The following is a 44449-nucleotide window of genomic DNA, read 5'->3' as shown; positions in this document are numbered from 1 at the left end:
CTCGCTCCCACAGGGGATCAGTGCTGTTGTGGTGTCAGGCGAACAGTTCGCCCTGCAGCTCATCGAGCAACGCCTGGATCGCATCCAGGCGCTGTTGCGGGTCGTCGAGTTGCAGCAGGTCGATCTTGTCCAGCTCATTGAACGGCAGCAGGTAAGCCAGTTGATTGGCCAGCGATTGCTGGCCGGTCGCTTCGGTGCCCATGTTCAGGGCCTCGACCATCGGGTGCTCGGCCAGGGCCTTGAGCAGCGCCACCAGGTCAGCGTCTTCCTCTTGCAGCGGTTGCTCCGGCTCCTCCTCCAGCCACTCGACTTCAGCGACCATCAGTTGATCCGCCTGGACGCTGGTGCCATGGACGATAAAGCGCCGCCCACCCTCCACGCGAATGCCCAGCAGACCATTGTCCTGCTGGGAAAAATCGGTGATGCGCGCTTCACAACCGACCCGCGCGAAGCCTTCAGGCGCGTGCCCGACTTCCTCGCCATCGAGGATGCACACCACGCCGAAGCCTTCGCCCTTTTTCATGCAGCGCCCAATCATGTCGAGGTAACGCGCCTCGAAAATCTGCAAGTCGAGGATGCAACCGGGGAACAGCACAGTGTTCAACGGGAAAAGCGGCAAGCTCATAACCAGATCCTTAAACGGTCATCGACACCACCAACGGCAATAGCACCGCCGTGGCCACGCCCATCAGACTCATCGCCAGCGCCGCAAAGGCACCGGACTCCTCGCTTTCCTGCAACGCCACCGACGTGCCCACCGCATGGGCCGCCAGCCCCAGGGCCATGCCCCGGGCCTCGGGGCTATGGACCCCCAACCGGGTCAGAATACTCGGACCGAGGATCGCCCCGAGTACACCGGTGATCAACACGAACACCGCCGCCATGGCCGCCACGCCGCCGATTTGCTCGGCCACCAGCATGGCAATCGGCGAAGTCACGGACTTGGGCGCCATGGTCATCAGGATCATGTGCTCGGCGCCAAAGACCCAGCCCAACACCACCGCGGAGCCCGTGGCAAACACCCCGGCTATCACCAGCGTAGTAAAAATCGGCCAGAACAACTGCCGGATCCGTCGCAGGTTCAAATACAGCGGCACCGCCAGGGCGACCGTGGCCGGGCCCAGCAGAATGCTGAGGATCTCGGTGCTCTTGCGGTACTCGGCATAGCCGATGCCGCAACCGACCAACACGCCGATCAACAGCACCATCGACATCAACACCGGTTGCAGGAACACCCAGCGGGTCTTTTCGAACGCCGCCAACACCAACTGATAGGCACCCAGGGTAATGCCGATGCCGAACAGCGGATGGTGGATCACCGAAGTCCAGGCGCCCTGCCAGTCGAGCATCATTGGCTGTCCTCCGGGGCGGCGACGTGACGGCGGGCCAGGCGCTGCATCAGCACGCCCGTCAGCGCCACGGACAGCACCAGGGACAAGGTCAACGCGCCAACGATGGCCCAGAAATCGGCGGCAATCGCCCCGGCATATACCATCACCCCCACCGCCGGCGGCACCAGCAGCAAGGGCAGGTAACGCAGCAGGCTACTGGCGGCCAGGTTCAACGGTTCGCTGACTTCACCGCGCATCACCAGATAGCCCAGCAGTAACAGCAGGCCAATGATCGGCCCAGGCAGCACCGGCAAGAATAAATGATTGATCGCAGTGCCCAGCAATTGAAAAAACACCAGCCAGGTCAGGCCCCGTAGCAACATCCGCTCTCTCCCCCTGCAACAGCCCCATGAACGCGCCAATTCGGTTCACTCAAGCGCGCGGCGTGATTGTGTGGCGAGGGAGCTTGCTCCCGCTGGGCTGCGCAGCGGCCCCATTTCATGAGCGCTTCGCACTCAAGCGGGAGCAAGCTCCCTCGCCACGGAATCAAACGCACACGTTAAATGAACGGAATTGCAAAGAATGCGCCGGCATTATAAGCATGCCCGCGCTATGGGTCGGCATTCGTAAAAAGCATGTTCAGTGACCTTACTTGCACGCCATGTTGATCTACAGTGGTTTTTCGGGGACGCCAATCCCCGCTCCAGAAAAAGTAAAACCGATGAACCCAAGGAGAGTCTCAATGCCCTACGTCCCCGTTGCAGCGCTCAAAGATTATGTCGGCAAGGAACTTGGACGTTCCGAATGGCTCACGATCGATCAGGCGCGCATCAACCTGTTCGCCGAAGCCACTGGCGACTTTCAGTTCATCCACGTCGACCCGGTCAAGGCCGCGCAGACCCCGTTTGGCAGCACCATCGCCCACGGTTTCCTGTCGCTGTCGCTGATGCCCAAGCTGATGGAAGACATCCTGATCCTGCCTGAAGGCGTGAAGATGGTCGTCAACTACGGCCTGGACAGCGTGCGTTTCATCCAACCGGTGAAGGTCGATTCCAAGGTCCGGCTCAAGGTCGACCTGGTGGACGCCACCGAGAAAAAACCTGGCCAATGGCTGCTCAAGGCCACCGCCACGCTGGAAATCGAAGGTTCGGAAAAACCGGCCTACATCGCCGAGCCGCTGTCGCTCTGCTTCGTGTAAACCTGCGCGGTCGCGAAACCGCTCGTGCAGTTTCGCATCGCTTCCCTATGTCCAGGGGGGCTAGCTGCGGCATACTCGTGGCTTGATGATCTGGATCCGGTTATGCGCTTATTCGTCCCACTGACCCTGACCCTGTTGCTCACCGCCTGTGGCGGCGGCGAATCGCCGCTGCCGCCCGACGCGCGCCTGCCCGACGGCGGCCGCTATCGCGGCGACCTGGTGGACGGGCTGCTGCAAGGCCAGGGGCGCATCGACTACCCCAACGGCAGTTGGTATGCCGGGCAGTTCGACAAGGGCCAGTGGCACGGCACCGGGGAATGGCACGGCAGCAATGGCGAGGTCTATCGCGGCCAGTTCCACCAGGGCCTGTTCCACGGCCAGGGCAGCCTGACCACCCCCTCCAGCAGCTACACCGGCGGCTTCAAGCTGGGGCGACGGGACGGTGAAGGGACGCTCAAGGAAAACGGCATGACCTACCGGGGCGAGTTCAAGGCCGACCGCTATTCCGGTCTCGGGCGCCTGGAACTCGACGACGGCAGCCAGTACCAAGGCCCCTTCGTCAACGGCAAGCCCAACGGTGAAGGCCAGCGCTTCGACGCCAGCGGCAACCAGTTCACCGGCCATTTTGTCGACGGGCAACTGCAGGGCAAGGGCACCTTCAACAGCGCCGATGGCGATGTCTACATCGGCGGTTTCAGGAACAACCAGCTCAACGGTCGCGGTCGCTACGAAAATGCCGACGGCGATGTCTGGATCGGCCGGTTCAAGGACGGCGCGCTGACCGGCAAGGGCGAACTGATCGGCGCCGACGGCAGCCACTACCTCGGTCAATTCAACGATTGGCGCTTTACCGGCCAGGGCCGCCTGAACCTGCCCGACGGCAGTTTCTACATCGGCCAGTTCGAAAGCGACAGCTACCACGGACACGGCACCCTGGTGCTGACCGATGGCACCGTGCAAAGCGGCACCTGGGCCAACGGCCAACGGGTGCGCGACGCGGACGGCAGGCTGTTGCCGGATGTGCTCGAACTTGGCCTGCTGGCCCAGGGCCGCCTGCTGGAGGAGGCCCTGGCCAACATCCCGGCCTCGACCCCGGCGGTGGAGCTGTACAGCCTGACCCTGGGCGGCGACGGCAAGCAAAGCGTGTTCCTGCGCGAATCCGACTATGTCGCCAACATGCTCACCAGCCGTTTCGGCGCGTTCGGGCAGATCCGCCTGGTGAACCACCGCGATCACCTCGGCGACCGGCCCATGGCCAGCCGCGAAAGCCTGCGCCGCGCCGCCGCCACCCTGGCCGAGCGCAGTGGCCCGGAAGACCTGATTTTCATCTACCTGACCAGCCACGGCACCAGCGAGCATGAACTGGTACTCGACCAGCCGCGCATGGAACTGGCCGACCTGCCCGCCGATGAACTGGCCGTGGTCCTGGCGCCGCTGAAGAACCGCGACAAGATCGTGGTGATCTCGGCCTGCTACTCCGGCGGCTTCATCCCGGCGCTCAAGGATGAACGCACCTTGATCATGACCGCTTCCCGGGCCGACCGGGTGTCCTTCGGCTGCTCCGAGGAAGCCAACTTCACCTACTTCGGCGACGCGCTGTTCGCCCAGGCCTTGAACCAGACCGACGACCTGGAGCAGGCTTTCAAGCGGGCCAAGGCCACCGTGGCCGAACGGGAACAGGCAGACAATTTCGAAGCCTCCGAACCGCAGATGTGGGCGCCCAGGACGGTCCTTTCCCACTGGCAACTGCTGCGCAAACAGCAGGCCCGGAAAGCATTGCAAAGTACTGCATTGAACGACGAGGCCACAAAGAGCAACTAAGCTGAACCGTATCAAGGGGGAAACACTATGTACTTGACGCCTCAGCATGTTTTGCTCGCCGGAGCCACCGGGCTGACCGGGGAACATCTACTGGACCGGCTGCTCAACGAGCCGACCATCACCCGGGTCCTGGCCCCCACCCGCCGGCCGCTGGCCGAACACCCGCGCCTGAAAAACCCGGTGGGGGAACCGGCCCAGGTGTTGCCTCAACTCAGCGGCCAGGTCGACATCGCTTTTTGCTGCCTCGGCACCACCCTCAAGAAAGCCGGCTCCGAAGCAGCCTTTCGCGCGGTGGACCTGGACCTGGTGGTGGCGTTTGCCAAGCGCGCCCGGGAACTGGGCGCGCGGCACCTGGTGGTGATCAGTGCCCTGGGAGCCGACGCCAAGTCATCGATCTTCTACAACCGGGTCAAGGGTGAGATGGAGGCGGCCCTCAAGACCCAGGGCTGGCCGCAATTGACCATCTGCCGCCCTTCCCTGCTGCTGGGCGACCGCGTCGAACCGCGCCTGGCCGAGCAACTGGCCGGGCCGTTGTCGAAGCTGATCCCAGGCAAGTACCACGGCATCGAAGCCTGCCAACTGGCCCGGGCCATGTGGCGCCTGGCGCTGGAAGAGCAGGATGGGGTGCGGGTGGTGGAGTCGGATGAGTTGCGTAAGCTGGGGAAATGATTCTGCAGCGCCTGACTGGACCTCATCGCGAGCAAGCTCGCTCCCACAGTTGACCGAGTTTCGTCAGGAAGAATGAGGTCGAATGTGGGAGCGAGCTTGCTCGCGATGGGCGCGCCACCGCCCCAAAGCCGAGCCCCCATCCTGGTGTTTGCTACATCCCCCCAGTCGCTCGGAACCCCACGCCGATTGCTGTGAACAACGACAACGGCAACAACAAGGTATCCAGCAGCGCACTGCCCGGCAGATCGACGCCAGGATAGCTCGGTGCCTCGGCCCCAAAGCGGTCCTTGGCACAGCATCCGCCGTTGAGGGCGTATAGATCCAGGCGCGTGCCCGCGTACACCAGCGGCGCACCGGGCTTGGCCGCGTCGAGGGTGCGGGCGGTGGCGCAGCCGGTCAGTTGCAGCGCCAGCAGCACGATCAGCAGCTTATTCATCGCTGCTCAAATGATGTTCGCCCCAGCGCGGCAGCATGTCCTGGGGGATGTTCAGCAGATTGAGAATCCGCGCGACGACGAAATCGATCAGGTCGTCGATGGTCTGCGGCTGGTGATAGAAACCCGGCGAGGCCGGCAGGATGGTCACGCCCATGTTCGACAGCTTGAGCATGTTCTCCAGGTGAATGCTCGAATACGGCGCTTCCCGCGGCACCAGGATCAACGGGCGGCGCTCCTTGAGCGTGACGTCCGCCGCCCGTTCGATCAGGTTGTTGCAGGCCCCGGTGGCAATCGCCGACAGCGTCCCGGTGGAGCACGGCACCACCACCATGGCCGCCGGCGCGCCGGAGCCCGACGCCACCGGTGACATCCAGTCTTCCTTGCCATAGACGCGAATCTGCCCCGCCGCCGCCCCGGTGTATTCGGTGAGGAAGGCCTGCATCATCTGGGTCTTGGCCGGCAGGGTCACGTCGGTCTCGGTGGCCATCACCAGTTGCGCGGCCTTGGAGATCAGGAAGTGCACCTCGCGGTCTTCACGCACCAGGCAATCGAGCAGGCGCAAACCGTACTGGGCGCCGGAAGCACCGGTCATCGCCAATGTGATGCGTTCGGGACCATTGCTCTCCAAGCGCGTGTTCATTTCAGTGCCTCGGCCAGCTTGCCATGCAGGCCGCCGAAGCCGCCGTTGCTCATAATCACCACGTGGGTACCGGGCTGGGCCTGGCTCTTCACACGCTCGATGATGCCTTCCAGGGAATCGCTGACAATCGACGGCACCGTGCACAGCGCGGCGGTGGCGCCGAGGTCCCAGCCCAGGTTGGCCGGTGAGTACCAGATCACCTGGTCGGCATCGACCACGCTTTCCGGCAGGCCATCGCGGTGAGCACCGAGCTTCATGGAGTTGGAGCGCGGCTCGATGATCGCGATCAGCGGCGCCTCGCCGATGCGCTTGCGCAAACCGTCGAGGGTGGTGGCGATGGCCGTTGGGTGGTGGGCGAAGTCGTCATAAATGGTGATGCCGTTGACCTCGGCGACTTTCTCCATCCGCCGCTTCACGCTCTTGAACGCGCTCAACGCGGCGATGCCCATGGACGGCACCACGCCGACATGCCGGGCCGCCGCCAACGTCGCCAGGGCGTTGGCGACGTTGTGCTGGCCGGTCATGCCCCACTCGACCACGCCTTGGGACTGGCCTTCGAACATGACTTCAAATTGCGAACCGTCATCCTTGAGCAATTTCACCTGCCATTGGCCGCCCGCACCGGTGGTTTGCACCGGGGTCCAGCAGCCCATTTCAATGACGCGCTGCAAGGCCGGTTCGGTGGTCGGATGGATCACCAGGCCTTCGCTCGGAATGATGCGCACCAAATGGTGGAACTGCCGCTCGATGGCTGCCAGGTCGGGGAAGATGTCGGCGTGATCGAACTCAAGGTTGTTGAGGATCGCCGTGCGTGGACGGTAGTGGACGAATTTCGAGCGTTTATCGAAAAACGCACTGTCGTATTCGTCCGCCTCGATCACGAAGAACGGCGTGCCACCCAGGCGCGCCGACACCGAGAAATTCTGCGGCACGCCACCGATCAGGAAACCCGGGCTCATGCCCGCGTGCTCCAGGACCCAGGCGAGCATGCTGCTGGTGGTGGTCTTGCCGTGGGTGCCGGCCACGGCCAGGACCCAACGGCCCTGCAACACGTGATCGGCCAGCCACTGCGGCCCGGACACGTACGGCAGGCCTTTGTTGAGCACGTACTCCACCGCCGGGTTGCCCCGGGACATGGCGTTGCCGATGACCACCAGGTCCGGTGCCGGGTCCAGTTGCGCCGGGTCGTAGCCTTGGGTCAGTTCGATGCCCTGGGCTTCCAGCTGGGTGCTCATCGGCGGATAGACGTTGGCGTCGGAACCGGTCACGTGATGGCCCAGCTCCTTGGCCAGGACCGCCATCGAACCCATGAAAGTGCCGCAAATACCGAGAATATGAATGTGCATAGTCGACCTCGTAAAACATGGCCGCAGGTTAGCGTAGGGAGGGGGAAATCGCACCTTGTGTTTCGAACGCCAGCCATCAGGACACTGCAAATCCCCTGTGGGAGCGAGCTTGCTCGCGATAGCGGTGGGTCAGTTTGCGGCGATGTTGAATGTACTACCCGGCTTTTGTGGCGAGGGAGCTTGCTCCCGCTCGACTGCGCAGCAGTCGCTTTCGGTTTCAGGGTGGGAAAGAAAGCTTGGGGCTGCTGCGCAGCCCAGCGGGAGCAAGCTCCCTCGCCACAACAGCAGTCAGCAGTCAGCAGTCAGCAGTCAGCAGTCAGCAGTCAGCAGTCAGCAGTCAGCAGTCAGCAGATCAATTATCAGTGGCTCAGCGAGCGATAGCGTGTTTGCGCAACTTCCGGTAAAGGGTATTTCGGCTGATCCCCAGTTGTTCCGCCGTGTGGGTCATGTGCCAACGCTGGCGCTCCAGTGCATCGAGCAACGCCAGGCGCTCGGCGTCTTCCAGTGGCCGTTCTGCCACCGTTTCAACCACGGCAACCGGGCGCTGGCGAATCATCGCCGGCAAGTCCTCCAGCCCAATCCGCCCACCGTCGCACAGCGCGGCGAGGGTGCGCAGCACATTGCGCAGTTGCCGCACGTTGCCCGGCCAGTCGAATCCCAGCAACGCCTGGCGCGCCGGCTCTTCGATGAGTACCGTCTCGGCCCCGCTCTCTTCAGCCAACAGAAAATCCAGCAACTGCGACTTGTCACTGCGCTCGCGCAAAGGCGGGAGGGGGATTTCCAAGCCATTGAGGCGGTAGTACAAATCCTCGCGAAAACTGCCGTCCCGCACCCGGTCGAGCAACTGCCGGTGGGTGGCGCTGATGATGCGCACGTTCACCGCCTCGGGTTCGCCGCCGATGGGTACCACCTGGCGATCTTCCAGCACTCGCAGCAAACGAGTCTGCAAGGCCAGGGGCATGTCGCCGATTTCATCGAGGAACAGCGTGCCGCCGTCGGCCTGTTGCAGCTTGCCGCGCATGCCTTCCTTGCGCGCGCCGGTGAAGCTGCCGCCGCGATAACCGAACAGTTCGCTCTCGATCAGGCTTTCGGGGATGGCCGCGCAGTTGAGGGCGACGAAGTGCTTGCCGGCGCGCTGGCTGGCGTGGTGCACGGCCTTGGCGAACGCCTCCTTGCCGGAGCCGGTTTCGCCATGGATCAGCAACGGCACATCGCGCTCGAACACCCGCAGCGCCTTGCGAAAATGCTCCTGCAACGCCGCATCCCCCAGGCAGATGCCCGGCAGCCGCGCGGGCTCGATGGCCTTGAGCAGCGCCGGCGCGACCGGCACCGGCACACTGCGCGGCTGCCCACGCAACACGGCGAACAAATGCCGGCCATCACGGGTGCGCAGCGGCCAACTGGCGCTGGCCTGGGCACTGGCCCGCCCCAGCAATTCATCCAGTGAACAATCGAAAAAGTCCTCCACCCGCTGGCCCAGCAAGCCGCCGCGAATATGCCCCAAGAGATTGAGCGCGCTCTGGTTGACCGCGCAGATCCGCCCTTCGCCGTCGAACGCCAGCAGGCCCTCGCTGAACAGCCCCACGGATTCGGCCTGCAAATGAAAGCGCAGCAGCCATTGATTGTCGAAGCAACGGAGGAAATAGCAGCTCTCGATCATCTTCGCCGAGAGATTGACCAGGGCCATGGTGTGGAACTGGCTCTGGCGCGACACGTCCGGCCGAGCCGAGGAGACGTCGAGCACCGCCAGCAATTCGCCCTGGGGATCGAACACCGGGCTGGCCGAACAGGTCAGGCCGGTGTGGCGGCCACGAAAGTGTTCTTCCTGGTGGATGGTCAGGGCCTGGCGTTCCACCAGGCAGGTGCCGATGCCGTTGGTGCCTTCGCAGGCTTCGCTCCAGTCGGCGCCGAGCCAGAGGCCGGCCCGTTCGAAAATCTTCCGTTCGCTGGGGGCGGTGACGCAGTTGAGGATCACGCCCCGGGCGTCGGTCAGCAACACCGCGTGGCCGGCGCCGGAGAGTTGCTGGTGCAGGCTGGTCATTTCATTGCCGGCGATGTGCAGCACCTGTTGCAAGCGCTCGCGGCTCTCCAGCACCCGGCCATGCTCGAGCACCGTCGGCGCCAGGTTCTGGGCCGGGTCGAGGTGATAGTCCTCGAGACAACGCAGCCAGGAACGGGCAATCGACGGATCGCTGCCAGGGCCCTGCAAATGGGCCTTGCCCTGGGTGACCGTCAGGACTTGCTGGGCATGGCGACTCAAATGGTTGCTGTGCATTTCTTATTATTCTCCCCGAAGGACCTTTGGACCTGCCAACACATACCCCGTGGCGAGGGAGCTTGCTCCCGCTGGGCTGCGCAGCAGCCCCAAAACCTGAGTTTGCGGTGTATCAGGCTGATCGAGTTGGCTGCCTTGGGACCGCTTCGCGCTCCAGCGGGAGCAAGCTCCCTCGCCACAAAAGCTGTCCTATCACAAAAAACAGTTGCCAGAGATTCCAGGATCGAAGCCCAGCATCCTCCAGCCCAACCGCCTTTGCAATGCTGGCGCGACCTGCCAGTCACAGACTGTCTCGCATCTGGCACAAACTGTCACACCCGCTGTATCGCAAGCGTCACATACCCCCTCCGTTTGTCCGACCAACTCCTCCTAAAGTCTTGATTTACGGGCCTCGCAAGGCAATGGCCCAACCTTTGCTCTAGGCTTTATTACCAGCGCTCAATTTTGCGCGGCCTCCCGTATAAGCACAAAAGCCAAGGAGAACTCATCATGCGTTACGCTCACCCCGGTACTGAAGGCGCTATCGTTTCGTTCAAGAGCAAATACGGTAACTACATCGGCGGCGAGTTCGTCGCGCCGGTCAAAGGTCAGTACTTCACCAATACTTCCCCGGTCAATGGCCAGCCCATTGCCGAGTTCCCGCGCTCCACGGCCGAAGACATCGAAAAAGCCCTGGACGCCGCCCACGCCGCCGCTGATGCCTGGGGTGCCACCTCGGCCCAGGCCCGCTCGCTGATCCTGCTGAAAATCGCCGACCGCATCGAGGCCAACCTCGAAACCCTGGCGATCACCGAATCCTGGGACAACGGCAAGGCCGTGCGCGAAACCCTCAACGCCGACATCCCCCTGGCCGCCGACCACTTCCGCTACTTCGCCGGTTGCCTGCGGGCCCAGGAAGGCAGCGCTGCCGAGATCGACGGCAACACCGTGGCCTATCACATCCATGAACCCCTGGGCGTGGTCGGGCAGATCATCCCGTGGAACTTCCCGCTGCTGATGGCCGCCTGGAAACTCGCCCCGGCCCTGGCCGCCGGTAACTGCGTGGTGCTCAAGCCGGCCGAGCAAACCCCACTGGGCATCTGCGTGCTCATGGAGCTGATCGGCGACCTGCTGCCGCCCGGCGTGCTGAACGTGGTGCAAGGCTTCGGCAAAGAAGCCGGTGAAGCCCTCGCCACCAGCAAGCGCATCGCCAAGATCGCCTTCACCGGCTCCACCCCGGTGGGCTCGCACATCATGAAATGCGCCGCCGAGAACATCATCCCGTCCACCGTGGAACTGGGCGGCAAGTCGCCGAATATTTTCTTCGAAGACATCATGCAGGCCGAACCGAGCTTCATCGAGAAAGCCGCTGAAGGTCTGGTGCTGGCGTTCTTCAACCAGGGCGAAGTCTGCACCTGCCCATCCCGCGCCTTGGTCCAGGAGTCGATCTACGACGAATTCATGCAAGTGGTGATGAAGAAAGTCCTGCAGATCAAACGCGGCGACCCACTGGACACCGACACCATGGTCGGCGCCCAGGCGTCCGAGCAGCAATTCGACAAGATTCTTTCGTACCTGGAAATCGCCAAGGGCGAAGGCGCCGAGCTGCTGACCGGCGGCAAAGTGGAAAAACTCGAGGGCAACCTGGCGACCGGGTATTACATCCAGCCGACCCTGCTCAAGGGCACCAACAAGATGCGTGTGTTCCAGGAAGAAATCTTCGGCCCAGTGGTGAGCATCACCACCTTCAAGGACGAAGCCGAAGCCCTGGCGATCGCCAACGACACCGAGTTCGGCCTCGGCGCCGGCCTATGGACCCGCGACATCAACCGCGCCTACCGCATGGGCCGGGCGATCAAGGCCGGTCGCGTCTGGACCAACTGCTACCACCTGTACCCGGCGCACGCCGCGTTCGGTGGCTACAAGAAGTCCGGCGTGGGGCGTGAAACCCACAAGATGATGCTCGACCACTATCAGCAGACCAAGAACCTGCTGGTGAGCTACGACATCAATCCGTTGGGGTTCTTCTAAGTCACTGGGGCAAGGCAGGGCCTCCTGCTTTGCCCTTTTGATAGCTATCGCGAGCAAGCTCGCTCCCACAGGGATCTGTGGATAACTCTTTTTTCAGGGTTGGCAACAGATCCACTGTGGGAGCGAGCTTGCTCGCGATGACGCCCTCACTGACAACATCAATTTACCGTCCCACCGCTCTGGCATGAGCCTTGCGTGCCCGCTCCACAGCAAACCCGAAAGTCCAACAGATCAAACAATAAAAAAGACAGAGAGGACTTATGACTTCTACCACCCAACTCAAACCCACACTCGGCACCCTGCATTTATGGGGCATCGCCGTCGGCCTGGTGATTTCCGGCGAGTACTTCGGCTGGAGCTACGGCTGGGGCACCGCCGGGACCCTGGGTTTTCTCGTCACCGCCCTCATGGTGGCGCTGATGTACACCTGCTTCATCTTCAGTTTCACCGAACTGACCACCGCGATTCCTCACGCCGGCGGGCCTTTTGCCTACAGCCGACGGGCCTTTGGCGAGAAAGGCGGGTTGATCGCCGGGATCGCCACCCTGATCGAATTCGTCTTCGCGCCCCCGGCCATCGCCATGGCGATTGGCGCCTACCTCAACGTGCAATTTCCCGAACTGGACCCCAAGCTCGCGGCGGTTGGCGCGTACATCGTGTTCATGACCCTGAACATCCTCGGCGTCAGCATCGCCGCCGCGTTCGAGCTGGTGGTCACCGTGCTGGCGGTCGCCGAGTTGCTGGTGTTCATGGGCGTGGTCGCGCCGGGCTTCAGCTTCAGTAACTTCGTGCTCAATGGCTGGGCCGGCTCCAACGAGTTCACCCTTGCTTCGATCCCGGGCATTTTCGCGGCGATCCCCTTCGCCATCTGGTTCTTCCTCGCCATCGAAGGCGCGGCCATGGCCGCCGAAGAAGCCAAGGACCCGAAACGCACGATTCCCCGTGCCTATGTCAGCGGCATCCTGACCCTGGTGTTCCTCGCCATCGGCGTGATGATCATGGCCGGCGGCGTGGGCGACTGGCGCACCCTGTCGAACATCAACGACCCGCTGCCCCAGGCCATGAAGGCGGTGGTCGGCAACGACTCGACCTGGATGCACATGCTGGTGTGGATCGGCCTGTTCGGCCTGGTGGCAAGCTTCCACGGGATCATCCTCGGCTACTCGCGGCAGTTCTTCGCCCTGGCCCGGGCCGGCTACCTGCCCCGCGGCCTGGCGAAACTGTCGCGCTTCCAGACCCCGCACCGGGCGATCCTGGCCGGCGGCGTCATCGGCATCGCGGCGATCTACAGCGATGGCCTGGTCAACCTGCAAGGCATGAGCCTGACGGCGGCGATGATCACCATGTCAGTGTTCGGCGCCATCGTGATGTACATCATCAGCATGCTCAGCCTGTTCAGGCTGCGTAAGACCGAACCGAACCTGGAACGCACCTTCCGTGCGCCGGGCTACCCGATCGTACCGGGCATTGCGCTGTTCCTGGCGGTGGTGTGCCTGGTGGCGATGGCGTGGTTCAACATGGTGATTGGCTTGGTGTTCCTGGCGTTCATGGTTGTCGGCTACCTGTATTTCCAACTGACCGCCAAGCAACGCTCCGATGCACCGGCGGACGCTATGCTCACAGGTATCTGAACGTTGCACCGGCGCCGGGCCGAGGGCCTGGCGCCTGCCATTTAAAAGTGCACACCAACCCTCTGTGGGAGCGAGCTTGCTCGCGATAGCGGTCTTACATCCGGCACATGTGTTGAATGACACACCGCTATCGCGAGCAAGCTCGCTCCCACAGGGTTATGGGGTGTATTTAAGTTATTTAGAGAACAGGAGGACACCGCCCATGGCCGCATTCGCCCATTCCGTCGGCGCCCAGACCTATCGCTTCGACAGCCTCAAGGACCTGATGGCCAAGGCCAGCCCGGCGCGCTCGGGGGATTTCCTGGCCGAGATCGCCGCGCTCAACGATGGCGAGCGGGTGGCCGCGCAAATGGCCTTGGCCGACCTGCCCCTCAGCCATTTCCTGCAGGAAATGCTGATTCCTTACGAGGTGGACGAAGTCACCCGGTTGATCGTCGACACCCACGACAAACAAGCCTTCGCCACCGTCAGCCACCTCACCGTCGGCGGTTTTCGCGACTGGCTGCTCAGCGACGCCGCCGATGAACAGAGCCTGCGGGCGCTGGCCCCCGGCCTGACCCCGGAAATGGTCGCGGCCGTGTCGAAAATCATGCGCGTGCAGGATTTGGTACTGGTGGCGCAGAAAATCCGCGTGGTCACCAAGTTCCGCGGCACCCTCGGCCTGCGCGGGCGCTTGTCCACCCGCCTGCAACCCAACCACCCCACCGACGAACCCGCCGGGATCGCCGCGAGCATCCTCGACGGCCTGCTCTTCGGCAACGGCGACGCCATGATCGGCATCAACCCGGCCACCGACAGCACCGCCTCGATCTGCGCCATGCTGGAAATGCTCGACGCCATCATCCAGCGCTACGACATTCCCACCCAAGGCTGCGTGCTGACCCACGTCACCACCTCCATCGAAGCGGCGAACCGTGGCGTGCCCCTGGACCTGGTGTTCCAGTCCATCGCCGGCACCGAAGCGGCCAACGCCAGTTTCGGCATCAGCCTGAACATCTTGCAGGAAGGCTACGACGCCGGGCTCAGCCTGAATCGCGGCACCTTGGGCAACAACCTGATGTATTTCGAAACCGGCCAGGGCAGCGCACTGTCGGCCAACGCCCACCACGGCGTCGATCAACAGACCTGCGAGACCCGGGCCTACGCCGTGGCACGGCATTTCAACCCGTTCCTGGTAAACACGGTTGTAGGCTTCATCGGCCCGGAATACCTGTACAACGGCAAACAGATCATCCGCGCCGGCCTCGAAGACCACTTCTGCGGCAAGCTGCTGGGCGTGCCGATGGGCTGCGACATCTGCTACACCAACCACGCCGAAGCCGACCAGGACGACATGGACACCCTGCTGACCCTGCTGGGCGTGGCCGGGATCAACTTCATCATGGGCATCCCCGGCTCCGACGACATCATGCTCAACTACCAGACCACCTCGTTCCACGACGCCCTCTACGCCCGCCAGACTCTGGGCCTGAAGCCGGCGCCGGAGTTCGAAACCTGGCTGGCGAACATGGGCATCTTCACCCAGGCCGATGGCCGGGTGCGGTTTGGCGACAACCTGCCACCGGCGTTCCGTCACGCCCTCGCACATCTGGGATGAGTGAACTGCCCATGGATAAAAAACCTGTCGACCCGCAAAACCCTTGGCTGAATCTGCGCAACCTCACCCCGGCGCGCATCGCCCTGGGCCGCACCGGCACCAGCCTGCCGACCCAGGCGCAACTGGATTTCCAGTACGCCCACGCCCAGGCCCGCGATGCCGTGCACCTGGCCTTCGATCACCAGGGCATTCGCGCACAGTTGACCGAGGGCGGCCGTGAAAGCCTGTTGCTCCACAGCGCCGCGGCCGACCGACACAGTTATCTACAGCGCCCGGACCTGGGCCGACGGCTCGACGACGCCTCCGCGCAAATCCTGCAGGACTACGCAGCGGCCCATCCCGGCGGCGTGGACCTGGCCATCGTCGTGGCTGACGGCCTGTCGGCACTGGCGGTGCATCGCCATACCTTGCCATTCCTGGCGCGGTTGGAAGAACAGATCGCCGCTGAAGGCTGGTCGACGTCGCCGGTGATCCTGGTGGAACAGGGCCGCGTCGCCGTGGCCGATGAAGTGGCACAGCGGCTCGGCGCGAAAATGTCGGTGATCCTGATCGGCGAACGCCCCGGCCTCAGCTCCCCCGACAGCCTGGGGCTGTATTTCACCTACGCCCCCAAGGTCGGCCTGACCGACGCCTACCGCAACTGCATCTCCAATGTCCGCCTCGAAGGCCTGAGCTACGGCATGGCGGCCCATCGCTTGATCTACCTGATGCGCGAGGCCTGCCGCCGTCAGCTTTCGGGCGTCAATCTGAAGGACGAAGCCCAGGTGAACACTCTAGAAGCGGAAAACGGAGCCGATATGAAAGGTAATTTCCTACTGGCGCCGCCCCGAAACTGATCCGCTTATCCGATTGCGTTTTTGATCCGCTTTCAGGCAGCATCAAAAGCACGGCAGCGCGACGTTGTTGTCAGAATATCTGTCGACCTTTGCAGACGAGACCTACCATGCGGATTATCCAAGCGACGCTGGAACACCTGGACCTGCTGACCCCATTGTTCGTCAAGTACCGGGAATTCTACGGCTCACTGCCTTACCCGGACTCGTCTCGAGCCTTCCTCGAAAAGCGCCTGCGCCGCAAGGAATCGGTGATCTACCTGGCCCTGCCCGATGACGACGACAACCGGTTACTGGGCTTCTGCCAGCTCTACCCGAGCTACTCATCCCTGTCCCTCAAGCGCGTATGGATCCTCAACGACATCTACGTCGCCGAAGACGCCCGCCGCCAACTGGTGGCCGACAACCTGATCCGCACCGCGAAAAAAATGGCCAAGGAAACCAACGCCGTGCGCATGCGCGTCTCCACCAGCAGCAACAACGAAGTGGCGCAGAAAACCTACGAATCGATCGGCTTCAAGGAAGACACCGAGTTCAAGAACTACGTGTTGCCGATCAGCGAAGGGCTCTGACCCGATTACCGCGGACTGATCGTTCTGTGGGAGCAAAGCTTGCTCGCGATAGCAGTCTGTCGGGCAACATCAGTGCTGACTGCCCCGCCGCCATCGCGGGCAAGCAGGCATATCTATGGGAGATAGATCTGTTGAAGCAAAGCTTGCTCGCGATAGCGGTCCGTCAGGCCCATCAATGTTGACTGAATAGCCACCATCGCGAGCAAGCTTTGCTCCCACGGGTGTTTCACCCTGCGACGACACATCGAAATCCCTGGCTACAAACTCACCCCGCTCCCCGCCCTCCAGCCCGTATAATGCCGCTCTTCCCGGCTTGTAAGAAAAAGCTACACACTCTGTAGCCATCCTCCAAGCCCGACCCAAAGCCTGCCGAGCCAGGCCACCACCACAGGTGTTATGCATGGATTTCAATCCCCTCGACCTCATCCTGCACCTCGATGTGTACCTCGACCTGCTGGTGACCAACTACGGAACCTGGGTCTACGCCATCCTGTTCCTGGTGATCTTCTGTGAAACCGGCCTGGTGGTGATGCCGTTCCTGCCCGGTGACTCCCTGCTGTTCATCGCTGGCGCCGTCGCCGCCGGTGGCGCCATGGACCCCGTGCTGCTGGCCGGTCTGCTGATGCTCGCGGCGATCCTCGGCGACAGCACCAACTACCTCATCGGCCGCACCGCCGGCGAAAAACTGTTCAGCAACCCCAACTCGAAAATCTTCCGCCGCGACTACCTGCAGCAAACCCACGACTTCTACGACAAACACGGCGGCAAAACCGTGACCCTGGCGCGCTTCCTGCCGATCATCCGCACCTTCGCCCCCTTCGTCGCCGGCGTGGGCAAAATGAACTACCTGCGCTTCTTCGGCTTCAGCGTCCTCGGCACCGTCCTCTGGGTCGGCGGCCTGGTCACCCTCGGTTACTTCTTCGGCAACGTGCCCTTCATCAAGCAGAACCTGTCGCTGCTGGTGGTGGGCATCATTCTGGTGTCGCTGCTGCCGATGATCATCAGCCTGGTGCGCAGCAAAATGAACCAGCGCGCCTCGAAAGCCTGATCATTCATGTGGACCCTGAGCAACTGGCGCCGGCAACGCACCCTCGCCAAACACCCCGTGGCCGAGGACACCTGGCAACGGGTGCGCCAACAATTGAGCTTCCTCGACGGCATCAGCGCCGCCGAGGACCAATGGTTGCGGGAAGCCTGCGTACTGTTCCTGCACGATAAACACCTCACCGCCCTGCCCGGCGTCGAACTGCACCAGGAACAACGCCTGCTGCTCGCCGCCCAGGCCCAACTGCCACTGATGCACCTCGGCGAGCTGAACTGGTACCAGGGCTTCCACGAAATCGTCCTCTACCCCGACGACTTCCTCAGCCCCCAACGCTACCGAGACGCCAGCGGCATCGAGCACGAGTGGGACGGCGAACACAGCGGCGAAGCCTGGCCCCAAGGCCCGATCATCCTGGCCTGGGACGGCGTGATGGCCAGCGGCGGCTGGGACGGCTACAACCTGGTGATCCACGAACTGGCGCACAAACTCGACATGCTCAACGGCGACGCCAACGGCCTGCCGCCACTGCACGCCGACATGCGCGTCAGCGACTGGGCCGAAGCCATGCAACAAGCCTTCGACGACCTCGACCGCCAACTGGACCAGAACCCCGACGCCGAAACCCTCATCGATCCCTACGCCGCGGAAAACCCGGCGGAGTTCTTCGCCGTCACCAGCGAATACTTCTTCAGCGCCCCGGACCTGCTGCACCAGGCCTATCCACGGGTCTATGAACAGCTCAAGGCCTTCTACCGCCAGGATCCTTTGGCCCGGCTGCGGCAACTTCAAGCCGAAGATCCGGTCTATCAGGCGTCATACTAAGGTCTCTAAGACCCTGGTAACGTGGCAACAGCGGCCGAATATGCCTATAATCGCCGCCACTTTTTGGTCAATCCGACCAAGTCATTTGGTCAACTAACGGGGGCACCGCCCAATGAGCTACAGCAAGATTCCGGCTGGCAAAGACCTGCCGAACGACATCTACGTCGCGATCGAAATCCCGGCCAACCACGCCCCGATCAAATACGAAATCGACAAAGACAGCGACTGCCTGTTCGTTGACCGTTTCATGGCCACCCCCATGTTCTACCCGGCCAACTACGGTTACATCCCCAACACCCTGGCCGACGACGGCGACCCCCTCGACGTGCTGGTCGTGACCCCATACCCAGTTGCCCCAGGCTCGGTCATCCGCGCCCGTCCAGTCGGCATCCTGAACATGACCGACGACGGCGGCGGCGATGCCAAAGTCATCGCAGTGCCACACGACAAACTGTCGCAACTGTACGTCGACGTGAAGGAATACACCGACCTGCCACCACTGCTGATCCAGCAGATCGAACACTTCTTCGAGAACTACAAAGACCTCGAAAAAGGCAAGTGGGTCAAGATCGAAGGCTGGGCCGGCGCAGATGCCGCCCGCGAAGCGATCACCAAGTCAGTTGCCGCCTACAAAGGCTGAAACAAACTTGAAAAGAACCCCGGTTTGCCCCGGGGTTTTTTTATGCCTTAATGGTTTCTAATACGAGCCTGTATTAACACCGTTTACCCACGTTTAGCCCGCGCCTTTCAAATCCCAAAAACGGAAAGATCGTCTTATATATTTGAACGACATGTTTATTGCCGAAAACACAGTCGCCCCTAAACTTTCCGTTTATGAAAATACTTTCCAGTGGCGACCGCTTCCGAGCCCTTCTAAAAGAAGCGAATATCCGATCCGCCGACTTCGCGAAGTTATACGGCGTGAAATCCCAACACGTGAACAACTGGTTCAACCGTGGCATCCCGCCAGGACGCATCCACTCCATCGCCAGCCTGCTGACCGTCAGCCCGGAGTGGCTCGCCCACGGCGAAGGCCCGCAAACCCCATTGGGCCTCGGCCCCGGCACCACCTACGAGGCGGCCGAAAACGATGGCGTCTACAGCGTGCTGGAACCCACGGACATCGAACTGCCTTTCTATAAGGAAGTCCCCATCGCCCCCGGCGAAACCAAAACCCACATCGTCGAAATCCCCGACCAATCCATCCGCCTGCCCCGCAGCCACCTCGAAACCCTGGAAATAAACCCCAACGACGCCATCTGCCTCACCATGGTCGGCGACAGCATGGCCGAACGCATCGAAGACGGCTCCACCCTCGCCATCGACCGCGGCCTGACCCAAATCGTCGACGGCCAAATCTACGCCCTCGAACACGACGGCATGCTCCGCATCAAATACCTGCACCGCATCCCCGGCAACCGGCTACGCCTGCGCAGCCACAACAGCGCGGCCTACCCGGACGAAGTCTTCAGCGCCGAACAGATCGACGCGCAGAACATACGGGTGATCGGCTGGGTGTTCTGGTGGTCCACCCTCAACAAACAGAGACCGCCGGTGTGCGATTGACCCACCCGAACGGAAAGACAGGCAAAGCTCCTAGTGGCGAGGAGCCTTGTGGTGAGGAGCTTTGTAGTGAGGAGCTTTTGTGGCGAGGGAGCTTGCTCCCGCTGGGCTGCGCAGCAGCCCCCTGCTTTTCCCCTAAATCACCCTAACCCAATGATTCCACACCACTTACCACTGGGATTCTGCCAAAAACCCGAGTATCCTCCGCCCCACATTTGCGAGCCCACGCCTCGCACCGACAAGGCAGATCACTTTCTGACCAAGTCCCACAGCCGGCCGCAAGAGCCGGATGTACGTTTTGAAGGCTGGTGAGGTTTGTCAAAAACGAACTGAGTTAGTCAACGAGAAGCCGGCCATAAGCCGGCTTTTTAATGTCCGATGTAATCCCATAAACCTTTCTCCCAGCTCAGATTCAGCCCGTATCCGAGCTATCAACGCCCAAAATCCTCCTAAGGATCTATCAATCCTGCATCACCTATGACATGTAGGTAGCCCGGCGGGTTAAACTCGGCTTTTTTGCCTACTCCAAGGAGTTGCTGCGTGAACACGGAAAATCATTCCCAGACGGCCGCCTTTCTCTGGTCGATTGCCGACCTGCTGCGTGGTGATTTTAAGCAATCCCAGTACGGTCGCATTATCCTTCCATTCACCCTGCTGCGACGCATGGAGTGTGTGCTCGCACCGACCAAAGATGCTGTGATTCGCGAGTTTTACGCCCAGGAAGGCCGCCCGGACACCGTGCGTGAAATGTATATGCTGCGTGCAACAGGTGGTCTGCAGTTCTTTAACGCATCGCCGCTGACCCTCAGCACATTGTCCGATACGCAGACCGCCGCCGATCTGATGAGCTATGTGCAGGCCTTCAGCAAAGACGCCCGTGAGATCTTCGAACACTTCCACTTCGAAGACTTCGTTCAACAACTGGCCAGCGCCAACCTGCTTTATCAGGTTGTTCAACGGTTTGCTGCGACCGATCTGAGCCCCGAGCGCATCAGCAACTTCGGCATGGGCATCATTTTCGAAGAGTTGATCCGTAAGTTTGCCGAAAGCTCCAACGAAACCGCCGGGGAGCATTTCACCCCACGCGATATCGTGCACCTCACCACATCGTTGGTTATTACCAATCAGGACCACAAGCTCGCGCCCAACAACATCGTCACCATCTATGACCCAACCGCCGGCACCGGCGGTTTTCTGTCTGAGGGTGATGAATACATCCAGTCCATCAGTGAAAAGGTCAGCGTGTCGCTGCACGGCCAAGAGCTCAACCCCGAGTCCTATGCCATCTGCAAGGCGGACATGCTGATCAAGGGCCAGGACGTGGCCAGCATCAAGCTCGGCAACACCCTGTCCAATGACCAACTGCCCGACAAGCGCTTCGACTTCATGCTCAGCAACCCACCGTTCGGCGTGGAATGGAAGAAGGTGCAAAAGCAGATCAGCGACGAGCATAACCACAAGGGTTTCGACGGCCGCTTCGGTCCTGGTCTGCCACGCGTGTCCGACGGCTCGCTGCTGTTCCTTCTGCATCTAGTCAGCAAGATGCGCGATCCGCGCGACGGGGGCTCGCGCATCGGTATCATCCTTAACGGCTCGCCGCTGTTCACCGGCGGTGCGGGCTCGGGCGAGTCGGAGATTCGCCGCTACCTACTGCAAAACGATCTGGTCGAAGCCATAGTCGCACTGCCGACCGACATGTTCTACAACACCGGCATTGCTACCTATGTGTGGATACTCAGCAACCATAAAGCCGCCGCACGTCAGGGCAAGGTGCAGTTGATTGACGGAACGCAGCATTTCGCCAAAATGCGCAAGTCGCTGGGCAGTAAGCGCCAACACATCACCGAGGATCAAATTAGTGAACTGGTGCGCCTGTACGGCTGCTTTGAGCAAACCGCGCAAAGCAAGATCTTCCCCATCGATGCCTTCGGCTACCGCCGCATCACCGTCGAGCGCCCGCTGCGTCTGAACTTCCAAACCAGTGCTGAGCGCATCGCTAAAGTGCGGGAAGAAAAAACCATCGAGAAACTCGACAGCACCACCAAGCAAGGCCTGATCCTTGCTCTGCAAGCAATGGACGCAAGTGTGCTACACCGCAATCGCGAGCAGTTCAGCAAGCTGCTGAAAAAATTCCTTACCGCGCACAGCATCAGCCTCAGCACGCCGGAGCTAAAAGCCCTGCTCAATGCCTTGAGCGAGCGCGACCCCGAGGCGGATATCTGCACGACCAAGGGCCGCCCGGAAGCGGATGCCGGCCTGCGCGACAACGAGAACGTGCCACTAGGCGAGTCGGTGCACGACTACTTCCAGCGCGAAGTCATCCCCCATGTACGGGATGCCTGGATCGACGAGAGTAAACGGGATGAGCAAGACGGCGAAGTCGGCATCGTCGGCTTCGAAATCCCCTTCAATCGCCATTTCTACGTATTCCAACCACCACGCCCGCTGTTCGAGATCGACCACGATCTGAAAGCCTGTACCGACCAAATAAAGCAGATGATCGAGGGGTTGTCGGCATGACGTTTCCAGCATACCCCTCGTACAAGGACTCTGGTTCTGAATGGCTAGGTGAGGTTCCTCAGCATTGGGAAGCGATCATCGCTAAACGTCTATTCAGGAATGTTAGGGACGTTGCGCAGCCAAGTGCCGAACAGCTAGCAGCAACTCAAGCATATGGCGTCATTCCACAAAAGGATTTTATGGAAAGGAACGACGTGAAAGTTGTTTTAGCTCTTGCAGGCACACATAACTTTAAAGAAGTTTTGGCTGATGATTTCGTAATTAGCCTTAGGTCATTTCAAGGGGGAATAGAGCATTCTGCATACAGTGGCTGCGTTAGCCCTGCGTATACAGTTCTGCGCCAAAATTCTGCGGGTGTGACCAGTCCGAATTTTTTTAAATACCTACTTAAAGATGGGGCTTATATTTCAGCTTTGCAGTCGGTGACAACGGGCATAAGAGAAGGAAAAACTATCACTTATGATCAGTTTGGATCATTGCTGCTGCCGGTTGCACCTTTCTCCGAGCAAGTCCAAATCGCCCGTTTCCTTGACCACGAAACCGCCCGCATCGACGCGTTGATCGAAGAGCAGCAGCGTCTGATCGAACTGCTCAAGGAAAAGCGTCAGGCCATGATTTCTCATGCCGTCACCAAAGGCCTCGCTCCGACGGTGCCGATGAAAGACTCCGGCGTTGAGTGGCTAGGTGAGGTCCCTGCGCATTGGACTGTGACAAAGTTAAAGTTCGTGATAGATCAAGTCGTGGACTGTCCGCATGAAACCCCTATTTATGATCCAGACGGTGATTATCTTGTAATTAGGACAGCAGACATTGATCAAGGCGTACTGAAACCCGAACGGATGTATCGATTAGATCGAGAGCAGTACAATCACCGCATCCGTCGCATGCCCCTTGAGAAAAATGACGTTGTATATAGTCGTGAAGGAGAACGCTGGGGGCACGCGGCCTTGGTTCCTCAGGGGGGCCTGTATGCACTTGGGCAGAGAATGATGCAACTTCGTGTCTGCGGCAGTATTTGCCCTGAGTTCTTTATGTATCAGTTAAATTCTGTCACCACATATAGGCAAGGTGAGGTAGATACAGTTGGTGCAACAGCACCGCATGTGAATATTTCGACGGTTATTAACTATTGCTTGACGCGTCCTGCAATGGCTGAGCAAAAAGAAATTTCCCATTATTTGAACAAGAACCTCAGCGCCCTAGATTGTTTGATCGGCGAGTCACTTGAGATGAAGGGGCTTCTGCAAGAGCGCCGATCTGCCCTAATCTCCGCTGCTGTCACCGGAAAAATCGACGTACGCGGTTGGCAGCCACCGACCAGCGTTCAAGCCCCCGTATTAGAAGCAGAGGCCGTATAAATGGCAGACAGCAAGGAAGCGCAATTCCAGCAGGACATCATCGACGTCCTGGCCGCCCAAGGCTGGCTGGTTGGCACTGCCAGCAGCTACGACCGCCGCACGGCGCTGTATACCGAAGATATGCTGGGCTATTTCAAGGATGCCTGGCCGGAGCGTTGGGACAAGTTCGCCAAGGCCAACCCGACTGACCCCAACGGCGTGCTGGTGCAAAAGCTGGTGCGCGAGCTGGAGCAGAGCGGCACTCTGGATGTGCTACGCCATGGCTTCAAGCTGCCGGCAGTGAAGGTGGAGCTGTGCAGCTTCCAGCCCGACCACGGCATGAACCCGGATACCCTCAAGCGTTACCAGTGCAACCGCCTGCGCGTGGTACCGGAGGTATCCTACTCGCCCCATACGCGTGATGGGGCTAGCGGCGGGCAGAGCTACAACCCACGGCTCGATCTGGTGCTATTCGTCAACGGCATTCCCACCGCGACGCTGGAGCTGAAAAGCGAGTTCAAGCAGTCAGTGGAAAACGCCAAGCGCCAGTACCGTTACGACCGCCCGGTAAAAGACCCGCTGACGCGCAAACCCGAACCGCTGCTGACCTTCAAGCGTGGAGCGCTGGTGCACTTTGCCGTGGGCCAGAACGAAGTGGCGATGACCACCACACTAGCGGGGAAAGACACCTTCTTCCTACCGTTCAACCTCGGCAGCGAAGAAGGCGGTGCGGGCAACCCGATGCCGGAGGATGACAGCCAATACGCCACCAGCTATCTGTGGCAACGCCTGTTGCAGCCGGATGCATGGCTCAAGGTACTGGGGCGCTTTCTACACTTGGACAAAAAAACCAGCGAAGGCTTCGACGGCACGCTGGTTACCAAGGAAACAATGATCTTCCCGCGTTACCACCAATGGGAAGTGGTCAATAAGTTGGTCAACACCACCCGCGCCGAAGGGCCTGGAAAGCGCTATTTAATCCAGCACAGCGCTGGCTCGGGCAAGTCCAACTCCATCGCCTGGACCGCCCATCAACTGGCCTCGCTGTATGACGACGCCGGCCAACGGCTATTCAATTCGGTAATCGTAGTCACCGACCGCACGGTGCTGGACAGCCAACTGCAGAACACCATCTATCAGTTCGAGCACGCTCAGGGCGTGGTCAAACCGATTAGTCGAGATGTCGGCAACCAGAGTAAATCCGAGCAACTGGCCGAGGCGCTGGCTGAACAGACGCGCATCATCATCGTCACCATCCAGACCTTCCCGGCGCTGTTCGATGCCCTGGACAAGTACCCCAAGTTGGCCAGCGGACGTTATGCAGTGATCGCCGATGAGGCACACTCCTCCCAAACCGGCTCGTCCGCCAGCAAACTAAAACAGATTCTGGGTAGCGATGCGCCAGATGTCGAAGAGGTGAGTGCCGAAGAACTGCTGGACGCCGCCGTGCAAGCGCGTCAACCGAATGAGCGCATCAGCTACTACGCCTTTACCGCCACCCCCAAGGCCAAGACCTTGGAGCTGTTCGGTCGCCCGGCCGACTCGACACTGCCAGCCAGTTCCAGCAACAAGCCTGAGGCCTTTCACCTGTACTCCATGCGCCAGGCAATTGAAGAAGGCTTCATCCTCGACGTGCTGCGCAACTACACCACCTACAGCACCGCTTGGAAGATCGCCCATCCAGATGACCAAGACGACGAGGTGGATAGTAAAAAAGCACGCATCAAGTTGGCGCGCTGGGTGCGTCTGCATCCATACAACATCAGCCAGAAGGTTGAGGTGATCGTCGAGCACTTCCGCGCCAACATCCGCCACCTGCTGGGCGGCCAAGCCAAGGCCATGGTGGTGACCAGCAGCCGTCAAGAAGCAGTGCGTTATCAGTTGGCGGTCAAAGCCTATGTGCAGCAAATGGGGTACGGCGATGTGCACCCCCTGGTGGCTTTTTCCGGCAGCGTGTTAGCCGATGAGGTGATTCCCGAAGAGCTCACGGAAAATAGCAATCTGCTCAATGCTGGTTTGAATGGCCGTGATCTAGCGGATGCCTTCGACACTCAAGATTTCAACGTGATGATCGCGGCCAACAAATATCAGACCGGTTTCGATCAGCCCAAGCTGTGCGCCATGTACGTGGACAAGAAGCTGCAAGGTGTGGACTGCGTGCAAACTCTATCGCGGCTGAACCGCACTTTCGGTGACAACAAGGAAACCTTCATTCTCGATTTCTTCAACGAGCCGCAGGATATTCTCGACGCCTTCTTGCCGTACTACACCAAGGCCGAACTGACTGATGTAACCAACCCGCAAATCATCTATGACCTGCAAAAGAAGTTGGATGCCGAGGGGATCTATCACTGGCAAGAGGTCGAGGCGTTCGCCATGGCCTTCTTTGATCCCAAGGCGGCGGCAAGCAAGCTCAGCTACTACTGCACTCCAGCAAAGGAGCGCTTTGCCAAGCGCTACGCCCTCTCGGTGGAATCGCGCCAACAAGCGCTTGACTACAAGCGTACAGCCGAGGCCAACGGCGACAGCGCCGGCTTGAAAAAGGCTGAGCACGCCCTGAAAGAGGCCGGCGAACAGATCGATCAACTCGACCTGTTCCGTAAAAATCTGCAGAGCTTCGTGCGCCTGTATGAGTTCCTGTCGCAGATCGTGCCCTATGAAGACCGCGAACTGGAGCAACTCTGTGTATACGCCAAGCACCTGCATCCTTTACTGCGAGTGGATCGCCTGCAAGAAAACGACGTCGACGTCGGCGAGCTGCAACTGAGCCACTACCGTCTAAGCAAACGTGCCGAGCACACGCTGCGCCTCAGCGAGGAAAAGGGCGAGTACACCCTCAAACCTGGCAGTGACGTTGGCAGCGGTAAGCCCCATGACCCAGAGAAAAAGCGGTTGTCAGAAATTATCGAGGCGCTGAACGATATCTTCGGTGCCGAGGTAAGCGACGATGACCAGCTGCAGTTCCTCACCGGCATTGCCCAGCGTATTAGCCGCCAGGAGGATGTAATGGCCCAGGTGAACAACCACTCGGTGGATCAAGTCATGCATGGGCTGTTCCCCAAACGAGTGCTGGATACCGTACTGGACGCCATGACCGATCACGAAAAGTTGTCGCTGGAAGTGCTGGATAACGAAACCAAGAGCCGGGCGTTTGCCTTAATGATTTTGAAGATGCTGAAGTCGGCGGCTATTTTCAGCGAAAGCGATTTGCACGGCGTCTGAAAAACATAAATCAGGACTTCGCAGCTAGAGGCTTGGCGTTTTTTCATTCTCGCCCAAAATAGTATTTCTAATGCTCCGCCCCCCCCCCGAAAGGGGGGGAGCTATTTAAAAAGAATGCAAGTCCGCAAAAGGGCTAACAGATCCTTGGGTACGGCCACCACTACGGCATGCTCACATCTCCGACAGCAGCCACTTCGTCGTAATGCGGAAAACGTTGTTTCAATCGCTCAATCGTCCACCGCCATTTAGGCGTAGTGGGACGACAAACCGTATTCTGATTACCAAACATTCCGACCTCCCGCACAGCCTGACTTACAGGCACGCTTTGCAGCCATTGAACCGGAACGAAGTAGTCGCAGCGCTCCGGATCATCGGCAAACTCAGCGTGATAGGTGGCGCGCTTTGCAACCTCCAGTATCGGCCGCTCCTCGCCATCCTGCATGACTGTGAACTCATTTGCAGGCGTGGACGTTCCCAAAACACGCCCTACACCGACGTAACCTTGCTGGGGAATATTTACCCAGATCCGATCTCCCGGAGAAAGGAGCTGCAAGGTCTTGCTGTACCACGCACCGCCACCACCAGAAATGAAACCGAACTCCACGGCATCAGCCCATGAACGCGAGACGGAGTCCCCGAACGAACAGTAAAATTCTCCATTCCAGGGCTCGCCATGTCCTTCACTGGTCGATACGGCGTTCACTTGGGTCTGAACAGGATCGAGTAACCAGGATCGGCTCAGCAATTGCTGATCGCCTACCTGGAAAACTTGGAAGCAAAGCACGTTGATCGGAATATCTCGCTTGCTGAGGTATTCAACGATTCGTTCGCTGCTGGCGTCCAACTCTGTGGCGACGATGATGAGTTGATGGCTTTTATTCAGATCATCATCGTCGAGCACACGGCCAAAGCGCGCGAGAAAATCTGCATACAAACTGCTCCCAGGTCGGAACCGTTGATAAATCGCCGCGATTTCGTTCTCACGCAGACTTTCAACCCAAACGGCATAGTCGAGGGCCTGAGCAACGACTTCACGGGGTGTGCGATCTCTTTTGAGCTCAATCAGCACCAGACTTCCATCAGGCGCAATGGCCAGCAGGTCAATGCGGCCGCCCATTCCGGTGGACTCTTGCCTGCCTACTAGCATCCACTCCTCAGAAAGGATGCTGGGAGAGCTGATGATCATTTCCTCAAGTAGCTGCTCGCTGGCCAATCGGCTTTGGCGAAGCTTGTTCGGTACAAGACCGACGGTCCAGATGTCCGTTTTTATAGGCAAGTTGTAAATCCTTTTTTTCGGCACTGCATTCATCAATGCAAATACTGTTGTTGAGTAACCCGATCCCGCTACCGAGTCCCCAATAGCTCCCCAAACTCCGAAGCTTGAATCTCCGAAGCCCCGCTTAACATATCGCGCGCCAATGCCCGTCGCTTGCTTAACAAGTCGTCAAGTGTCGCCTCAAAAGTCGGCATCTCTGGATCACGCACGGTTGGGTAATAAACGTACACATCCTTTTTTTGACCAATCCGATATGCACGGTCTGTAGCCTGATCTTCCTTTGCTGGGTTCCAGCACCGGGTGAAGTGAATCACATGGTTCGCAGCCTGGACGTTGACGCCAAACCCGACAGCAATGGTAGAGAGGATAATCACGGCAAAGCCAGGCTGCTCCTGAAACTGGTCGATTAGTCTCTGCCGGCTATTGGCGCTTTGACTGCTGGTACTCGTATCGCCATTGATGACCGTTGCACGGAATCCAAAATGCTCTTGAATGGAGTGCTGAAGCTCCCGCTGTATGTCCCGTAGCTCAGTGAAGAGAATGACCTTATCGTCCTTACCTGCTCTTTTAATGCCTTCCAGGGTTTGAATCAGCCACTGCAGCTTTGGCGAATTATCGCGTAAGCGCCTATCGGGTTGGACGCTGTAAGGGTGGGCGCAAATGAGCTTGAGCTTGTGCAATAAACCGAGCATGCCAGACGTTTTTTGATCGAGCTGCTCTTCGATCTGCTGCTTCTTGGTATACGCGGATATTTCGGACAGATACAAATTGCGCTGCAAGGCATGCATGCCCAATGAACGGCATGCTGCGTCTTCTATTTTGGCGGGCAAATCTTTAGCGATGTCCAACTTGGTACGGCGCAGAGTCTGTGGGTCGATAAGCCCTCGAAGGCGCTCCAGAGCAATCGTATCTCGCTCCAATGCGGCTTCGATTGGGCGCTGATACTCCCGACCGAATTGGTTCAATCCACCCAAAAAACCTGGCTGGATGAAGTCGAAGAGGCACCAAAGATCAATCAGAGTGTTCTCGACAGGCGTACCGGTACATGCCACTCGAAATCTTGCAGGAATGGCTTTAATCGCTTGAGTTACCAGTGCCGCTGGGTTCTTCAGCTTCTGTGCTTCATCACACACGACGATCGACCACTGCTGGCGTGCCAGGGAAAACTCCTGATCGCGAAGTGTCTCGTAAGTTGTTAGGACGATTCGGGCGCCGCCCATCCAACCCGGGCGCAGAAGATTCTTGATGCCCTTTGCTTTCAAGTCAGCAGGGATTTCTTCCTTCTTGAACTTCACTGCACTCAAGGCCGAGCCATACAGCTTCAGCACTGGCAGCGCGTCAGCGAAAAAGAAGCGCTGAAGCTCACGCTCCCAGTTATCAAGCAATGAAACTGGGGCGATGATGAGTGTCGGCTTGTCTTGTGGGTACTTTTCCAGGTACCAAACTAGGAAGGTGAGCAACTGGATTGTTTTTCCCAGCCCCATGTCATCAGCGAGCAAGCAGCCTGACACGTCCGAGGGGGACAAACGGAACAAGTGCTGCAACCACGCGACGCCTTGAAGCTGGTGCTCACGCAAGACAACTTCAGGCTTGAGCAAGCAGGGCAACTCTGGCGTTGCGTCCAAAGCGGCACGTAACGCGGCCTGACGAATCTGAACGTAGGTCGGTTCCTCAATGTTGTGGCCGATTTGCAGTACGGCGCGACCAACCTTTTCCTGTTCCTGGACCAGGCTGGTCCCGACAGGAGCGATCTTCTTGGACCATGCATCAAACAATTGCTCGGCGGCAGCAATTGAGAGCGGTGTTTCGGACTCTGGCAAACAGACCGTTTCATCACCGGCAGCGCGAGCTTCGTCCAGCCGCTGCTCAAACGCTTCAAATTGAGCACGGTCGGATGGATCCCAACGCCCAAGGATTTCTGCGTCAATGCCCAGCGCCGCCACATCCTTCGGCAACCAGTTTTCGGTCGCCTCTTTGACGAGGAAAGGCGAAGTAATTCTTTCCGCTTCCCCGATGCCAGTCACACGGTCGCCGTAAAGAGACAGGTCCAGGACTGAGTCGAATTCAATACCAGCCGCTTCGTTTTGCCAACGCTTAAGCAGATCGCTAATACCTGCCAACTGGCGCAAATCAAAATCGCTGAGTTCCAGCTCATAGCCCTGCCAGAAACCAGCTGGCATTCCTGCGGCCAATTTCAGTTGCAATTCATGCACGAATGGCGCGAGTTCATAGGCTGCTTTGAATTCAACTTCGATGGGCGCTTGCGGGGTTGGCGAGATCGGTTCGAGCGTCAGGTTTACCCGCTCGATGCGCTGTCCCGCATCATCCAGCTTGGGCTCCAGATGAAAGCGGTGAAAGAAAATTCCAGCCTCAGCTAGTTCCTCTTCATAGGTCTCGGCATCCAGTACTTGCGCAGCGCTTTCGCCGAGTGCGCTGTAAGGGTTACGGACGAAGGAAAGTGCATTGTCCCCAGCCACCCGACGCCCAGGCAACGAGCGCACATAGTCCAATACAGATTTGACTTCAGGCTCGATCAGGACGTGAGTCAACGATCCATCATCACCGATCACCCGGTATCGATCCTGAACCTGATTGGCACCATCGAAACTCTCAAGCCAGTTAACCGGCTGGCCCTCAAAGGTAGGTTGCAATTCGATAACCGGCGTATTACCTACTGTCGATTTTCTCGGGTTGAGCCGCAGGCTTTCAGGCTTGATAACGACCGTTTTATCCAAAAAACCATCCATACCTGCACCTGCCTTGCGCGCCAACTTCCTGATGCTGGCCCAGCCAATCTGGTTAGTTACTTCACCCGGCTCATTTTGTTGAGCCAGGTAAAGTTGCCGTACCGCACCGGTTAACTTCCAGCACGACTCAGCCAAAATCTCCATTTTTCCGTGGTACTGGAGGATCGCGCCCGTACGCTGCACCTGCACATTTGCATTGGATTGCGGGTCACGCCATCCACTGACGGAGACCTTGAAATCGTCGGAGGCAAGGCTGCCTTGGCTGCTCAGTTGAGGAATGAGAGCTGTCTGGGGTGGCAATTTCAATAACGGCAGACTTGTTAAGTGCTCTGGCTCGTCAAGAAGTCGATAGAGCTCATCCCACGTCAGTAGCCAGCGATCGCTGAGTTGGGAGATGAACTCCTCCTCTTCCAACTGATCCAGATAGCTTGCCAGCGGCCAGGATTCTGCGTTATCCGCCAAGCTCAGGGGATAACAAATGCCCTGCTCCTCAATGGAAAAAACAGGCTCAGTATTTTCTAACGCCGAACTCGGCTGCAGGCCAATGCCTTTGAGGAAACGCTTGAGCATTACTGTCTCCAGAACCGGAGTGGCTGGTGATTGACGGGCTTGAAGCCCAGGCGTTGGAGCACGGCAACGGCGGCCAGGTCGTTGTCATCAAGCTGGACCTGAAACGCACCGCCGCGCGCGCGCTGGTCATAGACTTTGTGTTTGACCGACTTGAGGGCGTCACGGACTTGGTCTTCGAAAGGCAATGGTTTGGCTGAACCTGGCGCTCCGGCCTGACTCTGCACACGAATACCCAATTTATCGAGGGCATCATCGAATTTGCTGAGCCAGCCCTCTACGCGATTTGGGCGGCTAGGTGCTGGAGAATGCCGCATTCGGTCCAGCGCACGGTGAGGCTGCTTCAGCTCGCTCGCCAACTCCAGCATTGACTTGTCTGGATTGAAAGGCGACTTGTCCGCCTGATACACATAGCAAGCATTTCCGGTTCCGGAGAACTCCACGAAAAAATAGTTCTCAATCTGCATGATGACGGCGTTGTTATGACCGGGGCCACCAACCAGTCGGCTAAGGCGCCCCTTGTTCTTCTCACGGAAATGGACGAAGTCCCGCCCACTGTCATGCCAAGCATCCGAGCCCATGACGATTCGGGTGTAACTCATCTGGTTAGCAAAACGTAGCCAATAATGCAGACGTGATTGATCGACCTCTGCTTCGCCTTTGAGCAAATTGAAGAAGTGCTCAAGGTCTTCCTTCGCAAACCACGCGACGACCATCGCACACACATCTTTTTCAACATACTGCAGCCAACTGTTTTGTCTGGAACGGATCTGAGGGCTACCCCAATTGTCGAGTGCGACCTGTTTTAGCAGCGACGACGGCTTTTCTCGATAAGCTGCTACGTGATAGCGCGCCAGACATGCACTCAAAATGTCGTTCATGTACCGCGGATGCTGCCGGCCGATGTCGACAAGGTCGGCTAAGCGCTGAGAAAACTCGGCGTCATCCAACATAAAAATACGAGAGATAAGTACGTTAAAGATCCTTCGCCACAGCCAACTGCTATCAGGGATCTGCGCAATCGTCTGCAATGCCGAAAGGTCGCTGATCTCTCCCTTGAACATCTGGTCACCCAGCCTGACGCCTGCCTGCTCGGAAAAAAGCTCCTGATGCTGCTGGACGATATGCACCCATTCCTTCTCGCGCTTTTGCTGACCTCTGACGCACTCGAAGCCAAGCTGAACGTCTGCCCGCAACACACACCAATTGGCGTTCTGATCAGGCGTTGCGGCCTCGTACCCAAAGTAGCTGAAGCACAGCGCCAACCAATCTCGGCGACTCAGTCTCCGTTGTTCAATGCGGTGATGGATTTCTTTATGCACTCGGTCAAAAAGCTGGTCATCGTCCAGTATCGGTCCGACTCGCTCACTCTTGTCCGAGAGACCGGCAAAGACCAAACGCCATTCTGAGGCGTTGAGTGGGAGTACATTACGGAACTTGTTTATCGCTGCGCGGCGCTTTTCCTGAGGTGGCGGCAGAGCTTTTTCAGCGCGTTCGAATCTTTCGTAAAGATCAATTCCCGCAGCACCGAGACGGGGGAATCGCGCCAACGGTTCAGGTGCCGGCCCCGTGCGATGTGCCAACAGACTCAGGTTAATCGCGGCGGAAAGCCTTGCAATCGGGCTAGTCATCGGTTCATCGCCAACTGACACTTTTCCAGATCAGTGTTATTGAATACCGGCACCTCTGGCTTGAGGTTGTCTTCCTTTTCCTTTAAGCCAAAGAACTGCATGCGCAACTCCACTCGCCGGCTTTCTTCCTTGGTGTCCTTTGCATTGTTGAACGACACACCGCCGGCCAGGAACATCGATCTGATTTGCTGTTGGTGCTCCGGTGACAATCCAACTTGGAGGGGACTGCGGCTATCGAGCAGACTGCACATCACCCATTCTGAGCGCTGCAGTGAAAGGTGCAGGTTATAAAGATAGGAACCGTCAGTGTCTGTCGATCCCTCAATCACAACCTGTTTGAACCACTTTCGGCCCTCTTCACTGTTAGCGGCGTCCAGAATCATCGGCACAACCTCCTGAAGTGCCGACTGGCCATCGTTGCTCAGCGCGTACTGGTTATGTCCAAAGCGGCCTGCATCGCCGAAGCTAATCCGGTTGTCTTTGCAGTCTACAACGATGGTTTTACTGGCAGCCTTCGCCTTAAGGCTCAGGTGCTCGCAGATTTGACTAATGTCCTTATTACGCTGCTTCTCTCCTTGCTCCGCTTGGTTAATACGCTGCGTAACAGAACTCAAAGCCGCCACCATGACGACGAGGAAGAGAATCATCATCGCGGTCATTAAATCCGCGAAGGATATCCAAAAAGGCTTTTCTCCCTCGTCTTTTGAACGGGCAACCGAAGGCATTTGCTTACTAAACATCGACTAGCCTCCGTTACTGCCTGATTCGTTCCATGATGTCACCGAAGTCGTCGAGGCTTTCCTTGACCCCCTCTACACCGCCAGCGAGGCTCTTGACTGCTTTATCTAGTTCGGTGTCCAGGCTACCCAGGGTTTGTCTCAGCACCCGATCCATGCCATCACCGAACTCTTTGAAGCCGTTACCGAGCACACCACTGATGTTTTCCAGGTATTCATGCACTTCACGGTTAAGCGCCTGCATCCGCTCACTTTGAACCTTCAGGTCCTGGAGATACTGGCTGCGACCGCTGGCCTCTCCTTGTGCACTCGCGACTACCCCTTCAATCACAGCAAGTGTTTTCGCTAACGCTTCACGATTGTTTCGGTAATCCGCGACCACGGTATTCAGCTCACGTGACGCCTGTGCAAGCTCAGTCCCTGCGCCCTGAACTGTCCCCATAAGTCCCGCAGTCGACTCACTGGCTCGTGCAACACTTTGTCCGGCCGTTTCAAACCGCTCAGCCGCCGCCCGCATCTTGTCTGCGCCTAGCTGCATACTCTGCAGATGCTGCTCTGTTTGGGCACTCAATGCCTTGACGGTGTCCTGGGCAGATCTCTGTTGCTCAGACACTGTTTGCAGCAGCGCCTTAACCTGCTCGTCAAGGCCGCCAACCAGATCGCGGGTACCTTGATGGAGATCAGCCTGCGCAGCACGTGTGGATTGATCCATCTGCTGCTGTCCATATTCCAGTTGCTTGAAGACTGCCGAGAGTTGCTCACCCAGCACATCAACAGAGCCCGCAATTTTCGCCATGGTTTCCTGCTGCCCCTGGCCGATGTTCTGTTTGATCGATTCAACAAAAGCCTGGAGATTCTCAGCCATTGCCTGTTGGCGAGCCTCGCTTTGAGCAAACAACCTCTCCAATTGCTCGGCCATTCGAGCGCCTGCTCCCTCCCCTTCGTTGCCAATACGGGCAACCGAAGCTTGGAGATTCGCTAGCATCTCGTTCATCCCCGCTTGCATGGCGTTCTGTCCGGCCTGCATATCGGAGAGTAACTGGGCGATCATGGTTGAGCTGTTTTGGTTCGAGGACTCGCTAGCCGAACGCATATCTTGGATCAGCGTCGAAAAGCCTTGTTGCATTGACTGCATGGCGGAAACGGACTGCACCATCAGTTCGTGAAGGCCATTGAACTGTTGGCCGAACGTACCTTCCAGCTTGTTCATGAAGGCGACGAGAACATCCTGAAGAAGGTTCTGTACCTGCCCTGACTGATCGCCACTGGCGGCCTGAACCGCACCCGCGATAGCCTCAAGCGGGGATTTGAGGCTGTTTTCAATTGCACTGCTTACCTGATCGGCCAACAACTGCCCTGAGTCACGGTAAGTAGTCGACAAGGTATCCGCCAGTTTAAGGCTTTCGCGGACTTGGGTATCTACGAGGTTCTGCAGCATTTCGCGCAGGTCAGTAACCAGGCTGTCCTTGAGCTGACGTGTTTGCACGGAGCTTTCAGCACTAGAGCGTACAAGCTCCGCCAGGTATTCCTCCCCGACGCCACTATCGAAAAGCCCATCGATTGTTTCATTGAACTCTTCAAGCAGTTTATAGCATTGCCCTAGACGCCACTTCTCAGTAATCGTGACGACAATAGACGCCATAATTGAAATAAAGGAGCCGATAAAAGCAAACAAAACATCTTTCAGCAGCTTATCGACGCTGGCGTTAACCTGCTCGGGCGTGCTCGGATCAAAGTGTTGTAGGCCTAACATCAAGCCGAAGAACGTCCCAACAATACCGATGCCAGTCAATATTCCAGGCAGGTGCTTGTAAAACTCAGTACCCAGCGGGGTATCAACCACGCTTTGAGGTGAAAAAAAGTGTGCCGCACCAGCGGTAGCGCGTGATCGGATGAGGACCTGCTCCCCCTCCTGAAACTCAAATTGGTCGTGCAATGTCTCCGCGTACTCACGCCATGAGTGCTCCAGTCTCCCCCCACCGAACAATCGCTCCAATTCAGCGCGACGGAGAGATGGAGCGAGGCTTTTCACGCCCCGCAAATTTTTGGTGAGAGTTCTTAGCCTGCTACTTAATTTGAAGGACCTGCAAAAATAACGAAAAAAATACCAAGTGCCTAAAACGAAAACGAAGCCAACTACAATTGTGGGGGCAATTAATTGCTCGGGGCTTGCCGCCCCCCAAAGGTGCAACAGCGTAGAAAAATCCATATTTGCTCGCCTTCAAGTGGCCAGATATCCGATTTAAAAACCCCACTCACCGATGTGGCGATCGCTAAATGACCTCTCATTTGGCGACTGCGATTTGTTCGGCGAAATGCGAGTTCAAAAAGGAAGGAACGACAATTTCACTGCAGCTCCACTGGAGCCTGTCATGGACATACAGTAAGAAATCATGTCCTTATGCCAGCACATTAGCTCGCCCCTAAGCCGCAGTAAAGCGGCATGCGACCATTGGATCCCTTCCAGGTTTGCCCCCGACTCATGAGGTAGACTGCAGTCCCATTGAGACAGCATTACTCTCGCGCTTTCCTTCGAGCGTCAATTGCACTTTCGGGTAATTTAGGTAAGAGACCAACAGCTCTGGTTGGCGAACCACCCAAGCCTTGGAGCGCAAGGTCAAGCAAATAGATAGCTCATCATTTCGGGGCTCCCGGATACGAAAAAGGTCTTGCCAAGCAAGACCTTTTTTACGCCAGGAGGTCAGCGAACGCCCCGCTCTACCTCACCTCAACAATATCTAAAGCCCGATTCGCCAGCAGCTCACTCACCTCAATCACCTGCAAAATCCCCAACGCAAAATGCCGTCGTGATCCCTCAAGACCAAACGCCAAATCATTGATCATGGCATTGGCCGAAGCCAGGTTTTCACTGAGATTGGCCAGCAGACATTCCGAATCAACGTCAGGTGCGATACGGAAGATGGTGTCGGACTTATCAGACGTTTCTTTCTTCGGCGTAGGCTTCAGATAAAAATCCAAAGCCCGGTTCGCAGCATCATCAAGCTTCTTGTTACGAGCAGACTGAACGCGAGACTCATGTTCGTCCGCAGTTGGCGGGTTCGGTGTAATTTTGACCATGGTAAAACTCCTAGAGTCTGTTGGAGCTACCACCCTTCGCTGCGAAACGAAGTATGGGGTGGCAGCTGTACGCGGGTTCGCAGACCGGGACTCTAGGGACCGGCAGACCCGAAGGTCTCCCACGCACAGCCACCTCTGACGAAATCACAGACATGGGCGATCTGCTTTCGAAGGTGACGTTGTGCGCCTATAGAGTCCGGGCTGCGAAACCCGATCACTGATTGGCAGTGACGGATTCAAACTACCGAGGGGACCCAAGGTGCACAAGCCGGCGGATTCTGGCGTAGTTGTAGGCAAAGGCGCAAGACGGCGTCGGCCCCTCCCAAATCCCACACGCCCCAATAAACACCGCGTTGCCTCACTCTAACGTATTCAAACGAACCACCTTCGGCTGAGCTGCCTCGACTCCCATTCGGTTCAACGATAAAGGGTCCAGGCACCAAGTAATGTCAGCGCCCAGAGCAAAACTCCCGACACCATGAACAGGTAATTCCATACGGTGAAGCGCGAATTGCTCAGCGCCTGAGGGTCACTGGCGGCGAAGTTGATCATCGGTTGGCTCCGGCTTACCACATAGGCTCGCAGTGGAATCGCCAGCAGTAACCAGCCGATCAGAAACTCGAAGCCATCGACGCGCTTCGCCACTCCATCCAACAGATTGGCACCGACCGTCAGCACAACGAATACGGTTGCCCACTGCTCATAGTCCCACTCATACGTACGACCACTGCCGCGAATTTTCTCATTCGCGCGTCGATACAGTTGGTGAATGAAAAATATGCACAACAGGCCGCGAGCCCACGGCCAGATATCTGCCTGGGTGGATTGCTTGTACAGGCTCCAGTTTTTGTATGACCAGTAATAGAAATAGAAACCAAACGTCAGAATCGCCAGTGTCAGAAGCTTTGCTGGCGACACCACATAAAACTCGGAAGGCTGTTCAACGATGGTCTCCAGTTGAGCCAAAGGCGGTGCGTAAACATTTTCGGACACGGCAACTTCCTTGATAAGAGAGGACAGTTAAAGCTAACGACCTGCCGGGCGAAATATTGAGGGCCATCATCACAATCGATTATGTGTCGTGGCTGGCCGTTGTCGGGCGACCGGCCACAAAAAAGGCCTTGCCATGCAAGACCTTTTTTTCATGCCCGGGGTAAGCGCAGCCCCTTGTTACCTCACCTCAACAATATCCAAAGCCCGATTCGCCAACAGCTCACTCACCTCAATCACCTGCAAAATCCCCAACGCAACACGCCGTCGCGATCCCTCAAGATCAAACGCCAAATCATTGATCATGGCATTGGCCGAAGCCAGGTTTTCACTGAGATTGGCAAGCAGACACTCCGAATCAACATCAGATGCGATACGGAAGATGGTGTTGGGTTTGTCGGACGTTTCGTTCTTCGGCGTAGGCTTCAGGTAGTAATCCAACGCCCGGTTGGCAGCGTCATCAAGCTTGTTGTTACGAGCAGACTGAGCGCGAGATACATGCTCATCTGCAGTTGGAGGGTTCGGTGTAATTTTTGCCATCGACTTAGGTTCCTGTAAGTGAGGCTGCAACCACCTCGCGACTAAACGAAGGGGCGGCAGCTGTGCGCAGGTTAGTCGACCGGTGAACCTAAGAATCCCGGCGCGCCCGGGGGCGCCCTGCGCACAGCCACCATCAATACAGGAACAGCAAAGCCTGTCCGACGGGGACCTGGTACGCCTTAGGTTGAGACGGGCGACTAAACCCGATCACTGATGAGCAGTGACAGGAACCAAACTACCGACGCGACCCAAGACGCACAAGCCGGCGGATTCTGGCGTAGTTGTAGGCAATGGCGCAAGGCGATGTCGGTCTTGGCTAGGCTCGTGGAGACGCGATAAACAGCTGGCTGGAATTTTGCGGATGCACCGCTATCGCGAGCAAGCTCGCTCCCACAGAGGCGCTTGTGTACATACGTCGCAGGGAAATGCATTCGCGACTGGCTGCATCCTTGCAGCCAGCCGCGAGCGGGTTACGACTCGTTTTTCAATGGAGCTCGCGACCAACATCGCAATAAATCAGGCGGGATATCTCGATCATATCCACAACGGTTTTGTCATCGACCTCAAACCCGCTGCCTGAAACCCTGTGTTGCTATTACTTAAGCGTAACGTCGAGCATCGGCGGGATGTACCCGTAGTCGTACTCGGCCACCACGAACGTCTGCTGCCCTTTTATTTTCAAGCCCACCGTGGGTGCCTCGGTGCCACCCACACGAATCTGCGTGCCGGTTTCGTCGGTCGGTACGCTGTCGATGAAGGAGGTCACCAGGCCGTTTGGCATCACGTAGTGCGAGTAGGTCTGGAATGGCTGGGAGGACGGGTTGCCCAGTACCAGGCCGGAACCGTTGAGCGGCACGTAGGGGCCGAACAGCGAGTCCGCGACAAAACCGTACACGCCGTCCGGCCCGGTCACGCCGTCGGCATAGGTGAAGGTGTGGCTGATGGTGAACAGGTAGTACTTGCCATCCTGGAACACGAAGTGCGGGCGTTCGGTCTGGTCGTTGACGCCCACGGCGGTCAGCAGGGGCGGCAACATTCCCCAGTCGTCGCCGTCCGCGTCGCGGGCCACGGCGATGCCAACGCAGGCGGTCTGGAAGCGCGAGTTGCCGACATCTTCATAACCCGGTGGCACGTCGCCGATTTCGGCCTCGCCTACTTTGTGCGAGCCGCGCTCGCCGGCCACGTTACCCTCGAACAGCATGTACAGTTTGCCGTCGTTCGGGTCGCGGAATGGCCATGGGTCGCGGAAACCCCAGAAGGCGTTTTGGGCTTCGGTCTGGTACATCTTGCCGTCGGCCTCGAACAGCGGCTTGACCTTCTCGAAGCCGACCATGCTGACACCATGTTCAGTGGTCACGACCCGACCGCGCACTTTGACGATGGTCGCGCCCGGGGTGACGGCGGTGTAATACAGGTCCACTTCACCTCGGTCGTTCAACAGGATCGGCGTGCCGGCCCATTCGCGAGCGGTCGGCGAAACGCCTTCGGCCATCACGCGGCCACCGAGCTCCCAGTTCTTGCCGGTACGAGAAAACCAGTAGTACATCTTTGCCCGACCGTGACGATCGTTCCAATCGCGGAGGATGTCGTAGTTGCCGTCCTCATCAAGGTACGCCGGGTCGTTTGGATGACGATCGGCCGTCAGCGTGAAGATCACCGACCAGCCATCGACGGACGTCACGTTACCGTCCAAGTCGCGCAGGGGCATGGTGTCCCAGATGAACACGTCGTTGCTCAATACCGGGAAATCCGCGCGGACCAGCGGCTGAGTGGTGGTGGGATCGTCCGCCCGGACTTTCAACGCATCAGCGCGGGTCCACAGGCTGGGTTGATGGGGGGTGACACCGAATTTTTCAGTGGTGGTTTTCATAAGGTAATACCTCGTCCATGAATGGATTCAAATAGATGATGCTTAAGGAATACTGGATGCGCATACAGTAAAATCACCTTATAGAGACGCACCCCTGTGGGTCAAGGGAAAAATGCATTTGTGCATATTTTGGCTCTTTCTTGTAGCTGATACGTTTCAGCTTTGAACGTTTGCAGAAGTTAATTCGGGGAGAGATCGACGACGTTGTCTGCACACTCGGTGCTTTGAACGCTACTTGGTGGGGGAGCCACGCGGGGGTTAGATTTGTCGCCGTCGGTGGCATGAAGGGAAGCGGGACGTGGTGGGCTGCTTGCGCGGTGGTGGGTCTGCGGTATTGATGTTGACTGGTGTGCCGCTATCGCGAGCAAGCTCGGCTCCCACAGGGGTGTGAAATGCCTGTTATGGCGGATCTGGATTTCACATCCGCCGCAGCTCTTTCGGCGGGCGAGGTCTAGGCAATCGCGCAAACAAAACTCCTGGCGCGACCAGCTTCAACACCCAACAAGCCTATTTCGGTTTCATCGATGGCTTGGAGCAGAACCAAGTCCCTGCCTTCGCGTCGGTAGACTGAACTGCCGCCTGAATCAGCGTGAACCACATATCCTCCGTGTTTTACGCCCACGCGAGCTTTAGCAAGAGCAATGCTGGCCGAGACCAGGATATGGAAATCCAGGACGTTGTTCTTATGCAAAACCGTCGCGCCAATGAAATGTTCTGCGCAGATTTCCAAAGCCAGTTGCAGCCCATGGATAGCCGGGGCTTCCCGATAACTGCCCGGCATGAATATCTTATCGGCCCAGAACTGCGCCCCGGCCAGTTCGTCCAACCCATCATTTCCGATATTGGGGTAGCGTTTATGCTGATAGAAGACGTTTCCATTCCAAATGATGAAGCCGGTATTTCTGACGATTCCGTCCCTGGCTTCCGCCCCTCTTGATTCGATTTTCGCGATCTCCTCCTTCGTAGTCGCTGCATGATGGCCATAGATCCCTTTACTGATGCGGTCCCGCTCCGGGATTTCATTCACAACCGCATCCATTTCCACACGATATTTTGCCTTGTTGATATTTCTGGCCGGTCCCCATGATTTCAACTTCCCGGTTTCCCTTTTCAGCGCCCTGGATTCCGGGCGCAACATTGATTTGAACCAGAGCGTCGTGCCAGGGACCAGTATCAGCCACGGATTTCTCGTTGAAATATCTGCCAATGTTGCCCGGATGATTTCTTTTTCCTCCTCCGACATAAACGAGACAGGCATGTCCTTGGAGAAAAGATACTCGGGGGCGACGACCAGGCAATAATTCAGTTGATGTTGATCGACATGTTTGGCGAAGGCCGTTCTCGCCATGGACAATAAAGCCCCGATCCTAAGCTGTATGCCGAGAAGACTATTCTCGACGGGGACCCTTAATCGGCGGGTATCGAAGTCCCAGACCACCACCAGTACGTTCGGCATCCTTCCTCCCGCCTGGCTGCTGAGCGGTGCCGCAAGCCGGGTTGGCCGCATTCGTATGAGAAGGCACTTGGCGCGTTTTCCAGGAAAATTCAGCTTAGATGAGCCAGGACGATTTGCCCGACAGCCCCGGAAAAACATTTGTGAAGCGCAAGACTCGAGGCTCTTTGGGATGCCGCAAAAAATCGGGCCGGTGACCAACCTGCCCGATGCCAACAACCTGACCTATCAACCCAGCGTATTCAAACAAACCACCTTCGGCTGGGTCATTTCCTCATACGCAAACCGCACCCCTTCCCTGCCCAGACTGCCGTACTTGGAGCCCCCGAACGGCATCGCATCGAAACGAAAATCGGAGGAGTCGTTGATCATCACCCCTCCCGCCTCGATCCGTCGTGCGGCACTCATAGCCGTGGACAGGTCATTGGTGAAAATCCCGGCATGAAGCGCGTAATCAGGTTCGTTAGCCAGCGCAATGGCTTCATCAAACGTCTCGAACGGCTGCAACACCACCACCGGCGCGAAGACCTCGTTGCGCCAGAGTCGGCTGGCATGGTCGACGTTTTCCAACACGGTCGCGGCGTAGCAGGCGCCTTGGCGGCGGTGGCCGCAGAGTAAGGTGGCGCCTTGTTGCAGGGCTTCGTTGACCACGTGTTCGGCGTTTTGCGCGGCTTGGTGGGTGATCATCGGGCCGATGTCGGTGTGGGCGAGCAGTGGGTTGCCGACCACGAGGGCTTGGGCCTGGTGGACGAAGCGCTCGCGGAAGGCGGCGTAGATCGGTGCGTGAATGAGCAGGCGTTGGGTGCCGATGCAGTTTTGCCCGGCGGCCCAGAAGGCGCCGGAGATGCAGCTGTCGACGGCGGCGTCGAGGTTGCAGTCGGCCATGACGACGACCGGGGCGTTGCCGCCGAGGTCCATGGCGAGTTTTTTCAGGCCGGCGGTGCGGGCGATTTGTTCGCCGGTGACGAAGCCGCCGGTGAAGGAGATCATGCGCACATCGCGGGCGGCGACCAGGGCCTTGCCGAGTTCGGCACCGCCGGTGGCGACGGTGACCACGGTTTCGGGCAGGCCGGCGGCGACCAGGTACGAGACCAGTTTGAGGGCTGACAACGGTGCCAGTTCGGACGGTTTGAGGATCACCGCGTTGCCGCCGGCGATGGCCGGGCCGAGTTTGTGGGCGACCAGGTTCAGCGGGTCGTTGTAGGGGGTGATGGCGACGATCAGGCCCAGGGGGTCGCGGGTGAACCAGCCTTGGCGCGATTCGGCGCCTTCGTAGGCGTCGAACGGCACGATTTCGCCGGCGTTGCGCTTGGCTTCTTCGGCGGAGAGCTTGAGGGTGTTGACGCAGCGTTTGACTTCTTTTTCCGCCTGTTTGAGGGTCTTGCCGGCTTCGTCGACGATCAGCCGGGCGAAGGCTTTGGCGTCGCGTTCGATGTTCAGTGCGGCGTGTTCGAGAATGCTTGCGCGACGATGACGCGGCAGTGCGGCGCAGGCTTTGACGCCGTTGCGGCCGGTCTCGAGCAGTTGTGGGACTTCTGAGGCTTGGAGGTCCGCGACGGTGCCGACGACGCTGCCGTCAAAGGGGTTGAGGACTTCGATGTGCGGTTCGACAACCGCCAGGGCCAGGCGCGATACGTTCACAGGTTGTGCTCCTGTTTGCCGGTTGCCGATTGGTGGATGTGGATGATGTCCGACAGCAGCGCGAAGGCGGTTTCGGTGCGGCCTGCGCCGGGGCCCGAGACGGTCACGGCGCCAAGCAGTTCACTGGTGAACGACACAGCGTTGGTGGCGCCGCTGACGCTGGCCAGTGGGTGGTCGTTACTCAGCAGGCGCGGTTCGACGCTGGCGCTGATGGAGCCGTCGGCGTTGCGGACGGCGGCGCCGATGAGTTTCCAGCGGGCGCCGTCCTCGCGGGCTTTTTCGATGTCGTCCAGACCCAGGGCGGAGATGCCGCTACAGGTGACGTCGTTGACGGTGAGCTTGGCGTCCAGCAGTTCGTTGGCGAGGATCACGACTTTGAGGCGCACGTCATGGCCTTCGACGTCCGCGGTGGGGTCGGCTTCGGCGTAGCCCAGTTCCTGGGCTTTTTTGACCGCTTCAGCAAATCCCAATCCGCCTTCCATGCAGGTGAGGACGAAGTTGGAGGTGCCGTTGAGGATGCCCTCGAAACCGCTGATCGAGCTGCCAGCGAGGGATTGCTTGGCGAGGCGAATGACGGGGGTGCCGCTCATGACCGAGCCTTCGTATTCGAAAGCGACGTTGTTGCGTTGGGCCAGGGCTTTGAGTTCGGCGCCGTGCAGGGCGATGGGGCCTTTGTTGGTGGTGACCACGTGTTTACCGCGCTCCAGGGCCCAGCGGCAGAACGAAGTGGCGGGCTCGCCGTCCACCGGGTTGGTGAAGGTGGCTTCGGCGATGATGTCGGCGCCGCAGTCTTTGATCACGGCTTCGTTGAGGGCGTCGACGGTACCGCCGGGGAGTTGAGCCATGGCGCCTTGGGTGGCTGGCAGTCTGGCCAGTGACGCGGCGTCGAGGCCGTGGCGGTCCATCACCGAACCGAGGAACAGGTCGGTGACGCCGACGATTTTCAGGGTGAAGCCGAGGTCGGTTTTCCAGCTTTCGTTACGCTCGGCAATCAGCTGAGCCAATGCCCGGTTCACACCGCCGAAGCCGACCAGCGCCAGTTTGTATTCAG

At 58.6% G+C, this 44449-nt stretch carries 35 protein-coding genes; 16 read left to right on the top strand and 19 right to left on the bottom strand.

From position 1 onward, the window contains the following. Window positions 1–34: 34 nt before the first annotated feature. Genes J4E53_RS11675 through J4E53_RS11665 form a run of 3 tightly spaced genes read right to left on the bottom strand, consistent with a single transcriptional unit; the run spans window position 35 to window position 1714 of the window. Window positions 35–625 (bottom strand): LON peptidase substrate-binding domain-containing protein, encoded by a 591-nt coding sequence (locus J4E53_RS11675; protein WP_060740474.1) that lies wholly within the window; start codon window positions 623–625, stop codon window positions 35–37. A gap of 10 nt (window positions 626–635) precedes the next feature. Next, complete coding sequence (locus J4E53_RS11670; protein WP_103311314.1) at window positions 636–1352, bottom strand: LrgB family protein; 717 nt, start codon at window positions 1350–1352, stop codon at window positions 636–638. Then, complete coding sequence (locus tag J4E53_RS11665; protein WP_060740472.1) at window positions 1349–1714, bottom strand: CidA/LrgA family protein; 366 nt, start codon at window positions 1712–1714, stop codon at window positions 1349–1351. The genes J4E53_RS11670 and J4E53_RS11665 overlap by 4 nt, the downstream gene beginning before the upstream one ends. 359 nt (window positions 1715–2073) lie before the next feature. On the opposite strand from J4E53_RS11665, the gene J4E53_RS11660 reads away from it, so the two are divergent. The 3 genes from J4E53_RS11660 to J4E53_RS11650 all read left to right on the top strand — a co-directional run bounded on the left by J4E53_RS11660 (window position 2074) and on the right by J4E53_RS11650 (window position 5019). Then, window positions 2074–2529, top strand: coding sequence for a MaoC family dehydratase (locus tag J4E53_RS11660; RefSeq protein WP_060740471.1), 456 nt, complete (start codon window positions 2074–2076; stop codon window positions 2527–2529). Between the two features lie 102 nt (window positions 2530–2631). Continuing rightward, window positions 2632–4350 (top strand): C13 family peptidase, encoded by a 1719-nt coding sequence (locus J4E53_RS11655; protein ID WP_060740470.1) that lies wholly within the window; start codon window positions 2632–2634, stop codon window positions 4348–4350. Between the two features lie 27 nt (window positions 4351–4377). Further along, the gene (locus J4E53_RS11650) at window positions 4378–5019 is read left to right on the top strand and encodes an oxidoreductase (protein WP_060740469.1); all 642 of its coding nucleotides are present in this window, start codon (window positions 4378–4380) and stop codon (window positions 5017–5019) included. A gap of 151 nt (window positions 5020–5170) precedes the next feature. Here the strand turns inward: J4E53_RS11650 and J4E53_RS11645 are convergent, their stop codons facing one another. The 4 genes from J4E53_RS11645 to J4E53_RS11630 all read right to left on the bottom strand — a co-directional run bounded on the left by J4E53_RS11645 (window position 5171) and on the right by J4E53_RS11630 (window position 9716). Beyond that, window positions 5171–5455: a YceK/YidQ family lipoprotein gene (locus tag J4E53_RS11645; protein ID WP_060740468.1), complete on the bottom strand. Its 285-nt coding sequence runs from the start codon at window positions 5453–5455 to the stop codon at window positions 5171–5173. After that, entirely contained in the window at window positions 5448–6095 is a 648-nt protein-coding gene (gene ubiX, locus J4E53_RS11640; protein ID WP_060740467.1) for a flavin prenyltransferase UbiX, read from the bottom strand. The genes J4E53_RS11645 and ubiX overlap by 8 nt, the downstream gene beginning before the upstream one ends. Beyond that, a complete protein-coding gene (gene mpl, locus J4E53_RS11635; protein ID WP_103308163.1) occupies window positions 6092–7441 on the bottom strand; it encodes a UDP-N-acetylmuramate:L-alanyl-gamma-D-glutamyl-meso-diaminopimelate ligase in 1350 nt (449 codons plus the stop codon). Before mpl ends, ubiX begins: the two co-directional genes overlap by 4 nt. Window positions 7442–7808: 367 nt before the next feature. Beyond that, window positions 7809–9716 carry a sigma-54-dependent Fis family transcriptional regulator gene (locus J4E53_RS11630; protein WP_103309204.1) on the bottom strand — a complete coding sequence of 636 codons (1908 nt, stop codon included), beginning with the start codon at window positions 9714–9716 and terminating at the stop codon, window positions 7809–7811. A gap of 489 nt (window positions 9717–10205) precedes the next feature. Here J4E53_RS11630 and J4E53_RS11625 point away from each other — a divergent pair, with 489 nt between their 5' ends. From J4E53_RS11625 to J4E53_RS11570, 12 genes are all read left to right on the top strand, one after another. Then, window positions 10206–11726 (top strand): aldehyde dehydrogenase family protein, encoded by a 1521-nt coding sequence (locus J4E53_RS11625; RefSeq protein ID WP_060740464.1) that lies wholly within the window; start codon window positions 10206–10208, stop codon window positions 11724–11726. A 260-nt stretch (window positions 11727–11986) separates the two neighbouring features. After that, window positions 11987–13357 carry an ethanolamine permease gene (eat, locus tag J4E53_RS11620; protein WP_103309208.1) on the top strand — a complete coding sequence of 457 codons (1371 nt, stop codon included), beginning with the start codon at window positions 11987–11989 and terminating at the stop codon, window positions 13355–13357. A 202-nt stretch (window positions 13358–13559) separates the two neighbouring features. Continuing rightward, the gene (locus J4E53_RS11615) at window positions 13560–14954 is read left to right on the top strand and encodes an ethanolamine ammonia-lyase subunit EutB (protein ID WP_103309209.1); all 1395 of its coding nucleotides are present in this window, start codon (window positions 13560–13562) and stop codon (window positions 14952–14954) included. A gap of 11 nt (window positions 14955–14965) precedes the next feature. Further along, window positions 14966–15790, top strand: a complete 825-nt coding sequence (eutC, locus tag J4E53_RS11610; RefSeq protein ID WP_103309211.1) for an ethanolamine ammonia-lyase subunit EutC — start codon at window positions 14966–14968, stop codon at window positions 15788–15790. A gap of 107 nt (window positions 15791–15897) precedes the next feature. Continuing rightward, on the top strand, window positions 15898–16359 hold the full coding sequence (locus J4E53_RS11605; RefSeq protein WP_053125701.1) for an N-acetyltransferase: 462 nt from the start codon (window positions 15898–15900) through the stop codon (window positions 16357–16359). A gap of 400 nt (window positions 16360–16759) precedes the next feature. After that, entirely contained in the window at window positions 16760–17407 is a 648-nt protein-coding gene (locus tag J4E53_RS11600) for a DedA family protein (RefSeq protein ID WP_060740459.1), read from the top strand. Between the two features lie 6 nt (window positions 17408–17413). Next, complete coding sequence (locus tag J4E53_RS11595; RefSeq protein ID WP_103309213.1) at window positions 17414–18226, top strand: zinc-dependent peptidase; 813 nt, start codon at window positions 17414–17416, stop codon at window positions 18224–18226. Between the two features lie 112 nt (window positions 18227–18338). After that, window positions 18339–18866: an inorganic diphosphatase gene (gene ppa, locus J4E53_RS11590; protein ID WP_053151827.1), complete on the top strand. Its 528-nt coding sequence runs from the start codon at window positions 18339–18341 to the stop codon at window positions 18864–18866. A 194-nt stretch (window positions 18867–19060) separates the two neighbouring features. Then, window positions 19061–19792, top strand: a complete 732-nt coding sequence (locus J4E53_RS11585; protein ID WP_092444076.1) for a helix-turn-helix transcriptional regulator — start codon at window positions 19061–19063, stop codon at window positions 19790–19792. Between the two features lie 537 nt (window positions 19793–20329). Further along, the gene (locus tag J4E53_RS11580; protein ID WP_103309216.1) at window positions 20330–22309 is read left to right on the top strand and encodes a class I SAM-dependent DNA methyltransferase; all 1980 of its coding nucleotides are present in this window, start codon (window positions 20330–20332) and stop codon (window positions 22307–22309) included. Beyond that, window positions 22306–23667 carry a restriction endonuclease subunit S gene (locus tag J4E53_RS11575; RefSeq protein ID WP_103309217.1) on the top strand — a complete coding sequence of 454 codons (1362 nt, stop codon included), beginning with the start codon at window positions 22306–22308 and terminating at the stop codon, window positions 23665–23667. Before J4E53_RS11580 ends, J4E53_RS11575 begins: the two co-directional genes overlap by 4 nt. Then, window positions 23668–26868, top strand: a complete 3201-nt coding sequence (locus J4E53_RS11570) for a type I restriction endonuclease subunit R (RefSeq protein ID WP_103309219.1) — start codon at window positions 23668–23670, stop codon at window positions 26866–26868. Between the two features lie 160 nt (window positions 26869–27028). Here J4E53_RS11570 and J4E53_RS11565 read toward each other — a convergent pair whose 3' ends face one another. From J4E53_RS11565 to J4E53_RS11530, 8 genes are all read right to left on the bottom strand, one after another. Beyond that, entirely contained in the window at window positions 27029–28144 is a 1116-nt protein-coding gene (locus J4E53_RS11565; RefSeq protein WP_103309221.1) for an endonuclease NucS domain-containing protein, read from the bottom strand. A 68-nt stretch (window positions 28145–28212) separates the two neighbouring features. Further along, window positions 28213–31461 carry a type I Zorya anti-phage system protein ZorD gene (gene zorD / locus J4E53_RS11560; RefSeq protein ID WP_103309222.1) on the bottom strand — a complete coding sequence of 1083 codons (3249 nt, stop codon included), beginning with the start codon at window positions 31459–31461 and terminating at the stop codon, window positions 28213–28215. Continuing rightward, window positions 31461–33089, bottom strand: coding sequence for a type I Zorya anti-phage system protein ZorC (gene zorC, locus J4E53_RS11555; RefSeq protein ID WP_103309224.1), 1629 nt, complete (start codon window positions 33087–33089; stop codon window positions 31461–31463). Before zorC ends, zorD begins: the two co-directional genes overlap by 1 nt. Continuing rightward, a complete protein-coding gene (gene zorB1 / locus J4E53_RS11550) occupies window positions 33086–33829 on the bottom strand; it encodes a type I Zorya anti-phage system protein ZorB1 (RefSeq protein ID WP_103309225.1) in 744 nt (247 codons plus the stop codon). Before zorB1 ends, zorC begins: the two co-directional genes overlap by 4 nt. A 13-nt stretch (window positions 33830–33842) precedes the next feature. Then, window positions 33843–36035, bottom strand: coding sequence for a type I Zorya anti-phage system protein ZorA1 (zorA1, locus tag J4E53_RS11545; protein ID WP_103309227.1), 2193 nt, complete (start codon window positions 36033–36035; stop codon window positions 33843–33845). Window positions 36036–36544: 509 nt separating this feature from the next. Further along, window positions 36545–36904 (bottom strand): DUF6124 family protein, encoded by a 360-nt coding sequence (locus tag J4E53_RS11540; RefSeq protein ID WP_103309229.1) that lies wholly within the window; start codon window positions 36902–36904, stop codon window positions 36545–36547. Window positions 36905–37321: 417 nt separating this feature from the next. Further along, window positions 37322–37897 carry a hypothetical protein gene (locus J4E53_RS11535; RefSeq protein ID WP_103309231.1) on the bottom strand — a complete coding sequence of 192 codons (576 nt, stop codon included), beginning with the start codon at window positions 37895–37897 and terminating at the stop codon, window positions 37322–37324. A gap of 177 nt (window positions 37898–38074) precedes the next feature. Continuing rightward, a complete protein-coding gene (locus J4E53_RS11530; protein ID WP_103309233.1) occupies window positions 38075–38434 on the bottom strand; it encodes a DUF6124 family protein in 360 nt (119 codons plus the stop codon). A 361-nt stretch (window positions 38435–38795) separates the two neighbouring features. Between J4E53_RS11530 and J4E53_RS11525 the strand changes: the two genes are divergently transcribed. Further along, a complete protein-coding gene (locus J4E53_RS11525; protein ID WP_103309235.1) occupies window positions 38796–39014 on the top strand; it encodes a hypothetical protein in 219 nt (72 codons plus the stop codon). A gap of 15 nt (window positions 39015–39029) precedes the next feature. Here J4E53_RS11525 and J4E53_RS11520 read toward each other — a convergent pair whose 3' ends face one another. From J4E53_RS11520 to J4E53_RS11505, 4 genes are all read right to left on the bottom strand, one after another. Next, window positions 39030–40304, bottom strand: a complete 1275-nt coding sequence (locus J4E53_RS11520) for a glycoside hydrolase family 68 protein (protein WP_103309237.1) — start codon at window positions 40302–40304, stop codon at window positions 39030–39032. A gap of 451 nt (window positions 40305–40755) precedes the next feature. After that, complete coding sequence (locus J4E53_RS11515; RefSeq protein ID WP_060740451.1) at window positions 40756–41760, bottom strand: hypothetical protein; 1005 nt, start codon at window positions 41758–41760, stop codon at window positions 40756–40758. A 225-nt stretch (window positions 41761–41985) separates the two neighbouring features. After that, window positions 41986–43398: an aldehyde dehydrogenase family protein gene (locus J4E53_RS11510; protein ID WP_103309239.1), complete on the bottom strand. Its 1413-nt coding sequence runs from the start codon at window positions 43396–43398 to the stop codon at window positions 41986–41988. Then, the coding region (locus J4E53_RS11505) for a homoserine dehydrogenase (protein WP_207268140.1) at window positions 43395–44449 on the bottom strand (1055 nt) is incomplete at its 5' end. The genes J4E53_RS11510 and J4E53_RS11505, both read right to left, overlap by 4 nt.

It is taken from the genome of Pseudomonas sp. FW305-28, from assembly GCF_017351395.1.
Lineage (GTDB): Bacteria > Pseudomonadota > Gammaproteobacteria > Pseudomonadales > Pseudomonadaceae > Aquipseudomonas > Aquipseudomonas fluorescens_AA.
This window is presented reverse-complemented; position numbering and strand designations above follow the sequence as displayed.

Coding starts and splice junctions, on each gene's coding strand:
- J4E53_RS11675 (WP_060740474.1), bottom strand. CDS start 625: ATGAGCTTGCCGCTTTTCCCGTTGAACACTGTGCTGTTCCCCGGTTGC.
- J4E53_RS11670 (WP_103311314.1), bottom strand. CDS start 1,352: ATGATGCTCGACTGGCAGGGCGCCTGGACTTCGGTGATCCACCATCCG.
- J4E53_RS11665 (WP_060740472.1), bottom strand. CDS start 1,714: ATGTTGCTACGGGGCCTGACCTGGCTGGTGTTTTTTCAATTGCTGGGC.
- J4E53_RS11660 (WP_060740471.1), top strand. CDS start 2,074: ATGCCCTACGTCCCCGTTGCAGCGCTCAAAGATTATGTCGGCAAGGAA.
- J4E53_RS11655 (WP_060740470.1), top strand. CDS start 2,632: ATGCGCTTATTCGTCCCACTGACCCTGACCCTGTTGCTCACCGCCTGT.
- J4E53_RS11650 (WP_060740469.1), top strand. CDS start 4,378: ATGTACTTGACGCCTCAGCATGTTTTGCTCGCCGGAGCCACCGGGCTG.
- J4E53_RS11645 (WP_060740468.1), bottom strand. CDS start 5,455: ATGAATAAGCTGCTGATCGTGCTGCTGGCGCTGCAACTGACCGGCTGC.
- ubiX (WP_060740467.1), bottom strand. CDS start 6,095: ATGAACACGCGCTTGGAGAGCAATGGTCCCGAACGCATCACATTGGCG.
- mpl (WP_103308163.1), bottom strand. CDS start 7,441: ATGCACATTCATATTCTCGGTATTTGCGGCACTTTCATGGGTTCGATG.
- J4E53_RS11630 (WP_103309204.1), bottom strand. CDS start 9,716: ATGCACAGCAACCATTTGAGTCGCCATGCCCAGCAAGTCCTGACGGTC.
- J4E53_RS11625 (WP_060740464.1), top strand. CDS start 10,206: ATGCGTTACGCTCACCCCGGTACTGAAGGCGCTATCGTTTCGTTCAAG.
- eat (WP_103309208.1), top strand. CDS start 11,987: ATGACTTCTACCACCCAACTCAAACCCACACTCGGCACCCTGCATTTA.
- J4E53_RS11615 (WP_103309209.1), top strand. CDS start 13,560: ATGGCCGCATTCGCCCATTCCGTCGGCGCCCAGACCTATCGCTTCGAC.
- eutC (WP_103309211.1), top strand. CDS start 14,966: ATGGATAAAAAACCTGTCGACCCGCAAAACCCTTGGCTGAATCTGCGC.
- J4E53_RS11605 (WP_053125701.1), top strand. CDS start 15,898: ATGCGGATTATCCAAGCGACGCTGGAACACCTGGACCTGCTGACCCCA.
- J4E53_RS11600 (WP_060740459.1), top strand. CDS start 16,760: ATGGATTTCAATCCCCTCGACCTCATCCTGCACCTCGATGTGTACCTC.
- J4E53_RS11595 (WP_103309213.1), top strand. CDS start 17,414: ATGTGGACCCTGAGCAACTGGCGCCGGCAACGCACCCTCGCCAAACAC.
- ppa (WP_053151827.1), top strand. CDS start 18,339: ATGAGCTACAGCAAGATTCCGGCTGGCAAAGACCTGCCGAACGACATC.
- J4E53_RS11585 (WP_092444076.1), top strand. CDS start 19,061: ATGAAAATACTTTCCAGTGGCGACCGCTTCCGAGCCCTTCTAAAAGAA.
- J4E53_RS11575 (WP_103309217.1), top strand. CDS start 22,306: ATGACGTTTCCAGCATACCCCTCGTACAAGGACTCTGGTTCTGAATGG.
- J4E53_RS11570 (WP_103309219.1), top strand. CDS start 23,668: ATGGCAGACAGCAAGGAAGCGCAATTCCAGCAGGACATCATCGACGTC.
- zorD (WP_103309222.1), bottom strand. CDS start 31,461: ATGCTCAAGCGTTTCCTCAAAGGCATTGGCCTGCAGCCGAGTTCGGCG.
- zorC (WP_103309224.1), bottom strand. CDS start 33,089: ATGACTAGCCCGATTGCAAGGCTTTCCGCCGCGATTAACCTGAGTCTG.
- zorB1 (WP_103309225.1), bottom strand. CDS start 33,829: ATGTTTAGTAAGCAAATGCCTTCGGTTGCCCGTTCAAAAGACGAGGGA.
- zorA1 (WP_103309227.1), bottom strand. CDS start 36,035: ATGGATTTTTCTACGCTGTTGCACCTTTGGGGGGCGGCAAGCCCCGAG.
- J4E53_RS11540 (WP_103309229.1), bottom strand. CDS start 36,904: ATGGTCAAAATTACACCGAACCCGCCAACTGCGGACGAACATGAGTCT.
- J4E53_RS11530 (WP_103309233.1), bottom strand. CDS start 38,434: ATGGCAAAAATTACACCGAACCCTCCAACTGCAGATGAGCATGTATCT.
- J4E53_RS11525 (WP_103309235.1), top strand. CDS start 38,796: ATGCACCGCTATCGCGAGCAAGCTCGCTCCCACAGAGGCGCTTGTGTA.
- J4E53_RS11520 (WP_103309237.1), bottom strand. CDS start 40,304: ATGAAAACCACCACTGAAAAATTCGGTGTCACCCCCCATCAACCCAGC.
- J4E53_RS11515 (WP_060740451.1), bottom strand. CDS start 41,760: ATGCCGAACGTACTGGTGGTGGTCTGGGACTTCGATACCCGCCGATTA.